Below are 40,756 nucleotides of genomic sequence, written 5' to 3' on the forward strand. Positions count from 1 at the left end.
GCGGCCCGCTGAGCGGCTTCTTCGCCTGGCCGGGCGACCGTCCCGCGCTGCTGATCGGCGCCGGCTCCGGGGTCGTACCGCTGATGTCGATGGTCCGGCATCACCGGGCGCGCGGCCTGTCCGTCCCGCTGCGGCTGCTGGTGTCCGCGCGCAGCCCCGAGGAGCTGGTCTACGCGCGGGAGTTCGGCCCGGAGACGACCCGCGTCTTCACCCGGAGCGCGCCGGCGGGCATGCCGGTGGGACGCCTGGCGGCCGCGCATCTGGCGCCGCTCATGGCCGAACGCCCGCCCGGCGGGTGGGAGGCCTTCGTGTGCGGCTCCAACTCCTTCGCCGAGCACGCCTCGCGGCTGCTGGTGGCGGCCGGCCAGCCCGTGGACCGGATCCGCGTCGAGCGCTTCGGCTGACCCCGCGCGGGGCCGCCGGGCCCGGTTTCTCCCCGGCCCCGCTGGGCACCTGTCCCGCGGCCCGCGTAGGTGGTGGGCGACCGCGGTGGCGAGACCGGCCGGACGGACGGGGTACCGGAGCGGTGCGGGCACTGGCGCGTACGTGGTGCGGAGCGGGCGGCGGCCCCGGCCCCCGTAGGGCCGCCCCTGCCGCCCTCGGCCGCGGTGACGGCGAGGAGGTCGACATGGGTACCCGGGTGCGCGGCTGGCGCTGGCGGCGCAATCCGCTGCGGCGCCGGTCGGACGTCGTGGAGGCGTGGACGGTGCTGGCCGTCGCCGTCCTGCTGTTCGTCGGCGCTCCCCTGCTGGGGGCGGCCGCGGCCTGGTGGGCCCATGACGAGGCGCGGGCGGCCGCGAGCAGGCAGCAGGCGGAGCGGCAGCGCGTCCGCGCCGAGGTGATCGGCCGGACCCCCGACCGGCTTCCGTCGGTGCAGGCCGGCGGCCGGCACTCCTACCGGGCGACCGTACGCTGGACGGAGCCGGACGGCGCCGTGCGGACGACCGCGGCGCGCGTCCCGGCCGGCACCCGGCACGGCGAGGTGGTGGAGGTGTGGCTGGACTCCCGGGGCCGGGGCGTGCCCCCGCCGGCGGACGGCTCCGCGATCGTGCAGCACTCCCTCACGATGGGCGTCTGCGCCACGGCCGGCGCGGTGGCCACCGTCCTGCTCGCGCACGGCGGGGTACGCCGGGTGGCGCTGCGGCACCGGCTGGCCGAGTGGGAGCGCGAGTGGGCCCGCACGGAGCCCCGGTGGACGCACCGCCGGGCCTGACCCGGCGGCCGGCCCGCCTCGCCGGCACAGAGGGCCTGGTCAGGGCCCCGACCACCCGCATACGGTGTGATCGAATTGCCAGGCCCTTGTCACGAAGGCGGTCTCCATGGCCCTGTTCGACCTTCCGCTCGACGAACTCCGGACGCGCCGCAGCGCGTCCACGGAGCCCGAGGACTTCGACGCGTTCTGGTCCAAGACCCTCCAGGAAGCCCGCGAGCACGACCTCGACGCCCGCTTCGAGCCGGTGGACACCGGCCTGACCACGGTGCGGGTGTACGACGTGACGTTCGCCGGGTTCGGCGGCCATCCCGTCAAGGGCTGGCTGATCCTGCCCGCCGGGGCACGCGAACCGCTGCCGGTGGTCGTGGAGTTCGTCGGCTACGGAGGCGGGCGCGGCCTGCCCCACGAGCACCTGCTGTGGGCCTCCACGGGCCGGGCGCACTTCGTGATGGACACCCGCGGCCAGGGCAGCGCCTGGGGCGGCGGGGGCGGTACCGCGGACCCGCTCGGCGGCGCTCCGGCGTACCCGGGGTTCATGACCCGCGGCATCGACGCGCCGGAGCACTACTACTACCGCCGCGTCTTCACGGACGCCGTGCGGGCGGTCGAGGCGGCCCGCTCCCACCCGCTGACCGACGCCGCGCGCACGGTGGTCACCGGTGTCAGCCAGGGCGGCGGCATCACGGTCGCGGTCGGCGGGCTGGTGCCGGATCTGGCGGCCGTCGCGCCCGACGTGCCGTTCCTGTGCGACTTCCCGCGCGCGACGACGCTCACCGACCGGCACCCGTACCGGGAGATCGGTCTGTACCTGAAGACCCACCGCGGTCGCGCGCGGGACGCGCTGCGCACCCTGTCCTACTTCGACGGCGTGCACTTCGCGGCGCGCGGCCGGGCGCCCGCGCTGTTCTCGACGGGCCTGGAGGACCAGACCTGTCCGCCCTCGACGGTCTTCGCGGCCTTCAACGCCTGGGCGCACGAGGACAAGGCGATCGAGGTGTACGACTTCAACGACCACGAGGGCGGCGGACCGTTCCAGGAGGCCGCCAAGCTGCGCTGGCTGCCGTCCTACGCCTGAGTCCGCGCCCGTCCCCGGGCCGGGGCCCGGGGACGGGCTTCCGTCCGGTCCGACCAGTCGGTATGTTCGGAGCCGCCCGGGCCGCGCCGTTGCCGCCCGGGGGTGGTCACGGCTGACGATGGAGGGGGCCCATGACCGGGCACGAGGCACAGGCGCACGGCCACTGCGATCCGCGTTTCGCGGCGGTGCGCACGGCGTTCGAGGAGAACTTCCGCGACCGGGGCGAACTGGGCGCCGCCGTGGCCGTCCTCGTGGACGGCGTGCCGGTGGTGGACCTGTGGGGCGGCTGGGCCGACACCGCACGCACCCGGCCCTGGGAGCGGGACACCCTGGTGAACGTGTGGTCGACGACGAAGGGCCCGGTCGCGCTGTGCGCCCATCTCCTGGCCGACCGCGGGCTGCTGGACCTGGACGCGCCGGTCGCCGCCTACTGGCCGGAATTCGCCGCGGCGCGCAAGGAGCAGGTCCTCGTACGGCATCTGCTGTCGCACCGCGCCGGGCTGTGCGGGCTGCGGGAGCGGCATTCCGCCGCGCAGCTGTACGACTGGGAGCTGACCACCGGGCGGCTCGCGGCCATGGAGCCCTGGTGGGAGCCGGGAACCCGGTCCGGCTACCACGCGCTGACCTACGGCCATCTGGTCGGCGAGGTGGTGCGAAGGGTCTCCGGGCTGAAGCCCGGGGCCTTCCTGGAGCGGGAGGTGACCGGGCCGCTGGGCCTCGACTTCACCATCGGCCTGCCGGAGAAGGAGTCCGGCCGGGCGGCGGAGCTGGTGCCGCCTCCCGCCCCGCCCGCCCGCGAACAGGCGGGCCTGCGCGCGCGGTTGGCGCCCGCGGCCCTGGCCGCGCTGGCCAATCCCGCGGTGGGCGCGGCCGAGGCGGGCACGCCCCAGTGGCGGGCCGCGGAGATCCCGGCCGCCAACGGGCACGGCACCGCGCGGGCCGTCGCCGCGCTGTACGGCGTCTTCGCGGGCCGCGGCTCGTACGGCGGACGCCGTTTCCTGTCCCCGGAGGCCGCCGAGCGGGTCCGCGAGGGGCAGGGCGCCTGCCGCGATCTGGTCATCGGCGCCGGGTTCGAGGGCGAGACGGAGGCCGGGCTCGGGTTGTGGCTCAGCGGCCCGAACGGTTCGTACGGGCCCAACCCGAGGGCCTTCGGGCACGACGGCTTCGGCGGGTCCTGCGGGCTGGCGGACCCGGAGGCCGGCGTGTCCATCGGCTACGTGATGAACCGCATGGGGCCGCGCATCGCCGACGACCCGAGGAAGATGGCGCTCGTGGACGCCGTCTACCGCGCCCTGTGACGGGCGGCGGGGCCGGGCCGACGGGGCATCGCGTCCCGGCGGTTCGGCCCCGCTCCCCCGCACCGGCGTACACGTCCCGTATGCCCTGCGGCGTCACCGGGCGCGGAGCGCGGGCGGCGGCCGGGAGGCGGGCGCACGGCCGGTGCCCGGCCCGGGGCGCGGGGGCGCCGGGCGCTACCGTGCCGGCCGCCGGGCCACGACCAGGCGGACGCGCGGGCTGCCGTCGCGCCGCCGCCCGAACTCGGGCAGCGCGTGCAGCTCCACCCGGAAACCGGCGCCCGTCAGCGCGCGGCGCACCTCGCCCAGCCGGAAGGTCCGGTAGTACATGACGAACGGCGGCCGCCACACGGCGTTGCGCACTCGCATCACCGCGTCGAAGCCCAGCAGCGTCCAGTACGCCGGCGAGCCGGGCCGGGGCGGGGCGACGAGGGGGAAGGCGAAGCGTCCGCCGGGCCGCAGTACGGAGTGGACCTGCGTGAACAGCCTGGGCAGTTCGCGGGGCAGGAAGTGCCCGAACGCTCCGAAGCTCACCACGAGGTCGAACACGGGCGCGAACGGCAGGGCGCGGGCGTCCGCGCGCACCCAGTGGACGCGCGGACCGGCGGGCAGGGCGCGCTCCCGGGCGACGGCGAGCATGCCCGCGCTGAAGTCGACGCCGGTGACGCTGTCCCGGCACACCCGTGCCGCCGCACCGGTTCCGGCGCCGGTGCCGCAGCACAGGTCGAGGCCCCTGCCGAAGGGGCCCATCCGTGTCAGCGCCGCCGCGACGGCGTCCAGCACCGCGTCCGGCGTCCGGAACGGGGTGTGGTCGAACTTCGGGGCGAGCAGGTCGTACCCGCGCTCCACGGAAGACAGCGCCTGGACGGCGAGTTCACGCAGGCCGGGGCCTTCGGGGCTGAACATCCGGCCAGCTTAGGCGTGCTCGCCGCGGGTGGCCGGAACAGACCCGGCGCCGCACGCGTTGACGTCTCGGGTACCGGACGGTTTCCGGCCGAACCGACGGCCTCCTGCGGATCGTTCGCCCGCCGGGCCGCCACCTCCGGTGGTACAGTCCCCTCAGCACCGCTCCACGCCCCCCTCTTTGCGGGCGCCGGTGCTCCTTCTCTCTCCGTTCTCTTCTTTTCCGCGCTGCTCCGCCCGTCCTTCGCCGACCGGCGCGGCGGTTTCCCGCACCACCTCGTGAGCAGGGCTTGTCCCGCCCACCCGAGGTGCTGCTCCGGCCGCCGCGGAGACGGGCGCCGAGCGCCCTCCCGCGTGTGGATCTCCCCCCTTCCCCGCATGTCTCGCATCCGCCGTCCGCGAAAGGACCGAACCCTCATGACCACCACACTCGAACACCCCCCTGTCCGGCGTTCCTCCGCGGCCCAGGCCGTCACCGGCCTCCTCGACATCGACACCGGCGGGAAGGGGCACCTGCGCGCCGAGAACTGCCTGCCCTCGCCGTCCGACGCGCACCTGTCCCCCGCGCTGATCCGCCGGTACGGACTGCGCAAGGGCGACCTGGTCGAAGGCGTGCGCGGTTCCCAGCACGCCCTGGCCGACGTCGTCCGGGTGAACGGGCTGGCGCCCGACCGGCTCCACGGCCGGGCCCACTTCCGCGACCTGACGCCGCTGCACCCGTGCCGGCGGCTGCGCCTGGAACACCCGGCCTCCGGGCTCACCGGGCGCGTCGCCGACCTGTTCACGCCGGTCGGCAAGGGGCAGCGCGGGCTGCTCGTGGCGGCGCCCAAGACCGGCAAGACCGTCCTCCTCCAGCAGATCGCCGCGGCCGTCGCCGGCAACCACCCCGAGTGCCGGCTGATGCTGGTACTGCTCGACGAGCGGCCGGAGGAGGTCACCGACATGCGCCGCTCGGTGCGGGGCGAGGTGTACGCCTCGACGTTCGACCGCACTCCCCGGCAGCACATCGCCCTGGCCGACCTCGTCGTGGAGCGGGCCAAGCGGCTGGTGGAGGCCGGCGAGGACGTCGTCGTCCTCCTCGACTCCCTGACCCGGCTCTGCAGGGCGCACAACAACGCAGCCGACTCGGGCGGCCGTATCCTCAGCGGCGGCGTCGACGCGGCCGCGCTGCACGGCCCCAAGCGGTTCTTCGGCGCCGCGCGGCAGACCGAGGAGGGCGGCTCGCTCACCATCCTCGCCACCGCCCTGGTGGAGACCGGCTCCCGCGCCGACGACCTCTACTTCGAGGAGCTCAAGAGCACGGGCAACATGGAGCTCCGCCTGAACCGCGAACTCGCCGCCCGCCGCGTCTTCCCCGCCGTCGACCTGGAGACCTCCGGCACCCGGCGCGAGGAGCTGCTGCTGACCCCCGCCGAATCGGCCGCGGCGCGCGGACTGCGCCGGGCCCTGCGGGCCAGGGACGGCCAGACCGCTCTGGAGACGCTGCTGGAACGGATGCGGGCGGCGCCGGACAACGCCACGTTCCTGCGGCGGGTCCAGCCGACGCTGCCCGCCGCCTGACACGGCCCGGGACCTGCGCGGTGCCGCCGCGGACGCCGTGCGGCATCCGGGTGCTCACGGTCGCCGACCGGCCCCGGCAGCACGGCGACCGGCGGACCCCTTCCTACGTTTGCCGCATGAACGTCGGATTCCCTACCCGGGTGGCCGCTTCCTCCTGCGCGCTGTGTGTCGCGGGTCTGCTGGTGCTCGCGCCCGCCGCCACGGCCGCCCGTGCCCGGCCGCCGGACCCCGGCACGCCCGCCGGGCCGGGGTCGGCGGGGCCGCGGCCGTCCCTGCTGCACCGCCCCGGAACCCAGGTCCGGCCCCACCCCGGCACGCCGGGGCCGCCGGTCGTCTCGGCGCTGTCCTGGGTGGTGGCCGACGCGATCACCGGCGAGGTGCTCGCCGCCCACGACGCGCACCGCAGACTGCCGCCCGCCAGCACCCTGAAGACCCTGTTCGCCCTGACGGTGCTCCCGGTGCTCCCGGGCGGCATCCGCCACACGGTGCGCGAGGAGGAGCTCGCGGGCATCGGGCCGGGCAGCAGCCTGGTGGGGGTCGCCGAAGGCCGCACCTACCGGGTCACCGACCTGTGGCACGGCGTCTTCCTCAGCTCCGGCAACGACGCCGTGCGCGTGCTGTCCGCGCTGAGCGGCGGCTGGCGCGACACGGCCGCCCGGATGCAGGCCAAGGCGCGGGAGCTGGGAGCGCACGACACGCGGGTGCTGTCGCCCGACGGCTACGACAAGCCGGGCCAGGTCTCCTCCGCGTACGACCTGGCGGTGTTCGGCCGGGCCGGGCTGCGCAACCCGGACTTCGCCCGGTACTGCGCCACGGTCGAGGCCTTCTTCCCCGGCCGCGACGGGGGGACGTACGGCATCCGGAACACCAACCGGCTGCTGACCGGAACCGACGGTGTGCGGCCGTACCCCGGGCTGATCGGCGTGAAGAACGGCTACACCAGCAGCGCCGGCTACACACTCGTCGCCGCCGCCCGCCGCCATGCGCGCACCCTGGTGGTCACCGTGATGAACCCCCGCCAAGGCGGCGGCGCGGCGGTATACGAGGAGGCCCGCGCGCTGCTCGACTGGGGCTTCCACGCGGCGGGGCGGGTCGATCCGGTCGGATCGCTGGACGCCCTGCGCGCCCGGCCGCTGCCGGGTCCCGGGGCGGTTTCCGAGGCGGTTCCCGTCGTCGCGGCGAGAGAGGTGGAGGACGGGCCGGGCTGGCCCGAGACAGGGATGGTCGCGGGCGCCGCCGGTCTCGGCGCGGGCGCGGTGGTGGTACTGCTGCGGCTCGCGGGCAGCCGGATCGAGTGGGTGTGACCGCGCGGCGGCGGAGGCCCGGCCGTGCGCCCGTGGCCTTCCACGGCGAGTCGGCCCGCTCGTCGAGGCCGGTGCTCCGCACGCACCGCGTGCAGCGGCCGGGGCCGGGGCCGGCGGCCACGCTGCCGGCCCCGGCGCCACTCCCCGCCGGGCAGGCCCACCCCATAGGCGATGTCGCCGGCCGTGTCGTCCGTCCCGCACGCCGGCGGCACCGCGTCTCGGGCGCCTGCACCGGGCCCGCGGGGCGGTCCGGCCCACGGCGCGGGCGGGGCGAGGCGCATGCGCCGGTCGGGCGCGGGCGGCCCACGGTGCGAGCTCCGGCGAGGGTTCGGGCCGGTCCCGGGCGCGGGCCGACTCGGCCGCGGCCGGTCCGTGCCCGGACCGGCTCAGGGAGTCCGCGACGGCTCAGGGCTGGGTCGGCGACGGCTGCGGCACGACCGGGGCGAGGGCGCGCACCGGACGGACGCTGCCGACCGGACGGCCTCCGCCGAGCACCTGCTCCCCGGCGAACCCGCCGAGCAGGGCGGGGTCGACCCCGGCGTGGGCGAGCGCGGCGGCGGCGACCGGGACACGCGCCCGGTCGGCCCCGTCGGCGATCTTCACGGCGATGGCGCGGCCATCGGGCAGCGCGGCGATCTGGACGCCCTCGAAGCCGTCCTTGGCGAGCAGTCCGGGCACGGCCCGCATCAGCGCGGCGACGTCCCGGCGGGAGCCGGAGGCCATCTCGGCGTGCGCGCGCATCGCGTCCGCGACGCGTGCCTCGGGGGTGCCGGGCGCGGCCGTGGCGATGCGGGCGGCGGCCCGGGCCAGGCCGTGCGGGGAGACGGCGAACAGGGGGGCGCCGCAGCCGTCGGCGGTCACCCGGGCGACGCGCTGCCCGGTGAGCTCCTCGACGGTCTCGGCGATGGCCCGCTGGAGCGGGTGGGCGGGGTCGAGGTAGTCCTCCAGGGACCAGCCGTTGAGCCGGGCCGTGTACAGCATGGCGGCGTGCTTGCCCGAGCAGTTCTGGGCGAGCCGGGAGGGCGGGCGGCCCTCGCGGACCCAGGCGTCCCGCACGACCGGGTCGAACGGCAGGTCGGGCACGTTGCCCAAGTGATCCTCGGTGAGCCCGGCGAGTTCGAGGACGCGCCGGGTGCCCGCCAGGTGGCGTTCCTCGCCGGAGTGGCTGGCGGCGGCGAGCGAGAGCAGCTCGCCGTCGAGCGGGAGACCGGCCCGCACCATGGCCACGGCCTGGACGGGCTTGAGCGCCGAGCGCGGGTAGAAGGCGGCCTCGGGGTCGCCGAGCCGGAACCGGACCCGGCCGTCCGGGTCGAGCACGACGACGGAGCCGTAGTGCACGCCCTCGACGATCCCGGCGCGTACGAGGTGGGCGACGGGAGCGTGGCGGGGCTCGCGGACGAGGGGGGCCGCCTCGGGAGAGCCGGTGGACGTCGCTGCCTGGTGGTCGTGGGCCGGTCCGTGGGTCACGTCATGGCTCCGGTGGTGTCGGTGCGCGTGCGGCGCACGATGTCGGTGAGGGTGGTCTCGACGCGGTCGAGGTGGTGGGTCATGGCCTGCTCCGCGTCCTGGGCGGATCCCTCGGCCAGCGCCCGGAGGATGGCCCGGTGTTCGCGGTCGGACTGCTCGCGCCGGCCGCCCAGTTCGTTGAGGAAGGCGGACTGGCGGGCCAGCGCGTCGCGGATCTCCTCGATGACCCGGCGGAAGACCGGATTCTGCGCGGCCTCGGCGACGCCGAGGTGGAAGAGGGTGTCCATGGCGACCCACGCGGCGGTGTCCGTCTCCCCCTCCATGCGGCGCAGCAGGCGGGCCAGGTGGTCGAGGTTCTCGGGGGTGCGGCGCCGGGCGGCGTACCCGGCGACCGGGATCTCGACGTGGCGGCGCACCTCCAGCAGGTCGCTGGCGGCATAGTCGCCGAAGGTGGGGTCCTCCACGGCGGTGGCGACGACGAAGGTGCCCCTGCCGGTGCGGGAGACGGTCAGTCCCATGGTCTGCAGGGCCCGCAGCGCCTCGCGGAGCACGGGTCGGGAGACCTCCAGGGTGCGGCACAGCTCCGCCTCGGAGGGCAGCTTGTCCCCGATCGCGTACTCGCCGCGCTCGATGGCGCCGCGCAGGTGGCCGAGGACCGCTTCCATCGCGCTGACGCGCCGCGGGCCAGGAGTAGCTGTCTGGCTGTCTGACAGGTTCACGGAGCGATCGTGCGGGCGGGGCCGCTCCACTGTCAAGCGGGCGGGGCGGTTCCAGGCGGGGAAGAGGGCGGGGAAAGCAGGGGGCCGGACGGTGGTGCTACCACCACCCCGGCTGGGGGGACAACGCCATTCTGCGGCCGGATCGCCGTTCCCATACTTGAGCGTATGGCCAATCCCATGGTGCTCACGGAAGAGTCGTCCATACGCGGACGCGAAAGAACGGAAAAGGGAAGCGGAAGCGATTTCGCCGAACTCTCCCGGCGCATCGCCGATGCGGGTCTGCTGCGGCGCCGCCCGCTGTATTACACCGTACGTTTCGGGGCGGTGGCGCTGGCCCTGGCCGCCGGGGTCGCGGCGTTCCTGGCCCTGGGGGACAGCTGGGGGCAGCTGATCGTGGCCGCCGCCCTGGCCGTGGTGTTCGGGCAGCTCGGGCTGGCGGCCCACGACCTCGCGCACCGGCAGGTCTTCTCCCGCCGGCGTCCCAGCGAGGCGGGCGGCCTGCTGGTGGCCAACCTGCTGCTGGGCATGAGCTACGGCTGGTGGATGAACAAGCACACCCGCCACCACGCGCATCCCAACCACGAGGGAAAGGACCCGGACGTCTCCCCGGACATTCTGGTGTGGTCACGGCGGCAGGCCCGCAAGGCGAAGGGACTCCCCCGCTTCGTCGGAAAACACCAGGCCGCGTTGTTCTTTCCGCTGCTGACCCTGGAGGGCCTCAATCTGAGTTTCAGCAGTTTCAAGGCGCTGCGCAGTCCGTCGATGAAACGTCCCGTTCTGGAGGGGACGCTGCTGGTCGCCCATTTCGCGGTGTACTTCGGCGGCCTGTTCACCGTTCTCCCGGCCGGGAAGGCGCTCGCCTTCGTCGCCGTGCACCAGGGCCTGTTCGGGATCTATCTCGGCTCCGTCTTCGCCCCCAACCACAAGGGGATGCCGATGATCGAGGAGGGCACGCGGCTCGACTTCCTGCGCCGTCAGGTGCTCACCTCCCGCAATGTGCGGGGCGGCGTGCTCGTCGACGCCTTCATGGGCGGGCTGAACTACCAGATCGAGCACCACCTCTTCCCCAGCATGCCGACGCCCGCCCTGGCCAGGGCCCAGGTCATCACCGAGCGGTACTGCGCCGAACTCGGCATTCCGTACCACCAGACCGGGCTGCTCGCCTCGCACCGGGAGGCGCTGCGCCATCTGCGGAGCGTCGGGGAGCCGCTGCGCCGGGCCGGATGAGGCGGGCGGGGGGCGGGCGCGGCTCCTCAGCCCCAGAGCGCCCCGGCCAGTGCCACGCCCGCGCACGCCGCGCCCAGGCCGGCGGTCACACCGGCCACGGCGTTGGCAACGGCGTAGCGGCCAGCCCCCGTCTGGGCCAGCCGCAGCGTCTCGTAGGAGAAGGTCGAGTACGTCGTGAGCGCCCCGCACAGGCCGGTGCCCAGCAGCAGCTGGAGCCGGGAGCCGGCAACCCCCGCCACCGCCGCGCCGGTCAGCAGCCCGAGGACGAGACAGCCGGCGACGTTGACGGCGAAGGTCCCCCAGGGGAAGACCGAGTCGTGCCGGGACTGCACCGCGCGGTCGGTGAGGTAGCGCAGCGGGGCGCCGACCATGCCCCCCGCGACGACCAGCAGCCAGTTCACAGGTGCTTCCCGCCCTTGCCTCGCCCGCTGCCGGAAGTCGCGCCCGGGGTGGCCTCCCGGCCGGTGTACCGGATCACCTCGCAGTCGTCGAGGACGACGAGGCCCTCGGTGACGAGTCCGTCGAGCCGCGGCAGGAAGGCCCGGACACGCTCCTCGGTGTCGATGATCACGACGGCCACCGGCAGGTCCTCGCTCAGGGACAGCAACCGCGTGGTGTGGACCAGCGAGGAGGCCCCGAACCCCTCGACGCCGCGGAACACGCTGGCGCCCGCGAGGCCCGCGGCGCGCGCCCGGTGCACGATCTCGGAGTACAGGGGCCGGTGGTGCCAGGTGTCGTTCTCGCCGACGAAGACGGTCAGCCGCAGGGCGCTGCCGGTCAGCCTCGTCATGGCTGCCTCCGTTCCAGGGCGCGGCGGGTCGCCCAGGCCGCGAGCCACACCGCCGTGAGCGCCGCGAGCGGGGTCGCGGCGAGGTAGGCCAGGCCCGTGCGGGCGTGGCCGGTGCCGATCAGCCGCCGGATGTCGACGGCGTAGGTCGAGAAGGTGGTGAAGCCGCCGAGCACCCCCGTGCCGAAGAAGGGCCGCACGAGACGGTGCACCGCCCGCAGCTCGGTGACGACGACCATGAGGACGCCGATCGCGGCACAGCCGGTGACGTTGACCCAGAAGGTCGTCCAGGGGAAGCCTCCGGTGTGCCCCGGCCACCACAGGGACGCGGCGTACCGGGCCGCCGCGCCCGTGCCCCCGCCGAGGGCGACGACCGCCACGACCGGGGCCTGGGCACGCCAGGCGGGCCGCCGCGGGACGCCCGGCCGCAGACCGGGGCCCGGTGCTTGGGGGGCTGTCATGCCGGTACGACTCCTCCTCGCCGGGGCGCGGCGGGCGGGGACCGCCGGGTGCGGGCCACGGCACGGGCGCCGCCGGGAACCCCGCTCGCGGTCCCGGCACGGGGGCGGGCGCACGGGTGTTCCGCGCCGGACGTGGCCGGGAGTCAGGCTAACGCCGCAGGTGGCGCGCGGTCACGTCGGGGCGGGTGCCGCGCAGACGGCGATGCCCGGCTCCCACACGCTGCCCAGCACCAGATGGCCGGCCGCCGTACAGACGCTGGTCGCCATCCGGTAGCCCGAGCGGCGGCGGGCGAGGTGGTGGACGACGCTGCCCTCGTCGTCGACGGCGAGGACGGCGACCGTGCCGAGGGGCCGGTAGGGTGCGCGGACCGCCAGCCGGGCGGCGGCGCGGCGGACGGCGGGCGCCCGGCGGTGCAGCGTCTCCAGCGCCGGGACGCGGGGGCCGGCCAGCGCGACCCAGATCGGGCCGCCGGGTGCCGCGCGCCAGAGGTTGTCGGGCATGCCGGGGAGATCCTCGGCGAACGGTTCGGCCGATCCGGCGCGCGGCCCGGTGAGCCGGTAGCGGGTGAGCCGGCGGGCCCCGGTCTCGGCGACGACCAGGAAGGACTCGTCGGCGCTCGCCGCGAGGCCGTTGGCGAACTGGAGTCCGTCCAGCAGCACCTCGGGCGTGCCGCTGCCGGGCGCCAGGCGCAGGAGGCGGCCGGTCGCGGAGTGCTCGGTGATGTCCCCGATCCACTGGTCCAGGCCGTAGCGGCGGCTGGAGACGGTGAAGCAGAGGCTGCCGTCGGACAGGGCGACGACGTTGCTGCAGAACCGCAGTGGCTCCCCCGCCGCCTCGTCGGCCAGGACGCGGACCGTCGCGTCGCCGGGTTCGATCCGCAGCAGTCCCCGTTCGGCGTCGCACACCACCAGGCCGCCGTCCGGGAGGAGGTCGAGCCCGAGCGGCCGGTCCCCGGTGTCGGCGACCACCTCGACGCGGACCGCGTCCGGGTCCGCCAGCCCGTCCAGGCGCAGGATCCGGCCGTCCTCCACGCCGGTCAGCACCCGGCCCCGGGCATCGGCCACCACGTCCTCGGGGCCGCGCCCGCCCACCGCGATGTACCGGAGGGGGACGAGAGGGGCGCGGGGCGCCGACGCCGCGGCCGTCGTGTCGCTGCCGTGCACCGCGCTACCAGCCTTTCTCGAACATGCGCGCCACCTCGGCGATCCGTACGTCGTCGCGACGGTAGTACGTGCGCCACCGGATCCTGCTGGTGCGCAGCAGCCCGGCGGCGGTGAGGATGCGCAGATGGGTCTCGGCGACCTTGCGGGGCACCCCCAGTTTCGCGGCGACGGCGTCCGCGCCGACGCCGCGCGCCGCCGGGTCGCCGCGGCGCCGGGCCGGGAAGTGGACGGCGGGTTCCTTCAGCCAGTCCAGGATGGCCAGCCGTGTCTCCTGGGCGGGAGTCCTCGGCATCTCGTCCCCCTCCGTCCGGGGCTCCTCCCTCGCATGTTCCCCGCTGCCCCGCGGCGCAAGCCCCGGTGTCCGGCGCACCGCCGGCCGTGGCCGAACGGGCTGCCGCCGGGCGGGGCGCCGTTCGGCGGGGAGCCCCGGTCCCGCCCCGGGGGACGGGGACGGGACCGGGGATCGTGAGGGCTCAGCGGTGGCTGAACCAGGTCATCGCCGGCAGCGCGCGGTCGTCGTAGCCGAACAGGGCCTGGTTCTCCCAGCCGTTCCCGGAGGACGGGTCGGCCGGGTCCCAGCCGTTGCCGGGGACCGCCGTCCAGGTCGCCTCCCAGTAGAAGACGCCGAGGCCGCGGCCGTTCGGGACGGCCTCGACGATGCTCGCGATGTCCTTCATCCACTGTGTCTGCCCGGCCGGGGTGGCCGGGTAGCCGGGCACGAGCTCGCCGGCGAGGTCGATGATGTTCTCGTGCGCGTCCTCGCTGTCCAGACGGAAGGGGTAGGCCGTCTCGGCGACGAAGACCGGCTTGCCGTAGCGGGTGGCGGCGTCGTCCAGGGTGGTCTGGAAGTCGTACAGGGTGCCGTGCCAGTAGCCGTAGTAGGACAGGCCGATGGCGTCGAACCGCGCGCCGTTGGCGACCGCGCTGTCGAACCACCAGCGGGTGCCGGCCAGGTCGCCGCCCTTGGCGAGGTGCAGGGCGACGGTCGTGGCCGGGTCGACCGCCTTGACGGCGTCGTACCCGCTGTTCAGCAGCCCGGCGAGCTGCGGCCAGTTCTCCGTGGAGCCCTCGTTCCACAGCATGCCGCCGTTGATCTCGTTGCCGACCTGGACCATGTCGGCGGTGGTGCCCTGGGCCTTGAGCGCGCTGAGCACGTCGTACGTGTGTCGGTACACGTCCGTCTTGAGCTGGGTGTAGGAATGGCCGGCCCAGGCGGCGGGCTTGGACTGGGCGCCCGGATCGGCCCAGGTGTCCGAGTAGTGGAAGTCCACCAGCAGCTTCATGCCCTGCGCCTTGATCCGCTGGGCCATGGCGAGCACACGCGCCTTGTCGTTGTAGCCGTCGGCCGGGTTCACCCAGACCTTCAGGCGCGCGTAGTTCATGCCGGACGACTTGAGGAGGGCGAGGGCGTCGCCCCTGGTGCCGGAGCTCGTCCGGTACACCCCGCCCCTGGCCTCGCTCTTGGCGAGGGAGGAGATGTCGGCGCCCTTGATCGCCGTGCCCGACGTGCCCTGGGTGAAGGTCAGGTCGTCCACGTTGATCCAGTTGCCGGCGTTGGCGTCGCTGTTGACGCTGACGGTGCACTGGTTGTTCGTCACCCTCACCGGCACGACGATCCGGATCCACCCGCCGGCGGAGACCGGCAGGTCGGTGCGCTGCTCGGCGCCGCCGCAGTTCTTCAGGGCGAGGTAGGCGGCGTTCTGGCCGCCTCCGGAGCGGACCCAGGCGGTCAGCTTGTAGTTGCCGTTGGCCAGGCCGGACAGGTACTGGTAGGTCTCCACCTTGTAGGCGGAGGAGGCCCAGTGGCTCAGCCGGTGGCCGCCGCCGCGGCCGCCGGACTCGACGTACGACGCGGCGCTCGCGCCGTACTCGGACCAGCCGCCGGGCGTGGCCGCGCCCGTGCCGTCGGCTTCGAAGCCGCCGTTGGTGAGTGTGCTCGCCGCGTGGGCGCTCTGCGCGGGCAGGGCGGTGAGGGCGAGTCCGGCCGCGAGCGCCGGGAGCAGCGCCCGCAGGGTGCGTCTGGGATGGAACATCGTCGTCCGTCGTCCCTTCGACGTTGGGGGTGGGTAGCCCGTCACGCGGTCGTGAGGGGCCCCCTCCGCCCGCGGCTCACCGGCTCGCACGGGCGGAGGGGAGTCGCGGCTCAGCCGTCGAGTCGTACGACCCGGACGGCTCCCGACGGGACCATGAGGCGGCCCGCGGCGCGCTCGCCGGTCAGCACGTCGGTGCCGGGGGCCTCCAGCGGCACCTTGGCGTCCGACGCGGTGTGGTTGATCGCGAACAGATAGCTGCCGGACTCGCCGGTGCGGCGCACCACTTCGACGTCGCGCGGCAGCTCGGCACGGGGGGCGATCCGGGCGTCCCGCGCCGCCTGGTCCAGCACGGCGTCCAGGCCCTCGGCGCCGAGGCGGGTGGAGACGTACCAGGCGGTGCCCTCGCCGAGGCGGTGGCGGGTGACGGCCGGGCGGCCGGCGGTCAGGCCGTCGGCGTACGTCCACACGGTCTCGGCGCCGCGCGGCACGACGAACTCCGTCCACACGTCCCCGGCGAGCTCCGAGCCGTCCGGGCCGGTCAGCCGCACCCGCTCCCCCGCCGGCAGCGGCGAGAACTCCTCCACCGTCAGTCCGAGGACATCGCGCAGCGCGCCCGGATGGGCGCCCTCGTGGACGGCGTCGTGCTCGTCGACGATGCCGGAGAAGCAGGACACCACCAGGGTGCCGCCCGCTTCGACGTACCGGCGCAGATTGGCCCCGGCCGCCCGCGTCATCAGGTACAGGGCGGGGACGACGACCAGGGGATACGCCGACAGGCCGGCCTCCGGATGGGCGAAGTCGACCGTGAGGTGGCGGTCGTAGAGGGCCTCGTAGAAGGCGTCGGCGCGTTCGCGCGCGTCGTGGTCCACGCTGGGACGCCACGGCAGCGTCTGCGCCCACCAGGAGTGCCAGTCCCACACCATCGCCACGTCCGCCTCGGTGCGGGTGCCGCGGATCTCGGACAAGGTGTCGAGCGTGGCGCCCAGTTGGACGACCTCGCGCCACACCCGGGTGTCCGTGCCGCCGTGCGGGACCATCGCCGAGTGGAACTTCTCGGCACCGCGCCGGGACTGGCGCCACTGGAAGAACATGGCGCCCTCGGAGCCGCGGGCGACGTGGGCGAGGGAGTTGCGGGCCATCTGGCCGGGGGCCTTGGCGGGGTTGCGGGGCTGCCAGTTGACGCCCGAGGTGGAGTGCTCCAGCAGCAGCCAGGGCGCGCCGCCGGCGACGGAGCGGGTGAGGTCGGCGGCCATCGCGAGGTTGACGTGGGTGCGGCGGCCGTCGGTGATCAGGTAGTGGTCGTTGGTGACGAGGTCGACCTCGCGGCCCCAGGCCCAGTAGTCGACGGAGTCGCACTGGCTCAGGGCCGTCATGAAGTTGGTGGTGACCGGGATGCCGGGTGAGAGGCGGTGCAGGATGTCCCGCTCCGCCACGAAGTTCTCGCGCATGGTGGCGTCGGCGAACCGGCGGTAGTCCAGCGCCTGGGCCGGGTTGCCGACCGTGGGCGCCAGCCGTGGCGGGTCGATCTCCTCGAAGTCCGCGTAGCGCTGGCCCCAGAACGCCGTGCCCCACGCCTCGTTGACCGCCTCGACCGTGCCGTAGGCCGCCGCGAGCCAGCGGCGGAAGTGGGCGGCACAGGAGTCGCAGTAGCAGGCCGAGACGGGGACGCCGTACTCGTTGTGCACGTGCCACATCGCCAGCGCCGGGTGGGCGCCGTAGCGCTCGGCGAGCTTGGTGGTGATGCGCGCGGCGGCGGCGCGGTAGCCGGCGTTGCTGTGGCAGATGGCGCCGCGGGAGCCGAACGCGTACCGCACGCCCTCGGCGGACACCGGCAGGGCCTCGGGATGCGCCCGGTAGAACCACGCGGGCGGCACCACGGTGGGCGTGCCGAGGTCGACGCGGACGCCGTTCGCGTGCATCAGGTCCAGGACCCGGTCCAGCCAGCCGAAGTCGTACTCCCCCGGCGCCGGTTCCAGCAGCGCCCAGGAGAAGATCCCGACGCTCACCATCGTGACGCCGGCCTCCCGCATCAGCCGGACGTCCTCCTGCCAGACCTCTTCCGGCCACTGCTCGGGGTTGTAGTCCCCGCCGAAGGCGAGCCTGGTCAGCCCTGCGGGCGTGGTCTCCGGCATGGATTGTCTCCCGGTGATCGATCAATTGGGAACGTGCACACACGCTTCCAGCGGTGCGGGCCCAACATAACCGCACGGAAACAATCATTGACAAGTGTCCGGGATGTTTCTCTACTGTGAACGCTCACAGAAGCATGGCAGGTCCTCGCGGCAGGCGGGGACCCAGGTCAGGGGAGAAATCCATGCCGTACACGAAGCGCCGCCGCCTCGTGACATCCGCCGTCGCCGTCGCGCTCGGCGCCACCGCCCTCGCCGCCTGCGGCTCCTCCGACGACAGCGAGGCCCAGTCGGGGCCCGTCTCGCTGACGTACTGGACCTGGACGCCCGGCATGGACAAGGTCGTCGACCTGTGGAACAAGGGACCGGGCAAGAAGGAGCAGATCACCGTCACGGTGAAGAAGCAGGCGTCCGGCGACACGCTGGTCACCAAGATCCTCACCGCGCACAAGGCGGGCAAGGCGCCCGACCTGGTCCAGGCCGAGTACCAGGCCCTGCCGACGCTGGTCAGCAATGACGCGCTCGCCGACATCGAGGACGAGGCCGGCGACGTGAAGGGCAAGTTCGCCGACGGCGTCTGGCAGCAGACCACACTGGGCACGGACGCCGTGTACGCGGTGCCGCAGGACATCGGGCCGATGATGTTCTACTACCGCGAGGACCTGTTCGAGAAGTACGGCCTGGACGTCCCGCAGACCTGGGACGAGTTCGCCGAGACCGCGCGCAAGCTGAAGAAGGCCGCGCCGGACAAGGACCTCACCACCTTCTCCGCCAACGACTCCGGCCTCTTCGCGGGCCTGGCCCAGCAGGCCGGCGGCCGGTGGTGGACCACCTCGGGCCAGAAGTGGAAGGTCGGCATCAACGACGACGCCACGAAGAAGGTCGCCGAGTTCTGGGGCGGTCTCGTCAAGGAGGGCGCCGTCGACAACCAGCCGATGTACACCCCGGCCTGGAACAAGGCGCTCAACACCGGCAAGCAGATCGCCTGGATCAGCGCCGTCTGGGCGCCGGGCACGCTGAGCACGGCCGCGCCCGACACCAAGGGCAAGTGGGCCATGGCCCCGCTCCCCCAGTGGTCCGCGAACGAGAACCGCACCGGCAGCTGGGGCGGCTCCTCCACCGCCGTCACCACGGACTCCCACCACAAGGCGGCCGCCGCGAAGTTCGCCACCTGGCTGAACACCGACGCCGACGCCCTGAGCGCGCTGGCCAAGGAGGGCGGCATCTACCCGGCGTCCACCTCCGCCCAGCTCAGCGGCGCCTTCACCAGCCCGCCGGAGTACTTCTCCAACCAGCCGGACTTCTACACCAAGGCCGCCGAGATCGCGGAGACGACCGTGCCGTCCGCCTGGGGCCCGAACGTCAACGTCGCCTACACGTCCTTCAAGGACGCCTTCGGCGCCGCCGCCAAGAACAAGTCGGACTTCACCGCCGCCCTGGACACCATGCAGGACGACACGGTCGCCGACCTGAAGAAGCAGGGCTTCGAGGTCGCTCCGTGACCAGCACCACCGCACGCCGGAAGCCGTACGGGGCCGGGACCGCCCCGTACGGCCGCCCCTCCCCCGTCACCGCCCGCAAGGGAGCGCCTCGCGCGCCCTACTTCTTCGTCCTGCCCGCGGCCGCGCTGTTCCTCCTCTTCTTCGCCCTGCCCATCGGCTACGCGGTCTGGCTGAGCTTCCGCAAGGTGAAGGTGTCCGGCCTCGGGCTGGGCTCCGGGGCCCGCACGGAGGTGTGGGCCGGGCTGGAGAACTACACCGACGCGCTCTCCGACAGCGAGCTGCTGAACGGGGCGCTGCGCGTCCTCGGCTACGGCTGCGTCGTCGTGCCGGTGATGCTGGGCCTCGCCCTGCTGTTCGCGCTGATGCTGGACTCGGAGAAGGTGCGCTTCACCCCGGTCACCCGGCTCGCGATCTTCCTGCCGTACGCCATTCCCGGCGTCGTCGCGGCGCTGCTGTGGGGCTTCCTGTACCTGCCCGACGTCAGCCCGTTCTACTTCGTGCTCGACAAGCTGGGCCTGCCGCAGCCGGACCTGCTGGACGGCGGTCCGCTCTACCTCGCCCTGTCGAACATCGCGGTGTGGGGCGGCACCGGCTTCAACATGATCGTCATCTACACCGCGCTCCAGGCCATCCCGGCCGAGGTGTACGAGGCGGCGAAGCTGGACGGGGCCACCCCGCTCCAGATCGCGCTGCGGATCAAGATCCCGATGGTGGCGCCCTCCCTGGTGCTCACCTTCTTCTTCTCGATCATCGCCACGCTCCAGGTGTTCAACGAGCCGACCACCCTCAAACCCCTCACCAACTCCGTGTCCACCACCTGGAGTCCGCTGATGAAGGTGTACCAGGACGCCTTCGGCAAGGGCGACATCCACGCCGCCGCCGCCCAGGCGACCCTGATCGCCCTGGCCACGCTGGTGCTGTCCTTCGGCTTCCTGCGCGCCGCGAACCGCCGCAACAAGCAGGAGGCAGCACGATGAGCACACTCGCCGTCCGCAAGGCAGCGCCGGCGGCGGGCACGACGCCCGGCACGGCCCAGGGCCCGCCGCGCCGCCGCCGGATCGCGTTCGTCCCGACGGTCACGCTGCTGCTCGGCGCGGTCTACTGCCTGCTGCCGGTCGCCTGGGTGGTCATCGCCGCCACCAAGTCCGGCCGGGAGTTGTTCTCCACCTTCACCTTCCTGCCGGGAACCGGGTTCACCGGCAACCTAACCGAACTGAGCGCCTACCGCGACGGCGTGTACTGGCAGTGGATGGGCAACTCCGCCCTCTACGCGGGCCTGGGCGCCCTGCTGTCCACGGCCGTGTCGGCGCTCGCCGGCTACGCCCTCGCCCTCTACCGCTTCCGCGGCCGGGAGACGCTGTTCAACGTGCTGCTGGCCGGGGTGCTGATGCCGCCGGTGATCCTCGCCGTCCCGCAGTACCTGCTGCTGGCGCAGGCGGACCTGACGGACTCCCGCCTGTCCGTGCTCCTGCCGCAGATCCTCTCCCCGTACGGCGTGTACCTGGCGCGGATCTACGCCACGGCGGCCGTGCCCGCCGACGTGGTGGAGGCCGGGCGGATGGACGGCGCGAGCGAGTGGCGGATCTTCACCCGGATCGCCCTGCCGATGATGCTGCCGGGCCTGGTGACGGTGTTCCTGTTCCAGTTCGTGGCCGTGTGGAACAACTTCCTGCTGCCGTACATCATGCTCAGCGACGACGAGAAGTTCCCGATCACGCTGGGCCTGTACACGCTGCTCGAACAGGGGGCCAACACCCCCGCCCTGTACACGCTGGTGATCACCGGCGCGTTCCTCGCGGTGCTGCCGCTGGTCGCGCTCTTCCTGGTCGTCCAGCGGTTCTGGAGCCTGGACCTGCTCTCCGGGGCCGTAAAGTCATGACCATGAGCAACACGGGGGGCCGGCGCAGACCGCCGACGATCCATGACGTGGCCCGCGTGGCGGGGGTCTCGCGGGGCACCGTCTCGCGGGTGCTCAACGGCGGGCACTACGTCAGCACGGCCGCGCAGGAGGCCGTCAACGCCGCCATCCGCAAGACGGGTTACGTCGTCAACCGGCACGCCCGCTCGCTGATCACGGGCCGGTCGGACTCCGTCGGCTTCCTGCTGACCGAGCCGCAGGAGCGGTTCTTCGAGGACCCCAACTTCAACGTCCTGCTGCGCGGCTGCACCCAGGCGCTGGCCGCGCACGACATCCCGCTGCTGCTGATGCTGGCCGGGACGGACGACGAACGGCGGCGCATCACCCGGTACATCACCGCCGGGCACGTCGACGGGGTGCTGCTGGTCTCCAGCCATTCCGGCGACCCCGTCGCCGAGGAGCTGCGGGCGGCTGGCGTGCCGCTGGTGGCGTGCGGCAAGCCGATCGGGCTGGGCTCCAAGGTGAGCTACGTGGCGGCCGACGACCGGGACGGCGCCCGCGACATGGTGCGGCACCTGCTGGGACTCGGGCGGCGGCGGATCGGCATGGTCACCGGCCCGCTCGACACCCCGGGCGGTGTGGAGCGCCTCGCCGGCTACAAGGAGGTGCTCGCCGAGGCGGGCGTCCCGCTCGACGAGGACCTCGTCGTGTCCGGCGACTACAGCAGGGCCAGCGGCGAGGCGGGCGCCGAGCGGCTGCTGGCCCAGGCTCCGGACGTGGACGCGGTGTTCGTGGCGTCCGACCTGATGGCGCAGGGCGTGCTGACGGCGTTGCGGCGGGCCGGGCGCCGGGTGCCGGAGGACGTCGCGGTCGGCGGCTTCGACGACTCGCCCGCCGCCGTCGCCGCCAGCCCCGAACTGACCACCATCCGCCAGCCCTGGGACCGCATCAGCGCCGAGATGGTGCGGGTGCTGCTCGCCCAGATCGGCGGGGAGGACCCGGCGGCGGTGATCCTGCCGACGGAGCTGGTCGAGCGGCGGTCCACGTAGCGGGGCGGTCGCCGCCCCGGACGCCTGACCTGACGCGGGCGGGGCGGCGGCGCCTCCGCTACTCGGGAACGGCCGAACCCGCGCGGGGCGCGGCCCTGGCGTCACGAACAAGGGAACCCGCGGAGGGACTCCGGTCCGTCCCCGGTCACCGCGGCCTGCGTGGATGGCGCGGTGCCCGCCGCCACGAACATCGGGACGGCGGCGAAGAGCCGGTCGGCCTCGGCCCGGGCGCGCTGCCCGGCCAGCCAGCCGTCGACGCGCTCCCGGCCCACGGCACCGGCCGCCGACGCGGCCCGGGCCAGGGAGACGAGCACCGGCAGCGCACCCGGGCCGGTGAGGACCAGCGTATGGACGCCGACCGACACGTCCCGGAAACCGGCGTCCAGGAGCAGGGCCCGGTGGGCGCGGGGCGCGGTGACCGTGCCGGCGCGGGCGTGCACGAGCGCTCGGGTGAGAGCGGGGTCGTCGGAGTCGACGACCAGGGTGTCCCAGTCCTGGCCGACGAGCACGGCGCGTCCGCCCGGGACGAGTACCCGGCGGGCCTCCGCCAGGGCCCCGGCCGGGGTCGGCGAGCTCGTGGAAGACCCGGTCGGCGCGGTAGCCGCCCGCCGCGCGGTCCGGCAGCGGGAGCCGGCGGGCGTCCCCCACGCGGAAGTCGGCGTGCGGCCACCGCGACCGGGCGAGGGCGATCATCCGTTCGTCGCGGTCGACGCCGACGGCCGCGACACCCCGCTCCGCCAGCTCTGCCACGCCACGTCCGGCACCACAGCCGACGTCCACGACGGACGCGGCGCCGCCCGGCAAGTCGTAGGAGAGGATGCGCAGTTCGCGGGCGCCGGGCAAGCGGTCCGCGGCGTCGAGCCGGGCGGCCAGTCCGTCCGGGGGCCCAGCCTCGGTCCCGGCCGTACGCCCCTCAGGGACCACGGCTTCGGGCCGGCTCGTCACCCCTCCTCGGCCGCCACCTGGCCGGGGAATGCCGGACCGCCCGGAGTAAGGGCCTCACACCGGCGTGCGAGGCCGCCCGAGTCCGCCGGGTTCTCGGATCTCTTGATCATGGGCACGACACTGCGACTCGATGTCGGCATGAAGTCAACCGAGCAGCCGGACCCGTGGGCCGCGCCCCTGGGCATCGGCGCTTTCGCGGCCCGCTTCGGACTGGCCCCGCACGTGCCGCGGCACTGGGAATCGGCCGGCTCGCTGTCCCCGGCGCGGGACCCAGCGGGGCGGCGGCGCTACGGCGATGGCGACGCGGTGCGGGTGGCGGTCGTCCTGCGCGGGAAGGCGGCCGGGCTGTCGCCGGACGCCCTGCGTGCCCTGCTGGGGTCCGGTGGCGCCCAGGCGCGCCAGGCGGTGCCGCGCGGGGAGGCCGAGGCCCTGCGGGACCGGATCGCCGCCGCCCGGGCCGCGCTGGCGCTGGTCGAGTGCGCGCTGGACTGCGGGCACGACGAGCTCGCCGCGTACCCGCACTTCCGCGGCGCGGTCACCGACCCGCAGGTCGCGGCCGGTCATGCGACCGGTTCCTTGCACGCGCACTAGTTGCATACACAAGGAATGGTCCCGGCGGTGTTACCGTGCACCTATGGCAGCCAAGACGGCCGGTACGGGGCTCGAGGAACGGTGGCGGGAGATCCTCTCGGTGCACGCGCGCACGATGTGCGAGATCGACCGCGCGCTGCACCCGCACGGTCTGGGCGCGAGCGACTTCGAGGTCCTCGACATCCTCGCGTCCGCCACTTCCGGAGAAGGCGACCAGTGCCGGGTGCAGAACCTGGTCGGCCAGGTCCACCTCAGCCAGAGCGCGCTGTCCCGGCTGATCGCCCGGCTGGAGAAGGACGGCCTGGTGGAGCGGTCCGTCTGCGCCGAGGACCGGCGTGGCGTGTGGGTCGCCCTCACCCGCAGGGGCCGCGACCTGCACGCCGAGGTGCTGCCGCTGCAACGGGCCGTGCTGGAGCGCATGCTGGGCGACCGGGGCCCGTCCCACACGGACTGACCTCGCACGACCGGCACCCCCGGGGCAGCCCGGCCTCTCGCGGGCGCCACCACGCCGGGGGACGCGGCCCCGGTCAGGTGTGCCGGTCGCCGCGCTCACGGGCGCGCGAGGGAGTGCGGGGCCGCCGCGGATGGGGCGGCTGCCGGTGAATCAGCGGGTCCGCTCCGCGCGGACGCCCGCGCGGTGCGCGGCACCGTCCGCGCGTGTGAGGAGCGCGTAGAGCGCCGAGGCGACGGCCAGGCCGGCGGGGAGGGAGAGGTCCAGGCCGCCCAGGGCCCCGGCGACCGGCCCGGTGTAGAGCGTGTTGACGCACAGGGCAGCCGCGGTCACGCCTCCGGTGAGGGCCAGGGCGCCGGCCCGGCTGACGCCCGCCGTGTACCAGAAGGGACTGTCGGGGGTCTCGTCCATCAGGGCGGGACCGTCGTAGCGGTTGCGGCGCAGCACGATGTCCGTGGCGTACACGGCCATGGCGGGTCCGAGGAGCACGACGGTCAGCTGGAGGACATCGCTGACGGTGTCGAGGAAGTCGGAGACGAGCAGCCCGTAGAGGGTGAGGGAGACGGCGGCGGCACCGTCGGCGATCACGCTGAGGGAACGGCGGACGCGGATGCCGACGGCCTGGAGAGCGAGCCCCGCGCTGTAGGCGGTCAGGGCGTTGATGGCGATGGTGCCGAGGACCAGGGCGAGCGGGAACACCGGGTGGAACCAGCCGGGCAGGATCGGCCGGAGCCCGCCCTGGGGGTCCGTCATGTCGACGGCGGTCGCGGCGAGGGCCCCCAGCGAGCAGACGACGACGCTGGGCACGAAACCGCCCAGGGCGGTCCAGCCGACGATCGCCTTCGCGGACGCGGTGCGCGGCAGATAGCGGGAGAAGTCGGCGCTGGTCGTGTACGACAGCGGCCCGGCGCCCACGAGGGTGACACCGGCGAGGAGGGCCGTCCACAGGCCGGTGCCGGTGAGCGGCTCGGCCGGCGTGTAGGCGAGGTCGGCGTGGGTGAGCACGCCGAACGCGACGACGGCGAAGGCGGCGGTGAGGACCAGGGTGATCGGGAGGTACAGCTTCATGATCATGCCGTGGCCGTAGACGCCGATGGCCAGAGTGAGGACGGCGATGACGACCACGACGGCGGTCTTGACGCCGGTGCCCGCCGTGAGGCCGGCCATCTCGGCGAGGGAGGAGGCGGCGGTCGCGGCGGCGGCCAGGTTGAGGGCGAAGTAGCAGACGGAGATCATCCAGCCGACGACCGCGTTGTTCACGCGGTTGCCGCGGACCCCGTACATCGCGCGTGTGATCACCTCGCTCGGGGCACCCGCGGCCGGGCCCGAGACCGACAACAGCCCCGTGAGCACCCAGAAGAGGTTCCCCACCACGATCACCGCGAGGGCCTGCCAGAGCGTCAGGCCCATGAGGACCAGGGCGCCGCCTATGACGAGGCTGAGGTAGTTGACGTTCGCCGCCGCCCAGACGGAGAAGAGCCGCCGCGGATGGCCGCGGCGCTCCTGTTCGGGGATGTGGTCGATGCCGTGCGCCTCGACGCGGACCGCCCCCTCCGGCGCGGGCGGCGCCTCCGGACGGGCGGCGCCGGTGCCGGGACATGGGTCGGGAATCGTGGACGCCATGGGGCCCCCTCCGGGTGCTGGTACCCACCTGCTTGCTTGTTGGTCGCACACTCAATAACATCGATTCCATGCCGTCAAGCGTTCCGAACAAGCGAAACCGCAAGTCTCCAGCCGCCAGACGTGCGGAAATCGTTGCGGCCGCCGCTGTGGTGGCGTTGACTGAAGGGCTGGAGTGCATCACGCTGCGGCGGATCGCCGACGAACTCGGCGTCCGGCCCGGCCTGATCAGCCACTACTTCCCGGCCGTGGAGGACCTGGTGGCCGAGGCGTTCGGCGACGCCGCAGCGGCGGAACTCGACGAACTCCTCCCGGCCGACCGGGGGGAGGCCACGCCGACCCGGCACCTGGCCCGGTTCCTCGCCCTGACGTCCGGTGAGGCGTACGACGACATCAGCAGGCTGTGGCTCAACGCCCGGCACCTCAGCCGTTACCGGCCCGCCCTGCGCGAGCGGGTCGCCGTCCAGGAGGCGTCCTGGCGCGACCGGCTCGTCGGACTCGTCCGCGACGGCGTCGCCTGCGGAGAGTTCCGCACCGAGGACCCCCCGCTGGCGGCCATCCGGATCCTGGTCGTCCTCGACGGCCTCGGCATGCTCGTCAACAGCGCCGACACCGCCGACGACCCGCCCGAGGTGCGGCGTATGCCCGTCACCACCGCCGAACGCGAACTGGGGCTGCCGCCGGGCGCCCTGATCGCCGCCGCCCCGAAGTGACCCCACCCCAAGGAGCCTGTGTGCGCACCTCCCTCATCCTCCTCTCGGCCCGTCTGCTCGACCCGGCCACCGGCGCGTTCCTGCCGCAGACCGCGCTGGCCGCGGCCGGCGGGCGGATCACCGCTCTCGGTGACGACCGGGGGATCCGCGCACTCGCGGACGCCTCGACCACGGTGATCGACCTGGGCGGAGCCGTGGTGACGCCCGGCCTGGTCGACGGGCACGTCCACCCCGTCTCCGGCGCCGAACTGGCCCACGGCCTGGACCTGTCGGGGTGCGGCGACCTGGAGGAGGTGCGCGAGGCGCTGGCCCGCGCGGTGCGGGATCTGGCCCCCGGCGCGTGGCTCCAGGGCTGGGGCCTGGACCCCAACGTCTTCGACGGGCGCCCCGTCGGGATCGCCCCCTTCGACGCCGTGCTCGACGGGATACCGGCACTGCTGCTGCTGTTCGACGCGCACTCCATGCTGGCCAGCCGGCGTGCGCTGGAACTCGCCGGGGTGGACGGGCCGCGCGCTTTCACCCAGGCCACCGCCGAGGTGGTGTGCGACGCCGACGGCCGGCCCACGGGCCTGCTCCTGGAGGACGCCGCCTGCGCGCTCGTGGAGCGCGTCGCCCCGCAGCCCACCCGCGAGGAGCGCCGCGACCGGCTCGCCGCCGCCCTGCGCGCCATGGCCGCCACAGGCCTGACCGGCGGCCACGTCATGGACGCCAACGGCGACAGCCTCGCCTTCTACGCCGAACTCGACGCGGCCGGACGGTTGCCGCTGCGGCTGCGCGTCGCGCCCTGGTGCCAGCCCGGCACCGGCGAGGACGGGGTGCGCGCGCTGATCGAGCAGCAGGGAACGGGCGGCGCGCTGTGGCGGACCGCCGGCGTCAAGATCTTCATGGACGGCACCGTCGACAACGGCACCGCCTGGCTGGAACGCCCGGACTGCCACGGCGAGTCCACGCACGCCTTCTGGCCCGACCCCGAGGAGTACACGCGTGTCGTCGGCGCGCTCCACCGGGCCGGGGTGCCCACGGCCACCCACGCGATCGGCGACGCGGCCGTACGGCATGCCCTCGACGCCGTGGAGAAGGCGCAGGCTGACGGCCCGAGCGGGGTGCGCCACCGCATCGAGCACATCGAGACCGTCCCCGACGACACCCTCCGCCGGTTCGCCGCCCTCGGCGTCGTCGCCTCCATGCAGCCCACCCACTGCTGCGACTTCACCCGGGCCGACCACACCGACAACTGGTCCCGCCGCCTGGGCGAGGAGCGCGCCTCACGCGCCTGGCGCTGCCGCGACCTGCACGACTCCGGCGCGGTCGTGGTCCTCGGCTCCGACTGGCCCATCGCCCCCTACCCGCCGCTGGGTGTCATGGCGGGTGCCCGCCACCGCCGGCCGACCCGCGACCTGACCCGGGCGCCGCACGGCCCCGAGCAGGCGCTCACCGCGCTGGAGGCGCTGCGGGGCATGACCGTCAACGCCGCCTACGCGGCGGGCGAGGAGCGGATCTCCGGCCGGATCGCCGTCGGCCACCGCGCCGACCTGACGGTCCTCGCCGACGACCCGCTCGCCGTCCCGGCCACCGAGCTGGCGACGCTGCCGGTGCTGCTGACCGTCCTCGACGGCCGACCGACCCACCGCGACGCGGCCCTGTGAGACACCGGCGGGTCCCTGCGGCCCCGGCCCCGGCCCCGGCACGGAACACCGGCCGGCCGGGGCGGTGGGACACCGGCCGGCACCCCGGCGTGGCTCCGTGCGCTGGCGCGCCCGCGCGCGCCGGCACCCGGAACGGCTTCGGCGGTCGCCCTCCTTACGGGCGGGCGAGCAGGGTGCGGACTCCCTCCGAGGTGAGGGTGAGCCGGTGGTCCGAACTGGCGTCGATGGCCAGGGAGAGGTCGTCGGCGGGCCAGTGCGCGGCCAGGGCGCCCAGCGGTACCAGCCGGTAGCGGGAGACGAAGGGCAGCAGCTCGGACATCTCCAGCTCGGAGGTGAAGACGGGCACGACCTGTCCGCCGCCCGGCTGCTCCAGGACGGGGAGCGCCACGATCGCCGGGTTGGTGGCGTCCTCGTCGGCGGCGTCGTCGGGGACGGGCACCAGTACGTCGCTGCTCGCGAGCGTCTCCAGCGCCGTGGTGTCCTCGGTGTTCTCGGCGAGCGCGTCCAGCGCGCGCTGGGCGGGCGTGGCGGTGTTGTCGTTCGCGGGTGTGTCCATGGTGAATCCCTGGTAGCGGCGGTCGTGCGGCCCGCCCGGGAGAGACCGGCCGGGGCGCGCTCGTTCGGGCCCGCCCGGAAGATGCTGAGGTCGATCGGTCCGGACGCGGTCCTGCCTCGCGTACCCGGTGGTCCCCGTCGCAATCCTGCGCGGCGAGCGAGTGCCGTGAGCCCGGGCCGGGAGCCCGGTGGCGGTCCACCGCCCGCCCGCGCGGACGGCGGGCACACGCCACCGGCAGCGCGTCACAGGGGCCGCACGGGGCGCCGTTCACCCGGCCGGTCCTTCGGCGTCCGCAGGGCTCGGTGCCCGGCGCTCCTGCCGGCGGACGCGCCCGCGCCCCAGCGCCAGGGTGCCGAGGAAGCCGAGGGCGAGGGCGGCCAGGACGCCGAGGTTGGCGTACGCCCAGGCACCGGTGGCGCCGCCCAGGCCGAGCGGGCCGAGCAGGTAGCCCTGCCAGGACAGCCACCGCGCGGCCTCGTTGGTGACCAGGCCCCAGCCGGCCGCGGTGGCGGCCAGGGTGAGCAGCAGCGGCAGCGGCGGTACGTCGCCGTAGCGGCCCCGGGGGCGGTACAGGTCGCGCTCGTCGTAGTCGCGGCGGCGCAGCGCCAGGTCGGCGAGCATGATCCCGCACCAGGCGGCGATCGGGACGCCCAGCGTGGTCAGGAAGCCCGTGAACGGGCCGAGGAAGTCGTCGGCGACGAAGACGACGCAGACGGCGCCCGCGATCATCAGGACGCCGTCGGCGAGCGCGGCCAGGGGGCGAGGCACCCGCAGGCCCGCGCAGAGCAGTGCGAGGCCGGACGAGTAGATGTCGAGGACCGCGCCGCCGACCAGTCCCAGCACCGCCACGACGGCGAACGGGACCAGGAACCAGGTGGGCAGCAAGGTGGCGAGCGCGCCGATGGGGTCGGCGGCGACGGCCGCGGCCAGGTCTCCGGAGGAGCCCGCCAGGAGCAGCCCGAAGACCAGCAGGAACAGCGGGGCCAGGCAGGCGCCGAAGGTGGTCCAGCCGACCACGCCCCGCCCGGAGGCCGTACGCGGCAGGTAGCGGGAGTAGTCCGCGGCGGCGTTGACCCAGCCCAGGCCGAAGCCGGTCATCATGAACACCAGCGCGCCCGTGAACTGCTGCGCGGAACCCGCGGGGAGTGCCTCCACGGCGCTCCAGTGGACGCGGTCGGCGACCAGCATGGCGTAGACGACGGTGAGCACACCCGTGACCACGGTGACCAGGGTCTGCAGGCGCATGATCAGGTCGAAGCCCATGACGCCGACGACGACGGTCAGCCCGCAGACCAGCACCAGGGCGGCCGCCTTGGTGCCGGTACCGCCGCCCCAGCCGAGCCGGGAGAAGACGGTGGCGGTGGCCATCGTGGCGAGGGAGCACAGCACGGTCTCCCAGCCCACGGTGAGCATCCAGGAGAGCACCGACGGCAGGCGGTTGCCGCGCACGCCGTACGCCGCCCGGCTGAGCACCATCGTCGGCGCGGAGCCGCGCTTGCCGGCGACCGCGACGAGGCCGCACAGCAGGAACGAGAAGACGATGCCGAGCACGCCCGCGGCCAGGGCCTGGCGGAAGGAGATGCCGAAGCCCAGCGCGAAGGCCCCGTAGCTCAGGCCCAGGACGGAGACGTTGGCGCCGAACCACGGCCAGAACAGAGTGCGGGGCGTGCCCCTGCGTTCGGACCGGGCGATCACGTCCAGGCCGTGCCTCTCCACCGTCAGCCGCCGGGCCGCCGGGCCGGCACCGGGAGGGTCCGCCACGGGGTTCGGGCAGTGCGCGGGGTCCGCCATGTCGACCTGCCTGCCTGTCGCAAGGGGTGCGCCGTCCGGGGGAGGCTACCCGGCGGCGGGGGCCCGGAACGTGCTCCCGGGCCACCCCAGGGGCAGGGGCGGGCAGTGGTCGTGCGGCACCGGACAGGCTCCCGGGGGCGCGCCCCCGGCCGGACTCTTGACGGGACTAATGTTACCGGTAACTGTTACGGTGCCAGCTCGTCCTACGTGCCCCAGTCCCCGCCCGCGGCCCCAGCGGGCCGTCCCGCGGAGTCCGCCGTGACCGACCAACCGACCGCCGAGCGAGCCCAGGCCGGCCCGGCGACCCCGTCCGCCCCGGTTTTCACCCGGGCCGCCGCGGTCGCCTCCTGCGCGGGCTTCGTGCTCATCGGCGCCTTGCAGGCCCTGTACGGGCCGGCGATCCCGGCACTGCGGGAGGATTTCGGGCTGAGCCCCTCCGCCGCCGGGCTCGCTCTGAGCGCCCATTTCGTGGGCGGTGTCGCCGGTGTGCTGGTCTTCGACCGGTGCTACGGCCGGATCGGCGACCGACGGCTCCTGGGCGCCTCGTACCTGCTGATGGCGGTGGGCGCGGCCGGGTTCGCCCTGGCGCCCGGCTGGCCCGTGGCGCTGGGCATGGCGCTGCTGGCCGGGCTGGGCTTCGGCGGCATCGACTACGGCCTCAACCAGTTGTTCGCGACCGGGTTCGGCCACCGCTCCACGGCGATGCTGAACGTGCTGAACGCCCACTTCGGCATCGGCGCGATCCTCGGCCCGGCGGTCGTCGGCGCGGTCGGCGCGGAGCACTACCCGGCGGTCTTCCTCGTGTTCGCGCTCGCCGGTCTGGCGCCGCTGCTGTTCCTGCGCGGTGTACGGGACCGGGCGTCCCGGCCGGCCGGGGCGGCGGAGCCCGCTCCGGGGCAGGAGCGGCGGCGCGCGCCGGTCCGCCGGGTGGGCCCGCTGCTCGCCGCGTTCGTCGTCCTGTACGTGCTGCACGTGGGCGTCGAGGCCGGGGTCGGCGGCTGGGAGCCCACCCACCTGGAGGCGGTCGGTTACGGCGCGGGATTCGCCGCCACCGCCACGTCCGTCTACTGGCTGATGATGACCGTCGGCCGTTTCGCTGCCGCGCCGCTCGCGCTGCGGTTCCCGGCCCCGGTAATCGTCACGGTGTCGTGCGCGGGGATGACGGTCTGCCTGCTGCTGGCCTCCGTCCCCGCGCTGGCGCCCTGGGCGTACGCCGGGGTCGGTCTGTTCATCGCCCCGGTCTTCCCCACCGGCCTGCCCTGGCTGCACCGGGCCGCGCCCGGCGCGGCGAGGGCCGGCGCCCTGGTCATCGCCGCCTCCATGGTGGGCGGGGTCGCGGCGGGACCGGCACTGGGCCGGGCCATCGAGTGGTCCGGCGTCCGCGCCGTACCACTGCTGCTGGGCGGTGTCTCGGCGCTGTGCCTGGCCGCCGCCCTGTGGCTGGCCCGCGCCACCGCAACCCGCCGCCCGCACCGCCCCTGACCGGCCCGCTCCGGCCGTACGACGTCCGCACGCACCGATCCGAAGGGAAGCGACCCATGCCCGCCCTGACCACGACGTCCGATGGATTCCTGCTGAACGGCGAGCCGTTCCGCATCGTCTCCGGGGCCCTGCACTACTTCCGCGTCCACCCGGAGCAGTGGGCCGACCGGCTGCGCAAGGCGCGGCTCATGGGGCTCAACACGGTGGAGACGTATGTGCCGTGGAACCTGCACCAACCGGACCCCGAGGGCCCCCTCGTCCTCGACGGGCTGCTCGATCTGCCGCGCTATCTGCGGCTGGCCGGCCAGGAGGGGCTGCACGTCCTGCTGCGCCCCGGGCCCTTCATCTGCGCCGAGTGGGACGGCGGCGGGCTGCCCGCCTGGCTCACCGCCGACCCGGACATCCGGCTGCGCAGCAGCGACCCCCGGTTCACCGGTGCCGTCGACCGCTACCTCGACCTCCTGCTGCCCCCGCTCCTGCCGCACTTCGCCGCGTCCGGCGGACCGGTCATCGCCGTCCAGGTGGAGAACGAGTACGGGGCGTACGGCGACGACACGGCGTATGTGCGGCACCTGGCCGACGCACTGCGCTCGCGGGGCGTGGAGGAACTGCTGTTCACCTGCGACCAGGCCGACCCGGCGCACCTGGCCGCGGGCAGCCTGCCGGGCGTGCTCGCCACCGGCACCTTCGGCAGCCGGATCGAGCAGTCCCTCACCCGTCTGCGCGCCCATCAGAGCGAAGGCCCGCTGATGTGCACCGAGTTCTGGGTGGGCTGGTTCGACCACTGGGGCGGCCCGCACCACGTGCGGGACGCGGCCGACGCCGCCGCCGACCTGGACCGGCTGCTGTCCGCCGGGGCCTCCGTCAACCTGTACATGTTCCACGGCGGCACCAACTTCGGCTTCACCAACGGCGCCAACCACCACCACGCCTACGCCCCGACCGTCACCTCGTACGACTACGACGCACCGCTCACCGAGTGGGGCGACCCCGGTCCCAAGTACCACGCGCTGCGCGAGGTGATCGCCCGCCACGCCCCCGTCCCGGACGAGCCGGTCCCCGCGCCGGGCCCCAAACTCCCGCCCACCGAGGTGACGTTGGACCGCCGCGCGCCGCTGCTGCCGCACGCGAGCCTGCTCGGGGCTCCGGTGCGGGCCGAGGACCCGCCGACGATGCACGCGCTCGGGCAGCGCGCCGGTTTCGCGCTGTACCGCACCTCGGTGCCCCGCTCCGGCGACGGCCTGCTGCGCTTCGCGGGCGGGGTCGGCGACCGCGCCCAGGTCTTCGTCGACGGCGCCCCGGCCGGTGTGCTGGAGCGCGAACGCCACGACGAGACGCTGCCCGTGCGGATCCCGCGCCCCGGCGCCACGCTGGAGGTGCTCGTCGAGAACATGGGCGGGGTCAACTACGGGTCGCACATCGGGACCCCCAAGGGCCTGCTGGGCCCCGTCTCCTTCGAGGGCACCGCACTGCGGGACTGGGTCTGCCATCCGCTGCCGCTGGACGGCCCGGACGCGGCTGACGCGGTCCCGTTCGTCCCGGCCGGACAGGCGACGTCCGCCGTCCCCGCCTTCCATCGCGGGACGTTCCAGGTGGCGGCGCCCGCCGACGCCTTCCTGGCCCTGCCCGGCTGGACCAAGGGCCAGGCGTGGGTCAACGGCTTCCCGCTCGGCCGCTACTGGAACCGCGGCCCGCAGCGCACCCTCTACGTACCCGCCCCGGTGCTGCGTCCCGGCGCCAACGAACTCCTGCTGCTGGAGCTGCACGGCACCGCGTCCGCCCGCATCCTGCTCACCGACACCCCGGATCTGGGACCGGCGCAGTCCTGAGCGGCGCGCGACGGGCCCGCTTCCGCGCGGCGCCCCGGCCGGCCCCGGCGGCGCGGTGCAGGGGGCGGCCCGGTGGTCCCCGGCGGCGCCGCCGGGCGACCCGCCTATGCTGGGCTCGCACCCGGCCGGCCGTCCGGCCCCGCCGGGCCGCCGCTGTCCAGCCGTACCACCGTGCGGACGTGCCCCCGTACGGATGTCCTTGTGTACGGACGTACCTACGCCGAGGAAGCACCCGCCATGACGTCAAGCGCCGACGACGGCTCCGCGCCCCGGCGGCGCAGCAGACGCAGCTTCGCGGGGGCCCGCCCCGTGATGGCCGACGTCGCACGGCTGGCCGGGGTCTCCAAGCAGACCGTCTCCCGCGTGCTCAACGACCACCCGGCGGTGCGGCCGGCGACCCGGGAGGCGGTCCTGGAGGCCATGCGCGCGCTCGGCTACCGTCCCAGCCGCAGCGCGCGGTCGCTGGCCAGCGGCCGGACCCGGATGCTCGGCGTCATCTCCTTCGACGCGGCGCGCTACGGCCCCGCGTCCGCTCTGACGGCGATCAACACGGCGGCGCAGAGGGCCGGCTATCTGGTGAGCTCCATCGCCCTGGACACGGCCGACCGGGATACCGTGACGGAGGCCGTGCACCGCCTGTCGGCCGAGGGCGCCGACGGGGTGATCGCCATCGCCCCGCAGCGCTGGGTGGGCCGCGCGCTGGCGGAGGCCGACCTGGACACGCCTTTGGTGGTGCTCGACAACGCCCTGGCGGATGACATCCCCCTGGTCACCGGCGACTCCCGCACCGGCGCCCGCAAGGCCACCGAGCACCTGCTGGGTCTGGGCCACCGCACCGTCCGGCACGTCGCGGGCCCGGCCGGCTGGTCCTCCGCCGACCAGCGGCTGGCGGCCTGGCGGGCCACGCTGGAGGCGGCCGGGGCCGAGGTTCCCGAGCCCCTCGCCGGTGACTGGAGCGCGGACTCCGGCTACGACCTCGGCCGCCGGCTGGCGCGCGACCCCGACCTGACGGCGGTGTTCGTGTCCAACGACCAGATGGCGCTGGGGCTGCTGCACGCGCTGCACGAGGCCGGGCGCGCGGTGCCCGCGGACGTCAGCGTGGTCGGCTACGACGACATCCCGGAGGCCGCCCATCTGCTGCCGCCGCTCACCACCGTGCGCACCGACTTCGCGGAGATCGGCACCCGCTCGCTGCGCCTGCTGCTGCACCGGATCGACGGCACCGGCCAACCGCCGCCGGCCGACTCCCTCGTACCGGTCGACCTCGTCGTCCGCCGCAGCAGCGGGCCGCCTCCGGGACGGGCCCCGCGCGCCTGAGGCCCGCCCGGGGCGGCCGCGCGGCTCAGCCGGCGCGCCTGCCCGCCGTCACCGGCGCGGCGGGCTCCGCCAGACGTCCACGGGCGAGCCCGGCGCCCCGCCTCGTCGTCCGCGCCGGGCAGGGCGCCCGAACCCCGTCGTGCACCACGGCGACCGCGCCGCCGCCTCCGCGAGGCCGCGGCGTCAGCCGACCACCGGGCTGCGGCGTTCGAGGAGGACGACATCACGCCACCGGCCCCGGTGGCGGCCGACGCGTTCGCGGGTGCCGATGACGCGGAACCCCGCTCGCCGGTGGAGGGCGAGGCTGGCGGTGTTCTCGGGGAAGACGCCCGACTGGACGGTCCACACGCCGGCCGCCTCCGTGGACTCGATGAACGTCTTCAGCAGGGCGGAGGCGACCCCGCGGCCCCTGGCGTCGGGGTGCACGTAGACGGAGTGCTCCACCACACCGGCGTACGCGCGGCGCGGCGAGACCCGGGCTGCCGCGATCCAGCCGAGCACCGTGCCCGCTGCCCCGTCCACGGCGACGAAGCGGTGCCCGGGAAGCTTCGCGGAGTCGAACTCCGCCCAGCTCGGCGCCTCGGTCTCGAAGGTGGCGTCGCCCTCGTCGATACCCGCCTGATAGATGCGCAGCACCTCGTCGGCGTGCTCGGCCCGCAGGGGCACGATCAGCACGCCCGGCGTGCTCTCGCCGGTCATCCGGCACTCCTGGCGGTGGTGCGCGCCGCGGCCGGAACGGTCAGCAGCCCGCCCATCGCGGCGAGCACCGACGGCTCGACACGGTAGTAGACCCATGTGCCCCTCCGCTCGGAGACCAGCAGCCCGGCCTCCTTCAGCTTCTTGAGGTGGTGGGAGACGGTCGGCTGCGAGACGCCCACGTCCGCGATGTCGCAGACGCACGCCTCCCGGTCCGGATGGGAGGCCACCTTCGAGAACAGGCGCAGCCGGACGGGATCACCGAGCGCCTTGAACATGGCGGCGGTCACCTCGGCCTCCTCGGCGGTCAGCTCCCGCTCGCTCAGGGCGGGGCAGCACGGCCGGGCCGGGGACGCGGTCCGCTTCTCCTCAAGATTCGACATGCGTCTATATTCACATCCCTTCGCGCGGTACCCCAGTCGATGAACATCCCGGCACCGGTGGCGGGCGACGGACGCGCGGGGCCGGGGGTGATGCTCGGTCGTGCTCGAAACAGCACGGCTGCGAACACATATTGACATGCACCGGACAAGCCCGCAGAGTCATCCCCCGGCAGTGCCGTCAGCCACCCACCGAGGAGCGTTGTCACCATGTCGGAAACCCCCGCCGTCTCCCGCCGGTTACTCCTGGGCGGCGCCGCCGCCACCGGGGCGCTCACGGCCGGAATCGCCGGTTCGGCCCGGACCGCGTCAGCCGCCGCCGAGCGGGCGCCGCGTCGCGGACCCGGCCGGCGGTCGATGACCGGTGTGCCGTTCGACACCCACCGGACCGTCCGCGTCGGTGTGATCGGCCTGGGCAACCGGGGCGCGGGCATGATCCCGGGGTGGGCCGCCGTCCCCGGCTGCACCGTGACCGCCGTCTGCGACATCCGCGCCGACCGGGCCAAGCGCGCCGCGGACCGCCTGGTGAGCAGGGGCGAGCCGCGCCCCGCCGAATTCGGCGGCTCGGCGGACGCCTACACCGAGATGCTGAGGCGCGACGACATCGATCTGGTGTACATCGCCACGCCGTGGGAGTTCCACCACGAGCAGGGCAGGGCGGCGCTGCTGAGCGGCAAGCACGCCATGGTCGAGCTCCCCGTCGCGACGGAACTGCGCGAGCTGTGGGACCTCGTCGACACCTCCGAGCGGACCCGCAGGCACCTGATGCTCGCCGAGAACTGCTGCTACGGCCGCAACGAGCTCGCCGTGCTCAAGATGGCGCACGACGGCCTGTTCGGGGACGTCACCAACGGCCACGGGGGCTACCTGCACGACCTGCGGGAACTGCTCTTCTCCGACACCTACTACACCGACTCCTGGCGGCGGCTGTGGCACACCCGCAGCACGGCGTCCCTGTATCCCATGCACGGGCTGGCCCCGATCGCGGGAGCCATGGACATCAACCGCGGGGACCGGATGACCACCCTGCGCGCCGCCTCCACCGCGCCGAAGGGGCTGGCCGACTACCGCGAACGCTTCGTGCCCAAAGGCCACCCTTCCTGGAAAGAGACGTACATCAACGGCGACCTGGTCACCTGCCTGATCGAGACGGAGCAGGGACGGACGATCCGGGCCGAGCACGACGTGAGCTCGCCCCGGCCGTACAGCCGGATCAACAGCCTCGCCGGCAGCCGGGGCATCGTCGAGGACTACGCGGGTGCGGCGCCCACCGGCGCGCGCGTCTACCTCGAACCGGACCACAGCGGTCACACATGGCGTGACTTCGCCGGCTACCGCGCGGAGTTCGACCACTGGCTGTGGCGGAAAGTGGGCGACGACGCCGCGAACAACGGAGGCCACGGCGGTATGGACTACGTCATGCAGTGGCGCACGGTCCAGCTCATGCGTCTCGGCCTCGCACCGGACATCGACGTCTACGACTCGGCGGCCTGGTACGCTCCGGTCCCGCTGAGCGCCGCGTCCCTGGCCCGGGACGGCCGTCCCGTGGAGATCCCCGACTTCACCCGCGGCGCCTGGGCCAAGGCCCGCCCGGGCCTCGACTCGGACGCCGTCGAGATGCCGCCCGCCCCCTGAGGTCCGCGGACGGGGCCGCCCGCGGTACGTCCCGGCCGTGTTTGTGCCGCCGCGGGCGGGCCAACCCGGCAGGAGCGGGTGCCGGAGGGGAGGCAACGCGGGCCGTCCCGGCCCGCCCCCGCCGGCATCGATCCCGAGGAGGTGACCGGTGATGACGACGGTCAGGGACATGCTCGCCACCTATCCGGCCGACCTGGGGCAGGTCGACCGCGACAGGCTCACCCGCTGTGTCGAGGAGTGCATCGCCTGTGCCCAGGCGTGTACGGCGTGTGCGGACGCCTGCCTGTCCGAGGGCATGGTCGGCGAGCTCGCGAAATGCATCCGCACCGACATGGACTGCGCGGACGTCTGCAACACCACCGCCTCCGTGCTGTCCCGCCACACCGGCTACGACGCCCACGTCACCCGCGCGGTCCTCATGGCCTGCACCACCGCCTGCAAGGCCTGCGCCGACGAATGCTCCGCGCACGCGGACACGCACGAGCACTGCCGGCTGTGCGCCGAATCCTGCCGTTCCTGCGAGCAGGCGTGCTACGACCTGATCCAGACCCTCGGCTGAAGCCCTCGGCCGTATCCGGCGGGGCCGGTGGGGCCGGTGGAACCGGCCGGGCCGCCGCGACGGCGGCCCGGTCCGTGCGGCACGGGCGTCAGCCGAGGCCCAGGGCCGTCAGCGTCTGCTCCGCCATCCGGCTCTCGCCCAGGGCGTTGGGATGCACGGGTACGACGTTGGTCCCGAAGAGCAGCGGCTCCACCCAGCGGGTTCCGGCGGCCCGGCAGGCGTCGTGCCCCTCCGAGGCCCGGGAGAAGTCCACGTACGTGGCGCCGGTCTCCCGGGCGGCGCGTGCGATGACCTCGTTGAGGCGCGCCTGGATGCCGCGCAGATAGGGCACGTCGCCGGAGGCGATCGGCATCTTGGCGTAGCAGGAGGGTTCCGCGGTGGGCGGCAGGATCCACGGGTAGCCGAGGACGGCGACCTGTGCGGCGGGGGCCTTGGCCCGGATCTTCTGCAGGGCGGCCTTCACCGCCGGGTAGGTGCTGCCCTCGATCCGGTCGGCGAACGTGCTGCCGTAGAGGGTCTCGCAGGGGCTGCCCTGTCCGCCGGTGGCGAGACCGGCGGTGCCGCAGGCCAGCAGGGCGCCGATGAAGGTGTTGTTGTCGTTGCCGCCGATCGTCAGGGTCACCAGCCGGGTGCCGCTGCCCACGGCGTCGAGCTGCGGGGGCACGCCCGGGTACTGGGCCGTGGAGAAGTCCTTGGTCTGGGCGCCGCCGCAAGTGACGTCCGTGAGGGCGGCGCCGGTGCGGGCGGCGATGACGTTCGGGTAGTTGAGCGTGGACCGCAGGCAGAACAGCGGGGCCCGCGGATCGGTGGGGAGAATGCCGGAACCCGCGCTGTAGCTGTCGCCGAGGGCGACGTAGGGCAGGGGGCCGGCGGCGTGCGCGGTGGGGGCGGCCAGGCCGACGGCCACCGCGCTCACGGCGGTGGCCATCGCCGCCAGGGCACGGCGGAGGGCGCGTCTGGGCATCCGTACTCTCCTCGGAGTCGGGCATGCCGGACCCGGGCACGGCGGTGCCCGGCGGCGTACGGGTGGGAACTCGGCGGCTCGGCGGCGAGCTCGCCGGCGGTCACGCGCCCGCGGACGGCCCGGCCACCGGCGACGACACGGGGAACACTGGGTTACCGAACGGTTCTACCGTTAAGTAATGTGCAGCTCGCCCGACTCTCCGTCAACAAAGCCGACAGAACTTCTTGAAATCGCCACCACCACCCGGACACCGCCCGGAGGCCGGTGCCATCGGGACGGCCCCCGCGCTGACGGAGCCTCAGGCCCCCGTCAGGGCCCGGACGTTCCCGTGAGCCGGCACCGCGCCGCCCCGGCTGATCGCGGCCGTGGCGTCCGCGGCCGACGCGGCGGCCCGGGCGCGGATGGTGGGCAGCTGTGCGTACAGCCGCTCGCCGGGACACTCGGTGTTGTAACCGTCGCGGTGGCCGTGGATCGTGGGGAAGCTCAGCTTCGCGCCCTTGGCCCAGGTCGCGCCCGCGTGGTTGCGGCCGGCGGCGCCGGCGGTGAGCGTGGTGGTGCCCGCCGGATCGACGCCGTACTGGCCGAGCTTCCACGCCGCCAGCTTCGCCACGGAGTCCAGGACCGCCCCGGCGGGGGCGACGTCCGTGAAGTTGCCCAGCACCGCGATGCCGCTGGTCTCCGTGTTGAAACCGTAGGCGTGAGCCCCGAGGACCGGGCGGTCGGCGCCGCCCTTGCGACCCTCGTAGAGCGTGCCGCACTTGTCGACGAGGAAGTTGTAGCCGATGTCCTTCCACCCCAGTTGCTGCACGTGGTACGCGTGGATCCCGCGCAGGACGGCCGGGGCCTCGGCGCAGGTGTAGGTGTTGGAACCGGCGGTGTGGTGGACCACCACCGCCTTGACCCTGCCGCCGGGCAGATAGCCGGGGGCCTCCGGGCTGAGGGACTCGTCCGCGCCCCACCCGGCGCGCGAGACGATCGCCGGGCGCGGGGCCGCGGCGGTCTGGGAGGCCGACGCGGGGTCGGCCAGCGGCGCGGGCCCGGCGGATCCGGCGGTCCCGCCCGGCCCCGGGTCGACCAGGTCCAGCCGCAGCCCCTCGGGCAGGGCGAACGAGCCGTCCGGGGCCGGGCCGACCCGCACCTCCACGCCGTCGGACGGGCCCACCCACGCCGGGGCGGTACCGCCCCGCAGCGCGGTCTCCTCACCGCGGGCGTCGTCACCGTCCAGCCTCAGCCACTCGGACCACCGTGCCGTTCCCATCGCCCGGGTGCGCACCTCCACCGTCGCGGCCAGGTCGGCGCCGGGATCGTCCCAGGTGACCCCCACCAGACGGAAGGGGCGGGTGTCCGTCCCGCTCAGCACGGCGCCGTCCCGGCCGGCCGGGATCGGCACCGTACGGGACCGGTCGGGCCCCCGGAGCGGGGCACCGGCCCCGTCACCGCCGTATCCGTGCGCCGCCGCGCCCCAGAAGAGATCGAGGACCAGCGTTCCCGCCGCGGCTCCCGCGGCCCAGCGCGCTCTGCTCCACACGTGTCGACTCCCTCGCCGGCCGGCGTTGCGTGATCGAGCACGAATGTGGCAGCCGCCCGGCGTTGATCGGATCATCGACACGGAGGTACGGCCGATGGCTCCGGCACGATGCCCCGCAGGCGTGACGGGACGGGGCCGGATGGCGGACCCCGGGCCCGCCGGGGCGCGGCGCCGCGTGCCACCGGGGTGTGCCCCGCTTCTCCCGTCTCACGTGCCCTCGGTTCCGCGGGGCGTGGCCGGGGGGCCGGGCGGTGTCACTTCGTCGCTCCCTGCGCGAAGCCGTTGTAGATGTAGCGCTGGAGGAAGA

Annotated in this window: 38 protein-coding genes and 1 pseudogene (1 of these 39 cut by a window edge); 20 read left to right on the top strand and 19 right to left on the bottom strand. The window is 74.5% G+C overall.

Annotated elements, in window-relative coordinates; translation table 11 throughout:
• The 4 genes from AB0L74_RS25595 to AB0L74_RS25610 all read left to right on the top strand — a co-directional run.
• A protein-coding gene (locus tag AB0L74_RS25595) for a ferredoxin reductase (protein ID WP_365656909.1) crosses the window boundary here: on the top strand, positions 1-404 show its 3' portion. Its footprint begins 352 nt before the window's first position; the window shows 404 of its 756 coding nt (coding positions 353-756); the start codon falls outside the window, past its left edge; the stop codon is at positions 402-404.
• A gap of 224 nt (positions 405-628) precedes the next feature.
• A complete protein-coding gene (locus AB0L74_RS25600; RefSeq protein ID WP_365656794.1) occupies positions 629-1,213 on the top strand; it encodes a hypothetical protein in 585 nt (194 codons plus the stop codon).
• A gap of 106 nt (positions 1,214-1,319) precedes the next feature.
• The gene (locus AB0L74_RS25605; RefSeq protein ID WP_365656797.1) at positions 1,320-2,288 is read left to right on the top strand and encodes an acetylxylan esterase; all 969 of its coding nucleotides are present in this window, start codon (positions 1,320-1,322) and stop codon (positions 2,286-2,288) included.
• A 131-nt stretch (positions 2,289-2,419) separates the two neighbouring features.
• On the top strand, positions 2,420-3,586 hold the full coding sequence (locus AB0L74_RS25610; RefSeq protein WP_365656800.1) for a serine hydrolase domain-containing protein: 1,167 nt from the start codon (positions 2,420-2,422) through the stop codon (positions 3,584-3,586).
• A 174-nt stretch (positions 3,587-3,760) separates the two neighbouring features.
• Here AB0L74_RS25610 and AB0L74_RS25615 read toward each other — a convergent pair whose 3' ends face one another.
• Positions 3,761-4,489: a methyltransferase domain-containing protein gene (locus AB0L74_RS25615; RefSeq protein ID WP_365656803.1), complete on the bottom strand. Its 729-nt coding sequence runs from the start codon at positions 4,487-4,489 to the stop codon at positions 3,761-3,763.
• Between the two features lie 414 nt (positions 4,490-4,903).
• On the opposite strand from AB0L74_RS25615, the gene rho reads away from it, so the two are divergent.
• Both rho and AB0L74_RS25625 read left to right on the top strand, forming a co-directional pair.
• The gene (gene rho / locus AB0L74_RS25620) at positions 4,904-6,046 is read left to right on the top strand and encodes a transcription termination factor Rho (protein WP_365656806.1); all 1,143 of its coding nucleotides are present in this window, start codon (positions 4,904-4,906) and stop codon (positions 6,044-6,046) included.
• A 116-nt stretch (positions 6,047-6,162) separates the two neighbouring features.
• On the top strand, positions 6,163-7,350 hold the full coding sequence (locus tag AB0L74_RS25625; RefSeq protein WP_365656812.1) for a serine hydrolase: 1,188 nt from the start codon (positions 6,163-6,165) through the stop codon (positions 7,348-7,350).
• 405 nt (positions 7,351-7,755) lie between these two features.
• Here AB0L74_RS25625 and AB0L74_RS25630 read toward each other — a convergent pair whose 3' ends face one another.
• Positions 7,756-8,817, bottom strand: coding sequence for an asparaginase (locus tag AB0L74_RS25630; RefSeq protein ID WP_365656815.1), 1,062 nt, complete (start codon positions 8,815-8,817; stop codon positions 7,756-7,758).
• Positions 8,814-9,482, bottom strand: a complete 669-nt coding sequence (locus tag AB0L74_RS25635) for a FadR/GntR family transcriptional regulator (RefSeq protein WP_365656912.1) — start codon at positions 9,480-9,482, stop codon at positions 8,814-8,816. Before AB0L74_RS25635 ends, AB0L74_RS25630 begins: the two co-directional genes overlap by 4 nt.
• A 219-nt stretch (positions 9,483-9,701) precedes the next feature.
• On the opposite strand from AB0L74_RS25635, the gene AB0L74_RS25640 reads away from it, so the two are divergent.
• Positions 9,702-10,763 carry an acyl-CoA desaturase gene (locus tag AB0L74_RS25640; RefSeq protein WP_365656818.1) on the top strand — a complete coding sequence of 354 codons (1,062 nt, stop codon included), beginning with the start codon at positions 9,702-9,704 and terminating at the stop codon, positions 10,761-10,763.
• Positions 10,764-10,789: 26 nt separating this feature from the next.
• Here AB0L74_RS25640 and crcB (AB0L74_RS25645) read toward each other — a convergent pair whose 3' ends face one another.
• The 7 genes from crcB (AB0L74_RS25645) to AB0L74_RS25675 all read right to left on the bottom strand — a co-directional run bounded on the left by crcB (AB0L74_RS25645) (position 10,790) and on the right by AB0L74_RS25675 (position 17,340).
• Positions 10,790-11,164 (bottom strand): fluoride efflux transporter CrcB, encoded by a 375-nt coding sequence (gene crcB, locus AB0L74_RS25645; protein WP_365656821.1) that lies wholly within the window; start codon positions 11,162-11,164, stop codon positions 10,790-10,792.
• Positions 11,161-11,553: a DUF190 domain-containing protein gene (locus AB0L74_RS25650; RefSeq protein ID WP_365656824.1), complete on the bottom strand. Its 393-nt coding sequence runs from the start codon at positions 11,551-11,553 to the stop codon at positions 11,161-11,163. The genes crcB (AB0L74_RS25645) and AB0L74_RS25650 overlap by 4 nt, the downstream gene beginning before the upstream one ends.
• Positions 11,550-12,011 carry a fluoride efflux transporter CrcB gene (gene crcB, locus AB0L74_RS25655; protein ID WP_365656827.1) on the bottom strand — a complete coding sequence of 154 codons (462 nt, stop codon included), beginning with the start codon at positions 12,009-12,011 and terminating at the stop codon, positions 11,550-11,552. The genes AB0L74_RS25650 and crcB (AB0L74_RS25655) overlap by 4 nt, the downstream gene beginning before the upstream one ends.
• A 171-nt stretch (positions 12,012-12,182) precedes the next feature.
• Positions 12,183-13,175, bottom strand: a complete 993-nt coding sequence (locus AB0L74_RS25660) for an SMP-30/gluconolactonase/LRE family protein (protein ID WP_365656830.1) — start codon at positions 13,173-13,175, stop codon at positions 12,183-12,185.
• 4 nt (positions 13,176-13,179) lie between these two features.
• Positions 13,180-13,467 carry a winged helix-turn-helix domain-containing protein gene (locus tag AB0L74_RS25665; RefSeq protein ID WP_365656833.1) on the bottom strand — a complete coding sequence of 96 codons (288 nt, stop codon included), beginning with the start codon at positions 13,465-13,467 and terminating at the stop codon, positions 13,180-13,182.
• Between the two features lie 181 nt (positions 13,468-13,648).
• Complete coding sequence (locus tag AB0L74_RS25670) at positions 13,649-15,208, bottom strand: arabinogalactan endo-1,4-beta-galactosidase (protein WP_365656835.1); 1,560 nt, start codon at positions 15,206-15,208, stop codon at positions 13,649-13,651.
• Between the two features lie 110 nt (positions 15,209-15,318).
• Positions 15,319-17,340 carry a beta-galactosidase gene (locus tag AB0L74_RS25675; protein ID WP_365656838.1) on the bottom strand — a complete coding sequence of 674 codons (2,022 nt, stop codon included), beginning with the start codon at positions 17,338-17,340 and terminating at the stop codon, positions 15,319-15,321.
• A gap of 182 nt (positions 17,341-17,522) precedes the next feature.
• Between AB0L74_RS25675 and AB0L74_RS25680 the strand changes: the two genes are divergently transcribed.
• From AB0L74_RS25680 to AB0L74_RS25695, 4 genes are all read left to right on the top strand, one after another.
• Positions 17,523-18,839 carry an extracellular solute-binding protein gene (locus AB0L74_RS25680; protein ID WP_365656841.1) on the top strand — a complete coding sequence of 439 codons (1,317 nt, stop codon included), beginning with the start codon at positions 17,523-17,525 and terminating at the stop codon, positions 18,837-18,839.
• Between the two features lie 110 nt (positions 18,840-18,949).
• Positions 18,950-19,816, top strand: a complete 867-nt coding sequence (locus AB0L74_RS25685) for a sugar ABC transporter permease (protein ID WP_365656915.1) — start codon at positions 18,950-18,952, stop codon at positions 19,814-19,816.
• Positions 19,813-20,718, top strand: a complete 906-nt coding sequence (locus AB0L74_RS25690; protein WP_365656843.1) for a carbohydrate ABC transporter permease — start codon at positions 19,813-19,815, stop codon at positions 20,716-20,718. Before AB0L74_RS25685 ends, AB0L74_RS25690 begins: the two co-directional genes overlap by 4 nt.
• Complete coding sequence (locus AB0L74_RS25695) at positions 20,715-21,746, top strand: LacI family DNA-binding transcriptional regulator (RefSeq protein WP_365656846.1); 1,032 nt, start codon at positions 20,715-20,717, stop codon at positions 21,744-21,746. The genes AB0L74_RS25690 and AB0L74_RS25695 overlap by 4 nt, the downstream gene beginning before the upstream one ends.
• Positions 21,747-21,847: 101 nt before the next feature.
• On the opposite strand, the gene AB0L74_RS25700 is transcribed toward AB0L74_RS25695, so the two are convergent.
• Positions 21,848-22,255, bottom strand: coding sequence for a hypothetical protein (locus AB0L74_RS25700; protein ID WP_365656849.1), 408 nt, complete (start codon positions 22,253-22,255; stop codon positions 21,848-21,850).
• 109 nt (positions 22,256-22,364) lie between these two features.
• A pseudogene (locus tag AB0L74_RS25705) lies at positions 22,365-22,691 on the bottom strand (class I SAM-dependent methyltransferase); the annotation flags it as partial.
• A gap of 138 nt (positions 22,692-22,829) precedes the next feature.
• Between AB0L74_RS25705 and AB0L74_RS25710 the strand changes: the two are divergent.
• Both AB0L74_RS25710 and AB0L74_RS25715 read left to right on the top strand, forming a co-directional pair.
• Complete coding sequence (locus AB0L74_RS25710; RefSeq protein ID WP_365656852.1) at positions 22,830-23,282, top strand: MerR family transcriptional regulator; 453 nt, start codon at positions 22,830-22,832, stop codon at positions 23,280-23,282.
• A gap of 43 nt (positions 23,283-23,325) precedes the next feature.
• A complete protein-coding gene (locus tag AB0L74_RS25715; protein WP_365656855.1) occupies positions 23,326-23,736 on the top strand; it encodes a MarR family transcriptional regulator in 411 nt (136 codons plus the stop codon).
• A gap of 150 nt (positions 23,737-23,886) precedes the next feature.
• On the opposite strand, the gene AB0L74_RS25720 is transcribed toward AB0L74_RS25715, so the two are convergent.
• Positions 23,887-25,356 (bottom strand): cytosine permease, encoded by a 1,470-nt coding sequence (locus tag AB0L74_RS25720; protein ID WP_365656858.1) that lies wholly within the window; start codon positions 25,354-25,356, stop codon positions 23,887-23,889.
• Positions 25,357-25,424: 68 nt separating this feature from the next.
• On the opposite strand from AB0L74_RS25720, the gene AB0L74_RS25725 reads away from it, so the two are divergent.
• Together AB0L74_RS25725 and AB0L74_RS25730 are read left to right on the top strand one after the other, a co-directional pair.
• Positions 25,425-26,066, top strand: coding sequence for a TetR family transcriptional regulator C-terminal domain-containing protein (locus AB0L74_RS25725; protein WP_365656862.1), 642 nt, complete (start codon positions 25,425-25,427; stop codon positions 26,064-26,066).
• A gap of 20 nt (positions 26,067-26,086) precedes the next feature.
• The gene (locus AB0L74_RS25730) at positions 26,087-27,712 is read left to right on the top strand and encodes an amidohydrolase (RefSeq protein WP_365656866.1); all 1,626 of its coding nucleotides are present in this window, start codon (positions 26,087-26,089) and stop codon (positions 27,710-27,712) included.
• Between the two features lie 154 nt (positions 27,713-27,866).
• On the opposite strand, the gene AB0L74_RS25735 is transcribed toward AB0L74_RS25730, so the two are convergent.
• A complete protein-coding gene (locus tag AB0L74_RS25735; protein WP_365656869.1) occupies positions 27,867-28,268 on the bottom strand; it encodes an SseB family protein in 402 nt (133 codons plus the stop codon).
• A 267-nt stretch (positions 28,269-28,535) separates the two neighbouring features.
• On the bottom strand, positions 28,536-30,059 hold the full coding sequence (locus AB0L74_RS25740; protein ID WP_365656872.1) for a cytosine permease: 1,524 nt from the start codon (positions 30,057-30,059) through the stop codon (positions 28,536-28,538).
• A gap of 258 nt (positions 30,060-30,317) precedes the next feature.
• On the opposite strand from AB0L74_RS25740, the gene AB0L74_RS25745 reads away from it, so the two are divergent.
• The 3 genes from AB0L74_RS25745 (at position 30,318) to AB0L74_RS25755 (ending at position 34,687) form a co-directional block, all read left to right on the top strand.
• Positions 30,318-31,541, top strand: coding sequence for an MFS transporter (locus AB0L74_RS25745; protein WP_365656875.1), 1,224 nt, complete (start codon positions 30,318-30,320; stop codon positions 31,539-31,541).
• Positions 31,542-31,597: 56 nt separating this feature from the next.
• Positions 31,598-33,370, top strand: coding sequence for a beta-galactosidase family protein (locus AB0L74_RS25750; protein ID WP_365656878.1), 1,773 nt, complete (start codon positions 31,598-31,600; stop codon positions 33,368-33,370).
• A 237-nt stretch (positions 33,371-33,607) separates the two neighbouring features.
• Positions 33,608-34,687 carry a LacI family DNA-binding transcriptional regulator gene (locus AB0L74_RS25755; RefSeq protein ID WP_365656880.1) on the top strand — a complete coding sequence of 360 codons (1,080 nt, stop codon included), beginning with the start codon at positions 33,608-33,610 and terminating at the stop codon, positions 34,685-34,687.
• A 183-nt stretch (positions 34,688-34,870) separates the two neighbouring features.
• On the opposite strand, the gene AB0L74_RS25760 is transcribed toward AB0L74_RS25755, so the two are convergent.
• Positions 34,871-35,386: an N-acetyltransferase family protein gene (locus tag AB0L74_RS25760; protein WP_365656883.1), complete on the bottom strand. Its 516-nt coding sequence runs from the start codon at positions 35,384-35,386 to the stop codon at positions 34,871-34,873.
• Complete coding sequence (locus AB0L74_RS25765) at positions 35,383-35,766, bottom strand: metalloregulator ArsR/SmtB family transcription factor (protein ID WP_365656885.1); 384 nt, start codon at positions 35,764-35,766, stop codon at positions 35,383-35,385. The genes AB0L74_RS25760 and AB0L74_RS25765 overlap by 4 nt, the downstream gene beginning before the upstream one ends.
• A 207-nt stretch (positions 35,767-35,973) precedes the next feature.
• Between AB0L74_RS25765 and AB0L74_RS25770 the strand changes: the two genes are divergently transcribed.
• Together AB0L74_RS25770 and AB0L74_RS25775 are read left to right on the top strand one after the other, a co-directional pair.
• Positions 35,974-37,398: a Gfo/Idh/MocA family oxidoreductase gene (locus AB0L74_RS25770; RefSeq protein ID WP_365656888.1), complete on the top strand. Its 1,425-nt coding sequence runs from the start codon at positions 35,974-35,976 to the stop codon at positions 37,396-37,398.
• Between the two features lie 151 nt (positions 37,399-37,549).
• Positions 37,550-37,957, top strand: coding sequence for a four-helix bundle copper-binding protein (locus AB0L74_RS25775; RefSeq protein WP_365656891.1), 408 nt, complete (start codon positions 37,550-37,552; stop codon positions 37,955-37,957).
• Between the two features lie 88 nt (positions 37,958-38,045).
• Here AB0L74_RS25775 and AB0L74_RS25780 read toward each other — a convergent pair whose 3' ends face one another.
• Both AB0L74_RS25780 and AB0L74_RS25785 read right to left on the bottom strand, forming a co-directional pair.
• Positions 38,046-38,921, bottom strand: coding sequence for an SGNH/GDSL hydrolase family protein (locus AB0L74_RS25780; RefSeq protein ID WP_365656894.1), 876 nt, complete (start codon positions 38,919-38,921; stop codon positions 38,046-38,048).
• A 298-nt stretch (positions 38,922-39,219) separates the two neighbouring features.
• A complete protein-coding gene (locus AB0L74_RS25785) occupies positions 39,220-40,449 on the bottom strand; it encodes a peptidoglycan recognition protein (RefSeq protein WP_365656897.1) in 1,230 nt (409 codons plus the stop codon).
• Positions 40,450-40,756 lie beyond the last annotated feature (307 nt).

This window comes from Streptomyces sp. NPDC052020 (assembly GCF_040680575.1).
Lineage (GTDB): Bacteria > Actinomycetota > Actinomycetes > Streptomycetales > Streptomycetaceae > Streptomyces.

Bases quoted from the DNA above. Each gene is read 5' to 3' on its own strand.
- AB0L74_RS25670 (WP_365656835.1), bottom strand. From the start codon at position 15,208: ATGTTCCATCCCAGACGCACCCTGCGGGCGCTGCTCCCGGCGCTCGCG.
- AB0L74_RS25625 (WP_365656812.1), top strand. From the start codon at position 6,163: ATGAACGTCGGATTCCCTACCCGGGTGGCCGCTTCCTCCTGCGCGCTG.
- AB0L74_RS25715 (WP_365656855.1), top strand. From the start codon at position 23,326: ATGGCAGCCAAGACGGCCGGTACGGGGCTCGAGGAACGGTGGCGGGAG.
- AB0L74_RS25665 (WP_365656833.1), bottom strand. From the start codon at position 13,467: ATGCCGAGGACTCCCGCCCAGGAGACACGGCTGGCCATCCTGGACTGG.
- AB0L74_RS25755 (WP_365656880.1), top strand. From the start codon at position 33,608: ATGACGTCAAGCGCCGACGACGGCTCCGCGCCCCGGCGGCGCAGCAGA.
- AB0L74_RS25760 (WP_365656883.1), bottom strand. From the start codon at position 35,386: ATGACCGGCGAGAGCACGCCGGGCGTGCTGATCGTGCCCCTGCGGGCC.
- AB0L74_RS25635 (WP_365656912.1), bottom strand. From the start codon at position 9,482: ATGGAAGCGGTCCTCGGCCACCTGCGCGGCGCCATCGAGCGCGGCGAG.
- AB0L74_RS25680 (WP_365656841.1), top strand. From the start codon at position 17,523: ATGCCGTACACGAAGCGCCGCCGCCTCGTGACATCCGCCGTCGCCGTC.
- AB0L74_RS25650 (WP_365656824.1), bottom strand. From the start codon at position 11,553: ATGACGAGGCTGACCGGCAGCGCCCTGCGGCTGACCGTCTTCGTCGGC.
- AB0L74_RS25695 (WP_365656846.1), top strand. From the start codon at position 20,715: ATGACCATGAGCAACACGGGGGGCCGGCGCAGACCGCCGACGATCCAT.
- AB0L74_RS25610 (WP_365656800.1), top strand. From the start codon at position 2,420: ATGACCGGGCACGAGGCACAGGCGCACGGCCACTGCGATCCGCGTTTC.
- AB0L74_RS25780 (WP_365656894.1), bottom strand. From the start codon at position 38,921: ATGCCCAGACGCGCCCTCCGCCGTGCCCTGGCGGCGATGGCCACCGCC.
- AB0L74_RS25690 (WP_365656843.1), top strand. From the start codon at position 19,813: ATGAGCACACTCGCCGTCCGCAAGGCAGCGCCGGCGGCGGGCACGACG.
- AB0L74_RS25710 (WP_365656852.1), top strand. From the start codon at position 22,830: ATGAAGTCAACCGAGCAGCCGGACCCGTGGGCCGCGCCCCTGGGCATC.
- AB0L74_RS25775 (WP_365656891.1), top strand. From the start codon at position 37,550: ATGACGACGGTCAGGGACATGCTCGCCACCTATCCGGCCGACCTGGGG.
- AB0L74_RS25725 (WP_365656862.1), top strand. From the start codon at position 25,425: ATGCCGTCAAGCGTTCCGAACAAGCGAAACCGCAAGTCTCCAGCCGCC.
- AB0L74_RS25735 (WP_365656869.1), bottom strand. From the start codon at position 28,268: ATGGACACACCCGCGAACGACAACACCGCCACGCCCGCCCAGCGCGCG.
- AB0L74_RS25605 (WP_365656797.1), top strand. From the start codon at position 1,320: ATGGCCCTGTTCGACCTTCCGCTCGACGAACTCCGGACGCGCCGCAGC.
- AB0L74_RS25770 (WP_365656888.1), top strand. From the start codon at position 35,974: ATGTCGGAAACCCCCGCCGTCTCCCGCCGGTTACTCCTGGGCGGCGCC.
- AB0L74_RS25615 (WP_365656803.1), bottom strand. From the start codon at position 4,489: ATGTTCAGCCCCGAAGGCCCCGGCCTGCGTGAACTCGCCGTCCAGGCG.
- AB0L74_RS25720 (WP_365656858.1), bottom strand. From the start codon at position 25,356: ATGGCGTCCACGATTCCCGACCCATGTCCCGGCACCGGCGCCGCCCGT.
- AB0L74_RS25640 (WP_365656818.1), top strand. From the start codon at position 9,702: ATGGCCAATCCCATGGTGCTCACGGAAGAGTCGTCCATACGCGGACGC.
- rho (WP_365656806.1), top strand. From the start codon at position 4,904: ATGACCACCACACTCGAACACCCCCCTGTCCGGCGTTCCTCCGCGGCC.
- AB0L74_RS25750 (WP_365656878.1), top strand. From the start codon at position 31,598: ATGCCCGCCCTGACCACGACGTCCGATGGATTCCTGCTGAACGGCGAG.
- AB0L74_RS25765 (WP_365656885.1), bottom strand. From the start codon at position 35,766: ATGTCGAATCTTGAGGAGAAGCGGACCGCGTCCCCGGCCCGGCCGTGC.
- AB0L74_RS25675 (WP_365656838.1), bottom strand. From the start codon at position 17,340: ATGCCGGAGACCACGCCCGCAGGGCTGACCAGGCTCGCCTTCGGCGGG.
- crcB (WP_365656827.1), bottom strand. From the start codon at position 12,011: ATGACAGCCCCCCAAGCACCGGGCCCCGGTCTGCGGCCGGGCGTCCCG.
- AB0L74_RS25740 (WP_365656872.1), bottom strand. From the start codon at position 30,059: ATGGCGGACCCCGCGCACTGCCCGAACCCCGTGGCGGACCCTCCCGGT.
- AB0L74_RS25600 (WP_365656794.1), top strand. From the start codon at position 629: ATGGGTACCCGGGTGCGCGGCTGGCGCTGGCGGCGCAATCCGCTGCGG.